Below are 50,473 nucleotides of genomic sequence, written 5' to 3'. Positions count from 1 at the left end.
CAGTAGTGAAACGAAACAGCGCCGATGATAGTGTAGCATTTGCTATGTGAAAGTAGGACATTACCAGGCTTCAAATTAAAGAAACCCGTTACAGCAATGTGACGGGTTTTTTGCTGTCTGGGATTTAGTAAATAGCCAAGAGCCCATGCCGAGCTCAGTAGTGAAACAAAACAGCTCGAAGGCGAGCCCCGCGGAAGGCCGCCCCGACACAAAGATAGTGTAGTATTTGCTATGTGACTCTCTACCGCTGTGGGCACTACGACATTATCAGGCTTCAAATTGTAGAAAGCCCGAATCTAACGATTCGGGCTTTTTTACGTCTGCAGAAAAGTGAAATACGCACAATTAACACACTCACATCAACACACATCACGTAGGTCGGACGAGCGCAGCGACTCCCGACGCTAGAATCACAACAAAACCCCTCAATATCTCAGTCGGCCAATAAAGTAGCATTTGCTACGTGACTTTCCACCGTTGTGGGCATTACGATATTCTACTGCGTAGCGCACCGACTTCAAGTTATAGAGAGTCCTAATCGAAAGAGTCGGGCTTTTTTTACGCCAGAAGAAAGGTTAAATGCTAGCCAATAACGAACAATCTAAACCATAACATCATCAAGTACTTACATTAAATACCTTCATGATCTAACTAAACCCGAAAGGTTCGCGTTTTGAAAAGTGTAGTAAAGTTAAATGTAGGTGAATAGCGTACTACTCACTTAACTATCTTATTCATATTTAATCTTTTTTACTTTCTATAAAAGCTAATTACTTTCATTTCCTTAGATAACAAATTTAATTTTGCTTTGTTACTGTCTTTGATTTAGGATCAAATCAGTTTAAAACCAAGAACTAACAGCCTGTGTATAGATTATTAATTAGCGCCATATCCATTTTATTTTGTTTTTCTGCGTCGGCAGTTGAAGTAACTGATCTATATCAAGATATTTTAAAAGTGGATGACAAAACACGAGACACTCGATTAGCTGCGAGTCGTAAAGCTTTGCTCAATGTTTTAGTGAAAGTAAGCGGTGATGAAACTGCGGATCAAAATAAATTAGCACAGCAACGCACTAAAGATATTTCTGATTATATGCTTAAGTTTGAATATGACGAGAGAGCAAATGGACAATTGAAACTTGTTGTTAAATTTGAAGCTCGAAAGATCAATGCGTTAATCAAAGAGTTAAACTTACCTTTATGGGGAGTACAACGCCCGTTAGTCGCAATATGGTTAGGTATTGAAGACAATTGGCGCAGAGAATTAGTAACACAAGAAAGTTACCCGCAATTAGAGCAGTTAATTTATGACAAAGCAGGACGCCGTGGTCTGCCTGTCGTTGTGCCATTACTTGATTTACAAGATAGACGTTTAGTAGGTATTCCTGAGGTATGGGGTAACTTTTCTGAACCAGTAGAAGAGGCCTCTAGACGCTACAGTGCTGAGCGAAGTATTACAGCAAGAATGTATAAAGAAGCAGATAGCGAAAATTGGATTTTAGATTGGCGTTTTACTAATGATGATCAATTTGATTCAAATAGATTAACGGGCGATAAGCAGCAAATAGTGAGCCAAATGATTGATACCTTAGCTCGAGGCCTTGCAAGCGAGTACGCTATTGATCCAAATGCTTATTATGAACAAGCGGCGGCTACCTTAACTTTAAAAGGCACGCAAAGTTTTGTTGATGTTGAATTAGCAAAACAAAGATTATTGAACTTAAGCGTTGTTACGCAAGTTAAAATTGTTCGTAAAACACCAGAATTTGTAGAATTTAAACTAAACCACACTGGTAATCTAAGTGATCTTAAAAAAGGGCTAGGGTTAGACTCCTCATTTAAAGATTATGAGGATCCACGCGCTTTTTATCATGTTGTTGATAAAAATAGCTTAGAGTATCAATGGATAACGCCATAATGCTAACTTCTGAGCCGATGCAAATGGCATTACCGGTTACCTTGCCGGATGACGAAACATTTGCATCGTACTTTGGTGGGGAAGATTCGTTAGAGGTTAACCATTTAAAAGATAGCTTTTCGAAGTTAGCTAAAAAGTTTCAGTATACTTATTTATGTGGGTTAGGTGATTCGGGTAAGTCTCACCTTTTGTATGCAACCTGCATTAAAGCACAAGAGCGTGGCCTATCTAATATGCTGCTGTCTATGCGCGAAGTAATTGACTTTGGACCTATGGTATTAGACGGTTTAGAAGCACTTGATGTTCTATGTATTGATGACGTGCATTTAGTTGCAGGCAATGATGCATGGGAAAAAGCACTATTTAACTTTTTTAACCGGTTTAACGAACCCGGAAAAATGTTAGTAGTAACTGCCGATTTACTTCCTAGCATGCTTAATATCTCGCTGCCTGACTTAGAGTCTCGCTTAACGTGGGGAACAACCTTTCAAATTCGTTCTATGAGTGACGACGATAAAGCACAAGCACTTGTTAAGCGCGCTCATATGCGCGGCCTTGAATTAAGTGATGAGTGTGCACGCTTTTTACTAACCCGTTTAAGCCGTGATATGCGTGCTTTATTAGATGTACTCGACAAATTAGATCATGCATCTATGGCAGCACAGCGAAAATTAACTATTCCTTTTATAAAATCAACGTTAAAGCTGTAGTAGGTCTAGAATCTAGACCCTTCTTTCAGTTATCATAAGCTATTATCAGAGCGTGTTTACCTTTCCTGATTGGAATTTGTTTAACTTAAGAGTGCTTTAATCGTGTCGTGAGGGCTTTAGCGTAGTATTTATATGCGAAACCCGAACAACAAAGAACGTAGCCTCCGAGATAAACACTTCAAACTGCATGTGTTTGGTCTTTATTTAGCGTTATTGCATCACTTATGTAGGAAACTACAGTCCAATGCTTAACCTTATTTAATAACCAACCACGCTGTTGTAAAGCAATCTTGAAAGGCCAACACGCTCTTAAGCAATCACCTTCTGTGAAAGATCAGGTATCGAATGAACTTAGAAAATATATTAGCGCAAGCACTTGAGGCGGTAGCCAGTGCCAGTGAAATAGCGCAGTTAGAAGATATCAGGGTTAATTACCTTGGTAAAAAAGGCGAAATCACTAGCTTACTTAAAACGTTAGGTAAAATAGCACCTGAAGAACGTAAAGAAGCAGGCCAAGTTATAAACCAAGCTAAACAAGATGTACAAGCTGCTATCAACGAAAAGCGTGAATTGCTAGCAAGTAAAGCACTTGAAGAAAAACTAGCTGCTGAAACTATAGATGTAACTCTACCAGGGCGTGTTATGCCTACTGGCGGTTTACACCCAGTTACGCGCACTATTGAGCGCATAGAAAGCTTTTTTGGTGAGTTAGGTTTTGAAGTTAAATCTGGTCCAGAAATCGAAGACGATTTTCATAACTTTGATGCGCTAAATATTCCAGAGCACCATCCAGCACGTGCTGATCATGATACCTTTTATTTCAATCCTAAATTAGTACTACGTACACAAACAAGTGGCGTGCAAATTCGTACTATGGAAACTGAGCAGCCACCACTGCGCATTATTTCACCTGGACGCGTATACCGTAACGATTACGACCAAACACATACACCTATGTTCCATCAGGTTGAAGGTTTAATGGTTGATACCGATGTTAGCTTTACTGAGCTAAAAGGTATTTTGCATGATTTTTTACGTAACTTTTTTGAAGAAGATATGGAAATTCGTTTCCGTCCTTCATTCTTCCCGTTTACAGAACCTTCGGCTGAAGTAGATGTTATGGGTAAAGACGGTAAGTGGTTAGAAGTACTAGGCTGTGGCATGGTACATCCAAATGTACTTAAGTCTGTGGGCATTGACCCAGAAAAATACACCGGCTTTGCTTTTGGTATGGGTGTAGAGCGTTTAACTATGCTGCGCTATGGCGTAAACGATTTGCGTGCATTTTTCGAAAATGACTTAAAATTCCTGAACCAGTTCCGTTAAGAGTGAAACAATAAAATGAAATTTAGTGAAAAGTGGTTAAGAGAGTGGGTTAATCCTGCTATTGATACGCAAGCTCTTTCGGAACAGCTTTCAATGGCTGGTCTAGAAGTTGATGGCGTTGAGCCTGCTGCTGCCAAATTTAATGGCGTAGTTGTAGGTGAAGTTGTTGAATGTGGGCAACACCCTGATGCAGATAAACTGCGTGTTACCAAAATTAACGTAGGTGGCGATGAGCTACTTGATATCGTGTGTGGTGCACCAAATTGTCGTTTAGGTATTAAAGTTGCTGTTGCAACTGTGGGCGCTGTACTGCCTGGTGACTTTAAAATTAAAAAAGCCAAACTACGCGGCCAACCTTCAAACGGAATGCTATGTGCTTTTGTTGAGCTAGGTATTAGCGAAGAAGGCGACGGCATTATGGAATTGCCAAGCGATGCACCAGTAGGCACTGATTTACGTGATTACCTAGGTCTTGATGATAATATTATAGATGTTGATTTAACACCAAACCGTGGTGACTGCTTAGGTATAAAAGGTCTAGCACGCGAAGTAGGTGTTTTAAATAGTATTGACGTAAACGTATTAGATATTCCAGCTGTTACTCCAACAATTGATGACAAAGTATCAATTGAGCTAGTTAATGAAGGTGCATGTCCTCGTTACCTTGGTCGTGTAATAAAGGGCATTAACCTTGATGCAGAAACACCGCTTTGGATGGTTGAAAAGCTACGTCGCAGTGGCGTACGTTCAATCGATCCGGTTGTTGATGTGACTAACTATGTATTACTTGAACTTGGTCACCCAATGCACGCGTTTGATTTAAATGCGATTGAAGGTGGTATTAAAGTACGTGGTGCAAACGCAGGCGAAGAACTTGTTTTATTAGACGGTAACACCGCTAAATTAAACGACACAACACTTGTGATAGCCGATCATAACAAAGCACTTGCAATTGCAGGTATTTTTGGTGGTGAGCAATCAGGTGTTACAGATAAAACATCTGATATATTACTTGAAAGCGCATTTTTTAATCCTGTAGCAATTGCAGGGCAAGCACGTAGCTACGGTTTACACACTGATGCTTCACACCGTTATGAACGCGGTGTTGATTTTGCTCTACAACATGATGCAATGGAACGTGCAACAGCACTTCTTCTTGAGATTGTAGGTGGTCAAGCAGGCCCTGTAGTTGAAGCTGTTGCGGCTGACAAACTACCAAAAGTGACTGAAGTACGTCTTCGTCGTGCACGTTTAGACCGTGTTATTGGTCATCATATTGAAGATGCTAAAGTAACAGATATTCTTACGCGTTTAGGTCTTGATGTTAAAGTAGAAAATGAAAGCTGGAGTGCGGACGTACCAAGCTACCGTTTTGATATTCGCATCGAAGAAGATTTAATTGAAGAAGTAGCACGTGTTTACGGTTACAACAGCATTCCAAATGTTGCACCAACTGCAAAACTTAAAATGACGACACATAACGAAGCAACGATTGCACTTAGCAAGTTCCGTAATACGTTAGTGACTCGTGGTTACCAAGAAGCAATTACATACAGCTTTGTAGACCCTAAAGCACAAGCTATTTTACACCCAGAGTGTAAAGCAATGGTATTACCGCACCCTATTTCAATTGAAATGTCAGCGATGCGTGTAAGTTTAATGCCGGGTTTATTAGCGTCTGTAGCGTATAACCAAAATCGCCAACAGCCTCGCATTCGTTTATTCGAACATGGTCTTAAATTTATAAGCGACGAAAGTGCAGAAAATGGTGTTTACCAAGTACCGGTTATTGGCGGCGTTATTACGGGTCTTGTAAATGGTGAACATTGGGTTGAAGAAAAACGTAACGTTGATTTTTACGACCTAAAAGGTGATGTTGAAGCCTTACTTGCAATTACTAATGACGTTACTCGCTTTGAAATTAAAGCCGAGCAGTCAGATGGACTTCACCCTGGTCAATCAGCTGTAATATATGTTGATGGCAAAAAGGTTGGTTTTTTTGGTGCTTTACATCCTCAAGCTCAAAAGTCGTTAGATATCAACAACGCAACTTTTGTTTTTGAAATTGAAATGTCAGCAATAGAAAAAAGAAATTTACCGCAAGCAGAAGGGGTGTCTAAATTCCCTTCAAATCGCCGCGACATCGCGATTTTAGTGGCAGACAGCGTTAAATCTGGCGACATTTTAAGCGTGATCGAAAAAGTTGGCGGAAATCAATTGGTTGACCTAAACTTATTCGATGTGTATAAGGGCAAAGGTATTGAGCCAAATTATAAGAGTTTGGCGATTGCTCTAACACTGCAAGCGGTTGATAGAACACTCGAAGAGAAAGATATCAATCTAGTAGTTGATAACGTGGTGGCCGAATTGGCCGAACAGTTTAATGCATCGTTGAGGGACTAGATATGGCGCTTACTAAAGCCGACATAGCTGAACACCTATTTGAAAAGCTCGGGATCAATAAAAAAGATGCCAAAGATTTAGTTGAAGCGTTTTTTGAAGAAATCCGCTCAGCGCTAGAAAAAGGCGAGCAGGTTAAGCTCTCTGGATTTGGTAACTTTGATCTTCGAGACAAAAAAGAAAGACCAGGCCGCAACCCGAAAACAGGCGAAGATATTCCTATTTCGGCACGTCGCGTGGTGACTTTTCGACCAGGTCAAAAGCTTAAAACCCGCGTAGAAGTGGGCACAAGCAAAGCAAAATAAAAAAAGGCAGCGTAAGCTGCCTTTTTATTTGCCTGAATAACCTAGTTATTAAATTATACCAACCTGCATAAATCTTTGATCAATTTAACGAATTAAATTGCACTATAACGTCGTTAAAAATGTTTTATTTAGAACAACTAGATACAAAAATTTTTGCCTAGTTCTAGCGTAATTTCCTTAACGTTAAATAGACCCCATATATAAGCAGATTGGTATTAGGTTATTTTTGCGATTATAAATTAAAACTCTCGAGGAGATACAAAATCACCTGCCATTATTTGCTGAAATGTTTGCTCTGCAAGTACATCTAGGCTGTCTAAGCTTTTACCACTCGTTATTAATTGCTGCTCAATTTCAAACACGTCAATATTTTCAATCCCCGACATTTGCGCTACTTTAGAAAATATATATGCATGCTTAAATTTATCATGTTTATAAAAAAGACTAATAAGTGATGTATACACTTCAGGATTCGGTACGTTGTCTTTTTTATTGAGCTCTAAAGTTTTATAAAGCAAATCAATGGTTTTTTCATCGTCGAACTTAATATAGTACGATGCTAAAAAAAATTGCATTTCGGCACTTTGCGTTACACTTTTGTCATTTTCTATCGCCAATAATTTAGTCAGTGCGTTTTGGTTATTATTTCGTGACCATTGGTAGTAGAGCAAACCTGGATGGTTCGTATTTTGGGTATCTTGATATAAGCGAGTCATTTCTTTAATGCTCGTTAATTGACCGTCAATACGTGACGTTTTTTTAGCTTTTAACTTAATATGTTCAATTTTGGCAGCCACAGTTATACATTGGTTATAGGATTCAAAGTCTTTGAGTAATTGGTATTTATTTTCATCAGTAGGGTCTTTGTATTCTATGTAACGTTTGATAATTACATCAGAACGCTCATCCTTGCAGTGGCTGTCTTTGTTTAAGTCGCTACAAAAGCCAGGTGTTTCTTTGCACACTTGTGCGAGTGTCAAGGGCTCTTCACACCCTGTCAACGTTAGCAAACCCAATAGTACACTTGCTTTTTTAAGCATCCCTTAACCCCAAATGAATATCTACCTTGTTATTCTAACGCAATCATTTAATGCCTAACAGTAGAGAATAACTTCAGATTAAATTAGAATAGCCCAGCCTGAAGTGCATTACTCTCAAAATATAGTGCATTTTTAAAGGCTATCCGTTCAAAATGATAAACTTAGGTAAATAAAATGACCTCATCTCACGAGTTAGAATACACAAATAGTTGGCAAGAGCGCCAAGATTACGCAGAAAGCATGCAACCAATCATTGGTAAACTTTACCGTAATCGTGGTATCGAAATCGCTGTATATGGCCGTCCTCTCGTAAATGCCAGTACTATCGATATTATCAAATCTCACAAAACCGTTGCTCAGTTTGAAGGCACTAAATTACGTTTGCGTGAAAGCTTCCCATTTTTAGAAGCTATCAGCAAAATGGAATTAAACTCTGCACGTATTGATATTGGTAAGCTTGCATATAGTTATTTGTTCACTGAAGCTGCAAAAGGCCGCTCAGTAGAAGAATTTGTAAAAGATGAACTTGCAGAAATAGCTGACTTACCAGCGAAAGAACCACGCGATGTTGTATTGTATGGTTTTGGTCGTATTGGTCGTTTACTAGCGCGTTTATTAATTGAAAAATCAGGTCCATATTCAGATTTACGTTTGCGCGCTATTGTTGTGCGTGGCGGTAAAGAGGGTGATCTTGAAAAGCGTGCAAGCTTACTGCGTCGTGATTCAATTCACGGTCCATTCAATGGCTCAATCACTATTGATAAAGAACGTAACGCAATTAAAGCCAACGGTAGCTACATTCAGGTTATTTACGCTAACTCTCCTAGCGAAATTGATTACACTCAATACGGTATCGACAATGCATTAATTGTTGATAACACCGGTATTTGGAAAGACGAAGCGGGCCTTGGCCAGCATCTAGAGTGTAAGGGCGCTGCAAAAGTATTATTAACAGCTCCTGCAAAAGGTAATATCAAAAACATCGTATATGGTGTTAATAACAAAGATATTTTACCCGAAGATAAAATTGTTTGTGCAGCAAGCTGTACAACCAATGCAATTACACCAACGCTTAAAGCACTAAACGATAAGTTTGGTATTAATAATGGCCATGTTGAAACTGTACACTCGTACACGAACGATCAAAACCTTATTGATAACTACCACAAAGCAGAGCGCCGTGGCCGTGCCGCAGCACTTAACATGGTAATTACTGAGACAGGGGCTGCAAAAGCGGTTTCAAAAGCATTACCAGAGCTTGAAGGCAAATTAACAGGTAACGCAATCCGCGTACCTACACCTAATGTGTCGCTAGCTATTTTGAACCTTAACTTAGCAACAAGCACATCAGTTGAAGAGCTAAACGCATTTTTACGCGATACTGCACTTCATTCAGACTTACGTGACCAAATTGATTACACAGCATCAACGGAAATTGTTTCTACCGATTTAGTCGGTAGCCGTTACGCAGGTGTTGTTGATTCACAAGCAACGATTGTTGAAGATAACCGTATTGTTTTATATGTATGGTACGACAATGAGTTTGGTTACAGCTGCCAAGTAGTTCGTTGTATGCGCGATATGGCCGAAGTGTCATTCCCAAGCTTACCTCGCTAATTTATTTGCAGTGACTTAAAAGCCAGCATATTGCTGGCTTTTTTGGTCGTGTATTATTTTTAAAGCGTGTGCCTTGTGATAGGCTTTAATTAAGAAAATGCACATTCGTTTTACTATTTACAAAATAATGTCAGTTCTGTGAATTAATAAGCAGATAAACTTATTCAACCTAAAGGTTTTTTCATGAAAATCAGCAGCAATTTCGACAGTGGTAATATCAAAGTTATTGAAGCCACCGATCCTTTAAATATTCAATTAGAAATTAATAAAGATCACCAGTCTGAATTTTATCAGTGGTTTCACTTTCGTCTTGAAACAACGCCTTACCAATTGCATAAGTTAAATATTAATGAGCTTGATAAATCAGCTTACCCAGATGGTTGGGAAGGGTATCAAGCCGTTGCATCATATGACCGCCAAACATGGTTTCGTGTACCATCAAGCTATGAAAATGGCACATTAAGTTTTGAAATTGAACCAGAGTGCGGCAGCGTGTATTTTGCTTACTTTGCGCCATACAGTTACGACCGCCATTTAGATTTATTATCTTGGGCACAAAGCCAAGGTGCTTGCCAATTAATAACACTTGGTGAAACACTCGATGGCCGCGATATGAGTGTGCTTAAAATTGGTGAGCCAAGTGAAGATAAGAAAAATATCTGGATCACAGCACGTCAACATCCAGGTGAAACAATGGCGCAGTGGTATGTTGAAGGTCTACTGCACAAACTTCTTGATGACGAAGACCCACATGCAGCTGCGCTTCTATCAAAAGCAGTGTTTTACGTTGTGCCAAATATGAATCCAGATGGCAGCGCACGCGGACATCTCCGTACTAATGCTAAAGGCGTTAACTTAAACCGTGAATGGCAGACACCAAGCATGGAAAATAGCCCTGAGGTTTACCTAGTACTAAATAAAATGCGCGAAGCTGGCTTAGATATGCACTTAGATATACACGGCGATGAAGCTATTCCGTATAACTTTGTGGCAGGCAGCGAAGGCATTCCAAGTTACGATGCTCGTCTTAAAGGCCTTGAAGATAGCTTTAAAGCTGCGCTTTTAACTATTACTCCAGAGTTTCAAGATGAGCATGGCTATCCAAAAGATGAGCCCGGCCAAGCTAACCTTACGGTAGGTTCATCAGCTACTGCTGAAGAATTCAAAGCATTAACGTACACAATTGAAATGCCATTTAAAGACAACAACGATTTACCTGATCCAGACTATGGCTGGTCAGACCGTCGTTCGTATCAATTTGGTCAAGATACGTTAGCGGCAATTGTTAATGTTGTTGATAATTTAAGATAAAACGTTTATTTGAAGGGTATCAATAGTTTTGATGCCCTTTTTGCTTTTAGTAAAACCCCTTTTACAAAAAATAATAATCATATAGCAACTTCATTCCAAAACGTTTTTAACGTTTCTTCGCCGCGTATCATCACCGTATCGGTACAAATCAATCTACTTTCCTTTAAATACTGCTGATGCAGTGCCTTGCAATAGCTACGTAATTAGATATTTTGAAAATTAAGTGTTAACAAAGTTGGGGTACTTAAGTTAAGATTAATTAAATAATGAGTCGGGACGGGAGAGGTAAAACCTTATTTCGTGAAACTTATGTTGCGTAGTAGCTAAAGCAGAGTCTCGTAATTAAAAATAATAAATATAACTATAGAGGATATCCATGGAAGCTTTTGTAAGCGCTGTTAATGATGTTGTTTGGAGTAATGCACTCATCTATTTATGCCTAGGCGCAGGCTTGTTTTATTCAGTATTAACTCGATTTGCTCAAGTTAGACATTTTAAAGAAATGTGTAAGTTATTATTTAGTCCAAACACGTCTGATAAAGGTATTTCATCTTTTCAAGCCCTTGCAGTATCGTTGTCTGGACGAGTAGGCGTAGGTAATATTGCAGGTGTTGCAGCAGCTATCGGTTTTGGTGGACCAGGTGCTATTTTTTGGATGTGGGTTGTTGCTTTTCTAGGTGCAAGTACCGCATATGCAGAATCTACTTTAGGTCAAATTTATAAAACAGAAGAAAACGGGCAATATCGTGGCGGCCCAGCGTATTATTTTGACCGTTGTTTAGGGCAAAAATGGCTAGCTGTTTTATTTGCTGTTTCGGCAATTATTGCATGTGGTGTTTTTCTGCCAGGCGTACAAGCAAATGCGGTAGGTAATGCGTTTACTCAAGTGTTTGGCGATGGCAATATGGTTTCTACTAGCTTTGGTGACGTAGGTAGCTTTAAATTGGTCGCTTTGGCAATTATCCTTATTGTTTTGGCGTTTATTATTTTCGGCGGAATAAAGCGTATTGCGAACTTTACGCAAATAGTAGTGCCATTTATGGCGCTTGGTTACATAGTATTGGCACTAATCGTAGTATTTTTAAATTTAGATAAAGTGGGTGATATATTTTATTTAATTATTAGTGATGCGTTTACTGCGCAGGCCGGTTTTGGTGCTGCTATTGGTTGGGGCGTTAAACGCGGTATATATTCTAACGAAGCAGGCCAAGGTACTGGGCCTCATGCAGCAGCCGCTGCAGAAGTTGATCACCCTGCTCAACAGGGGTTAGTACAAGCTTTCTCTGTTTACGTTGATACCATCTTTGTGTGTACTGCAACAGCATTAATGATTTTAATAACGCAGCAATACAACATTGTGGGTGAGTTACCAGCAGGGCAATTTATTGTTCAAAATGTTGATGCAGCCACTGAAGTGGGTTCAGCAGCCTTTACGCAAATGGCTCTATTTAGTGTATTTGGTAGTTTTGGGCAGGCATTTGTTGGCATCGCATTGTTCTTCTTTGCTTTTACCACAATACTTGCTTATTACTTTATTGCAGAGACTAATATTGCTTATTTAAATCGTTATTTTAAAGGCAGTATTCCGCTTGTTATCGTGAAGTTTGTGATTATGTTTATGGTTGCATACGGCATGGTAAACAATTCAGGTTATATTTGGACTATTGGTGATATTGGCGTTGGCTTAATGGCCTGGATCAACATACTAGGTATTTTAGCTATTTTCTTCGTAGCTAAGCCTGCTTTGTTATGTTTGAGCGATTATGAAGAACAGAAGAAAAAAGGCGGAAAGATCATATTTGATCCAGTTAAATTAGGCATTAAAAACGCCACGTTCTGGGAAAAACGCTTAGAGAAGCAGTCAAAAGACGCAGAGTAATTAAACTTAGTGGGCAACTTAGAAAATTATCGCCCCAAAATTAGTTATTGGTTTGAATTCAAAAAAGACAACGAGAAATAAAACAAGTACAATAAAGGCGCCGAAAGGCGCTTTTTTTATGCGTAGTATGGAGAGAAGTATGGCGATTATTCGTTGCCCAAAATGTGCAAAATCAATTTCAGATAAACATAAGCAATGTCCGCATTGCGAAAGCAACATTGCAGAGCTAAACGACGAGCAAGTTTTGCAACTTCAGCGCGAACAGCGAATTAAAAAAAAGCAGATGTTTATAAATCACTCCTTTTTGGCGCTTATCTTATTTTTAGGTGGTTTTTTCTGTTTGTACTTTTTACAACCGCAAGAAAAAACGCTTCAGTGGTATGCTTATACTGCGGCTATTGGCGTAGGGTGTATTTGGTATCTTATAAACCGAATTGTTTTAGTGACTCTAAAAAAGAAAAAATGACATGAATATCGACAATCTTGTACAAAATATTACTCCCGAATTATTCGAACGCTTACAATACGGTGCATCAACTGGCAAATGGCCAGACGGTACCGTTTTATCAGACGAGCAAAAGCAACAAACAGTGCAGTTGGTTATGTTGTATCAAGCAAAAGTGGCTCAATCAAACGAGCAATTTACGATTGGTGCTAATGGTGAAATGATCCAAAAGACAAAAGCTCAACTACAAAAAGAATTTAAATCAGACAACGAAATAGCTAGGTTTAGTGAACATGATCTTTAAGCACCTTTTTACACCGAAATGGAAACACCCTAAGCAACAAGTACGTCTTGATGCTATCGAAAAATTAGACATTGAACGTGATGCAACCATATTAAACACGTTAGCACTTGAAGACAGCTCAGCTGAAATACGCCGCAAAGCACTACAAAAAGTAAACGAGTTACCACTTTGGTGGAAAGCGTATAAACAAGATCAAGCATTAAAAGATATAGCAGAGCTTCAAATATCTAATGCTGTTTTAAATAGCGAGAGTGCACTAACACCGCAAATTAAAAACGAATACATAGAGCGTTTTGCACCCGTTAAAACACTCGAAAAGTTAGCGTTTGCAGAAAAAGAACTGCAAGTACGCGTTAAATTATTAAAACGTTTAGCAAATCCAAAACTAGTAGAAAAAGCATTTAAAGAAGGTAGCGAAGAGCTACAAACTCAATTAGTTGAACTTGTTATTACCCATCAATTAATTAAGCCATTAGTAAAGCATGCAAAGGATGGTGCAAAAGCAGCACTTGAAACGCATATTGAAAATGAGCGTTTAGCAATAGAAATGCCACTGCAGGTTGAAAGTGCAACACGTGTTATTTTAGCTAAGTTAAATGCTTTACGTGAAAAAACAGATTTTGGTGTTGTAAATCCACAAGCCGGCGAATTAATGGCCCAGTGGCAAGCACTTGAGCTCAAATGGCTAAGTGATGAGCGTGTTAAGCTTCTTGACGAAAAATATATTTCGATTACCACTAAGTTAGATGCACACATTGAACAGCTAAAAGCGATACACGACAAAGAGCAGCAAAAATTAGCGCTACAACAGCGCCAATTGCTAGCGCTTGCAACTGTTGAAGCGTTAAGTGAAGAAATAGAAAACGCCTTACAGCTAGGCCTTGAAACACCAGAGCAAATTCAACAAGATTGGCTTGATGCAAAAGTAGCGCAAGCTAAGCAAGCTATTAGCGAAATAGAACTTGCTAATAATACGCAATCTAAACTGGCTGTAAGCAAGTTAGAAAAACTATTTACTCAAGTTGCTAAATTACCTGAGCTAACAACGGCTATTAAAGAGTACAAACTCGCTTTTGCAGCATTATGCGAAATTAAGCCAGCAGAAGATTTAGCGCAATACGATGCAACTCTAACTGAATTTAATAATGGTTTTAAAGCAGCGCGTAGTCATTTAAATATTTTAGATGGTGCACTGCAAAGTACTTTTAAAACACAGTTAAATACGCATAAAAAGCAATTTTTAGCACCAATGAGTGAGCTAGTTAAGCCACTTGAAAAAAACCAAAGCCAAGCAAAACGCAAAGCTCGTGATGTTAAACGCCTAATTGAAGAAGGTCGTTTTAATGTTGCCTTTGGCGTATTTAAAGGGTTTGAAGAGTTATTTAATACACTCACTGAGCAATATCAACAGCCGCTTGTAAATATAAAAGCGGAACTTGAAGCGCAACTTGCAGATGCTAAAGATTGGCAAAAATACGCTGCAGCACCAAAGCGTGAAGCTTTATTAGAAGAAGTAAGTGCATTAGTAAGTGAAGAGTGTACTGACCCACAACAACGCGCAGAGCAAGTAAAAGTGCTACGCAAGCGTTGGAATGAGTTAGGTCGTTTAGATACAGATGAAGAAAAGCAACAAGGCGTGCAGTTTGATGAAAAAATCGAGCTGTTATTTGCACCTTGTCGTAGTTACTTTGCAGAGCAAGAAGTACAACGCGAGGCCTCAAAAGCACAACGCGAAAGTATTATTAGCGACATGCACGCGCTTCATTTACAGCCTACGGCTGAGGATGACTTTGATTGGAAGCAATATGAAAGCCAATACAATCGTTTAAACAAAGCGTGGCGCAGTGTAGGTAAAGTTGATCCTAAAACATACCGTACACTAAACGATCGTTATAAAAGCGAGCAACAACAAGTACTGGCTTTATTAAACGCATTTCATAAAAGTAATGCCGTACTTAAAAATGAATTAGTAGAAAAAGCGCAGCAATTATCACAAAGCGATGATTTAGCCGCTGCGTGCCAAGAGTTGAAGCAAATGCAGCAGCAATGGCAAACAATTGGTTTTGCAGGTTTAAAAGCTGAAAATGCGTTATGGCAAAAATTTCGTCAATTTAACGATGAAACATTTACTAAACGTAGTAGTGAATTTGAGCAGCAAAAACTTGATCAAAATGAGTCAGATAAACAAGCAGTTGCAGAACTTGCTGAGCTTGAAGCAGCACTTAGCGATGTAAATCAAAGAGCACAGTTGCACGACCTAGAAACAAAAGTGAAAGGGTACACGCAATTTAGATCGTTAGCGCCAAAAGTTACTAAGCTACTAGCAGCTATTGACGATAAACTTGCATTGCTTACAAGCAAATCAGAGCAAGCTAATCTAGATGCGTTAATTACAGCACTTGAAAACAATGAAGCGTTACCAAGTCAGTATCAAGCACCGCTTAAAACAACATTAAGTAAAGAGCAACTTATTACTCGCATGGAAATACTAGCGAACGTAAGTTCAACCGATAAGTCACTTAGAATGGCAGAACAAGTAGCCATGTTAGATGACAAACATCGTGGCGAACATGCTGATTTAAACTATTATTTAAAACAGTTATTAGCGCTCAGTGCTGGTTCAGTTGAACCTGACACACTAACGCGACTTAAAGCGACACTTGCAGCTTAATACACTAGGGCGTGTTGACCTTTCGTGGTTGAATTTGCAGCAGACTGTTTGGTATTTAGGCAAGGCAGAGTCTATGTAGTGTGGTTATTCCCCATAAATAGGCGATAACGCAGCATAAATGCCAAACATGCGCTGCCCTTTGGGTTCTTTCTAGGGACGATTAACTCTTTGTTGCTCGGTTTTGACTTAGCCCGCTAGGTTACAAACCTCACGCCGCGATTAAATCGACCCTAGATTGAACAAATTTCAATCAACAAAGGTCAACACGCCCTAGAACTAGCGTAATATATGCTGGTTACTATTTTAATAAGCCGCTTTAATAGCGGCTTTTTTATGTATCACTAATTTATAAACAAAAGGGTTCTCATGAGAATTTTAGTTATTATTGCAGCGTTATTTTTAACTGCCTGTAATACCACGCAAGGCATATCAGTATATTCATTTACTAACTCTGAGGTTGAGTCTGTACTGGGTAAGCAATTACCAAAGTTAAGTGAAAAAGTAAGCTTAATGGGTTTGCCAGTTCAGTTTGATGTAAACGACTTAAGTGTAAATATTGGGCCTGATAACCGCGATGTTGTTGTTCTTGGTGCCGATTCAAGCGCTGAAATTAATGCATTCGCACTTAAATACCCAGTGCGTTTAAAGCTACAAATTGAAGGTAGCCCATTTTACGACAGTGAGAAAAAAGCGGTGTTCTTACGCAATATTAAATTACTTGATTCGAGTGTTGATGCCGGTGGTTTTAAAGGTAATTTAGGTGCACTTGATAGCCAAGCAATGGATGTGATTAATGCTTTTTTAGCGGTTAACCCTGTTTATACATTAAATATGGACGACCCTAAAATGATGCTACTCAGTAAACTTCCACTTGATATGAAAGTGGTTGAAGGTGCAATTAAGCTAGTACCTCGTCTGTAAGTAGATCTACCTACTTACAATATACGTATTAATTAGCCTGACTTTCAGGCTAATTAGGTTTTAATATTATGGCGGCTCCTCGTACTGTTCCCACTTCTCGGCTTTCTCGCTTTGCAAAATTAGGCTCACTCGCCACAGGTGTTGCTACCAATATGTTAGTTGATGGCGCTAAGAGCGCGCTAACCGGTAAAGGTTGGGACAATAAAAGCTTACTACTACAACCTAAAAACATTGAAAAACTAGCCACACAGCTATCTCATTTACGTGGCGCTGCAATGAAGCTCGGGCAATTACTTTCAATGGATGCCGGTGATTTACTTAGTCCTGAATTGGCTCAGTTACTTGCTTTACTGCGCTCAGACGCGAATCCAATGCCTCATAAGCAGCTTGTTGAAGTGTTAAAAGAGCAATGGGGGGATGAGTGGCTAGCGCGTTTTTCTCATATTGAGTTAAGGCCTTTTGCAGCGGCTTCTATAGGGCAAGTTCATTTAGCTTATAAAGAAAATGGCGATCAGCTTGCTGTTAAAATTCAATACCCTGGTATTGCAAAAAGTGTAGTAAGTGATGTCGATAACGTTATTTCTTTATTAACGATTTCTCGATTATTGCCAAAAGATCTTAATATTAAACCACTTATTGGTGAGGCTAAGGCGCAGTTATTAGCCGAGGCTGATTATAAGCGGGAAGCTCAGTACTTAATACGTTATAAAAATGCACTAGCAAGCAATACCCACTTTAAAGTGCCTAGCGTATATCCAGAGCACAGCACACAACAAGTACTTACTATGGAATATATAAAAGCAGAGCCCATTGAGAGCATTACAGAGCTACCTGATAGTCAAAAAAGCTTTGTTGCAGAGCAACTTATTGATTTGTTTTTTAAAGAAATGTTTGAATTTAAATTAATTCAAACCGACCCTAACTTTGCCAACTTTCATTATCAGCTTGATACACAAAAAATTGTTTTATTTGATTTTGGTGCAACGCGAGAAATATCAACCGAGCTTAGCCGCGCTTATTTAGCTTTATTTAAAGCGGGTAGTGAAAACAACAGAGAAGGTGTACTTAGAGCGGCTTCACACATTGGTTATTTTAAAAATGACTTAGTTGATGAGTATAAAAACAACGTCATTGATTTATTCTTAATGGCGTGCGAGCCACTGAGAGCAGAAGGGAAATTTGATTTTAAAAATAGCGAACTAGCGCTCAAAATTAAAAATGCAGGGCTTGCTCTTAGTGGGCAATCTCAGCAATGGCATACACCGCCCGTTGATGCGCTATTTATTCACCGAAAACTTGCAGGACTTTACTTAATAGCCGCAAGGCTAGGTGCAAAAATAGATGTAAAAACGCTATTTCAGCACTATTTATAGCGTTTTAATGAGCACGTGAGTGCATTTTAAGTAATGAGTGCACTTAATGTATAAAGTTGCCATAATGCTCGCGATATTTCGCGAGGTACATTTATGATAAAACAATTTTTAAACGATCCTAAATTATTGCTAAACGCAGTAGGTGAGGGCATATACGGTTTTGACCTGTCGGGTAATGCGGTGTTTGTTAATCCTGCAGCTGAACGTATGACGGGTTGGTGTGCTGATGAACTATTAGGTAAAAAAATACATCAATATCATCACCATACTCATGCTGATGGCACACCTTATCCCGCTGATGAATGCCAAATATATTGCACCATGTTTGACGGAAAACGTCGTGAAGTTAAAAATGAAGTTTTTTGGCGTAAAGACGGTAGCTCATTTGCAGTGGAATACACCTCAACACCTGTTTATCAAAATGATGAGTTAATTGGTGCTGTAGCGGTATTTCGCGACATATCACTGCAACAGCAAACACAAAATGCACTGCAAGAGGCACTTGAGCAAGTAAAGCATTTAAGTGAGCAGCTAAAAGATGAAAACAACTACTTAATTGCAGAACTTAACGAAGATTGGCAAGACTCAGGGCTAGTTGGACAAAGCCATGTATTTCAAACCATGTTAGATCAAATAAAACTGGTAAGTGAAACCGACAGCACAGTGCTTATACTTGGCGAAAATGGCACGGGTAAAGAATTAGTTGCTCGTAATTTGTATCGACTAAGCAAGCGTAGCGAACAAGCCTTTATAAAAGTAAATTGCGCCGCATTTACCCCAAGTTTGCTAGAGTCGGAACTTTTTGGACATGAAAAAGGCGCGTTTACAGGTGCAAATGAACGCCGTAAAGGGCGTTTTGAACTTGCTGATAAAGGCACCTTGTTTTTAGATGAAATAGCAGAGCTTCCACTTGAGGCGCAAAGTAAATTACTGAGAGTCCTGCAAGAACAAGAGTTTGAACGTGTGGGTGGCAGCAATACGCTAAAAGTAAATATTAGAGTGATTGCAGCGACTAACCGCGACCTGTGGGAAATGGTACAAAAAGGCACGTTTAGAATTGATTTGTATTATCGGCTTAATGTATTTCCTATAAAAGTACCCGCCCTTAAAGATCGAAAAGAGGATATTCCTTATTTATGCGCTAATTTAATTGCGCAGATAAATAAACGACTGGGTAAACACTTAAAAGGGCTAAGTAAAAAAGCAATTACGCAGCTGCAAGCCTACAATTGGCCAGGCAATATTAGAGAGCTGCAAAATGTACTTGAACGCGAAGCTATTTTATCTAATCAGGTTGTACTACAGCTAAGTCAGCCTTTGCAAGCGGGTGGTGAAGTAGTTATTAACCCTTCACTTACGCTTGATGAAGCGCAAAAGCAGCATATAACCTCTGTTCTTGTGTTATCGCACTGGCAAATATCGGGTGATAAAGGGGGAGCAGTTAAATTGGGCTTACCTGAGAGTACACTACGCTCAAAAATGCGAAAGTTAGGGATTGCTAAAAATTCGTGATATATCGCGAAGCGCGTTTAATATCGCGAATTTTATTTTACTGCGTTGAAATAAACTGTTTAGTATCAATGATGTAAATAAAGTTTCAGCTTGGTCTGAAAGTTGCAAATGCTTGCATAATACCCGTCATTATGAAGCAAGTACTATGAAGTTTGATATTAAAGAAGAAGACATGATCATTAAGCCCTATAACACCGAAGGGCCAATTTATATCCGCGAGCAAAAAGGATTTTTTCAGCGCATACGCCGTAATTTAGGTTGGCTGTTAATGCTAACTTTTATAGCAGTACCGTGGATCCAAGATAACGGACAACAAGCTGTGCTGCTAGATGTGGCAACGCAAACCTTTACTATTTTTGGTTTAACACTCCTTCCTCAAGATTTTATGATTTTAGCCCTGCTATTTATGGTGGGGGCTTTTGCATTATTTTTTGTAACTAACTGGCTTGGTCGGGTTTGGTGTGGTTATACGTGCCCGCAAACTATATGGATGCTCATGTTTTCGTGGGTAGAGCAACGCATAGAAGGCACTCGAAATCAGCGAATTAAATTAGATAAATCACAGTGGACGCTAAGCACTTGGCGCAAAAAAATAACTAAGCACAGTGCGTGGATTATTATTTCAGTTTTAACCGCCACCTCGTTTATGGCATATTTTATTCCGGCAAAAAGTTTGTATATGGAAATGCTTACGTTTGAGTGGTCAGGTATAACGAGCTTTTGGGTGTTTTTATTCGCTTTTTGTACTTATGGCAATGCAGGGTTTTTACGCGAAAAAATGTGCACTATTGCTTGCCCGTATTCTCGTTTTCAGGCTGTTATGTTTGATAAAGATACGTTGCTTGTTACATATGATAGCGAGCGTGGTGAAAGCCGAGGACCACGTAAACGCAAAGCTGATCCAAAAGAGCTTAACTTAGGTGACTGTGTAGACTGTAACTTATGTGTAGAGGTATGCCCTGCAGGAATAGACATTCGAAATGGATTGCAATATGAATGTATAAACTGTGGCTTATGTATTGATGCCTGCGACGATACCATGGAGAAATTTGGTTACGAAAAAGGCTTAATTAAATACGCGAGTGAAAAACAAATGGAAGGTAAAAAAACCAATCCATTTAGGTTAAAACTAGTAGGATACGGCGCATTAACGGCTTTGTTAATCATTTCTATGTTTGCATGGATGCTGCAACGTACACCAATAGAAGCCTCAGTACTACGCGATAGGAATGCGCTTTATAGAGTGAACTACGAGGGCCTTGTAGAAAACCCTTATACACTTACTATTATTAATAAAACGCAGCAAGCACTGCATTACAGTATTGCCATAGAGGGTTTACCAGGGGCAACGCTCTCAAGTCCGAGATCTACGCTTGTACAACCGGGTGCGATGAAAAGAGTCCCCGTTACTATAACAGCCGATGGTTACGATATTGAGCGTAAAGTGAGTAAGTTACAATTTATTGTAACAGCGCAAGAAAACGCCAGCATTACAATAACCAAAGATAGTCAGTTTTACAAAAACTAAGATTGATAAAGCAAGGTCAATTATTTTATATCAGTTGGCCTTGCTTACTTTTTAAGTTGTGAGAAATAAACTGTTTAGCGCTATCTAAATCGGTAAATATGCACTCACTAAAATTAACGTTTCTTTTTGCACACTCTAAAATGCGCTTCATTTGATTTATAGCGATAGCTGATGTGAGTACAAACGCGCTACTTAGGCAGTTGTTTGCTTTCATTAAATGGCTAATATCTATCATTTCTTTTTCTGCCTCAGGCGTTGCAGCCAAAACATCAAAAGAATCACTAATATAGGCCCAAGGCTGATTTTTGAGTAACTTTATTTTTTCGCATAGTTCAATTTTAAACGCACGAAGAAGCCCTGAGGAGATGTATCCCGAAAAGTGAGCGATAACAACGTTATTTTCAGTATAGAGGCTTACCTGTCCATATTTGTTTTTAAACCCCAATGTATACTCCTTGAATTTGAGGGAAGGCTAACCTTATACCTTTAAATTCAATAAAACCAGTTCTTTTGGGTTGTTTTTTGTTATCGGATTGTTTCTTGGTTGGGGCGAGTACTTAATTTAATGAGTACCCGCTCTTGAACAGTGGTTAATCTTTTGTAGAGGTTGTAATGTAATTTAGCGCGCTCGTTATAACGGCTACTTGTGCCAAAATACATTCTTCATCGGTGGCAGTTGGGCTATCTGGGTACACTTCGGTAGTGGTTACATAGGGTGCATCAGTAAAGCCCATACATAAACCTAAATCGCGTGCTGCATAGTTAATCACGCCAAATTGCTCTTGAGGTACGCCTATTAGCTGGTTATTTTCATCGCTCGGTGCAATATGAGTTACCTTTGCAACGCTTTCTATAATGACTTTTTGAAACTCCGGCTCAGGCTTTTTGGTATCTGCAACTAAATAAAACCCGTCAGGTATGTTCCAGTTAGTATTTGTAGTGCCTTCACGCGCAGCGAGTGCGGGTCTAAATTCACTGTTATCACTATCTGTTGTTTCGTGTAAATCAATATGAGCGATTAAGTCAGTACCTAATGATTTTACAAACGCCATAATAGCGGCTGATTCTTGAGCTGGGCTTCCCTCGTAAAATGAGCGATTAGGATCAATAGCATCTGGGTTCCAGCGGTTTATAGTCTCATATCCCCAAGGGCTAATGCAGGGTGCAACAATAATATTAAACTGTTCGCAATATTGCATAGCCGATGTCTTAGCAAACCTAAGTGCGCCATGTACGCCACTGGTTTCGTAGCCATGTACACCACCGGTGATTAAAACAGTTGGTTTATTAGCATTAAAGTTAGGCGTTTTTAATATATATAATGGGTAAGTGCCAGCGGTGTAATTAAGCTCGCCGTATTGCTCTATATCTAAGGTGCTCTTAAGGTCATTAATTAGCGTTACGACTTCGTTTTGGTAACTGCGTTTAATGTTTTGGCGTGCTAACCACTGGGCTTTATCGTTGTCATTCCATTTTTTGCCAGGTGTGCCAATAGGGTATGTGCTGTTAGTCATAATAAACCTTTATATCAATTGTTATTAGCTTTCCTATAAATAAGGAGGGCAATTACAATTGGTAGAGTTACTTAATAAAGGCGTAGCTTAACGCTGAGTAAATTAGCGTGCAAATTAAAACGTTAAAGTCATATTTTTTATAGCGCGCGATTGCTGGGATTTAATATAGCTTTGGTTTGCGTATTCACCCGAAATACTACCGAATCGATCGCGTTTCACACTAATTGTTAAATCACACGTTTTACCTTGATCTACTTGCGAGCTGCTAAACATATCTAAACTTTGCAGATTTATTTCAAGGCGCGAAGTGTTAAGCGCAAAAAGCGTTGATTGTAAAAGTGTTTCATTATTATTGTTAGTGCAGCTACTGCTAAGTTCTACTTGGCTAGTACTATTAGGATCAGTGCCATCTAGCTGAACTGTAAGGGGACTATTAATATCAAAATTTTGATTGTTACTCGGGGTTAAAATAATAAAATTTAAAGGCAACTCCACGCTCGAATTAGCATTTATGCCATCGTCCCGTTTAAATTTTATATCAAACTGTTGGTTATCGTCAGTGGCATTTATGTATGCTTGGTAATCAACGTCTAAAAAGTCGGTATCTTTTGTAAGTACAATAGCAGTGCTATTAACAACAGCTTGTAATGAGTCGCTATCGCTTAAAACAATGTTAGAGCCATTAACATCGCCTGCATTTAGTTCTGCGTTAACACGCGTGCGGTTACCGTCAGAAACTAGTTCAAAACCTGCCCAAATACCTTGTGTTTTTACTAAATCCGACTCTGTTTCTGACGTGCAAGCGCATAATGCTAAAATTAAAGCCGTTGTGGTAATGCATTTTTTAAGCATGTTAGCTCCTTTAAACCACTTAATTAGGCTGTAAATAATTGTTTAATTGGGGATATACCTAACAATTATATGAAGTGTAAGTTTGTATATGTGCATTGTTACACAACAAGCTATCTATAAATGTTTAAATTTGTTAATGGTTGTAAATAAAATATTAATCACCAGATTTAAAAACTAACTTACCAATGAAATTGTTTACTAAGTAAGCACCGATTTAGCGCTAAATGTATCACAAAAGAGTATGTTACAATTAAGGTAAAGCATATCTTCATATTGAGTATTATGGCGCAGTATATTGCTACTCCAAGTTGGCTAGGCCGTTTTTTTACCCGTATTAAACACGTAACTATTGAACAAGAGCGCCTTGTTGTGCATTTTAGAAGCGCTCCCGCACGGACATTTTTAATTAAAGACTTTTATAATTACTCAATACTTAAAAACCGTTTATTTAGCGCCAGAATTAATTTGTGCGACAGTAGCAATACATCAATTAGCTTTTTAAACAAATCACAAGCGAACGCTTTAAATACGGCCCTTAACACGCGGTTTTCAACCCTGCTTGAGCAAAAGGTAAATAACGCAAAGATTTCGCTTAAGCGCTATGCTTTAGATGAGTTTTTACGTGATAGTTCCATAAAAACACTTAATAATGATGTGTTTTTGCTTACCAAGCAGTACGCTAAAAGTACAAGTGTGTGGCAACAGCACTTATCGCAAAGTAGTATTAAATTTTTAAATATACTGAGCACTACGCCCAATACTCACGATGCAATTGCACAGTTGCGCCATAAATATGAAAAAAAACAACTAACTCTTAAAAATGACTTTTTTAATCAAGTAGAGTCAAATCCATTAACAACAGAGCAGCGCTTAGCGGTAATACGCGATAACGATAAAAATTTAGTATTAGCAGCAGCAGGCACAGGTAAAACATCTGTGATGGTAGCAAAGTCTTTAGATTTAATAGCATGCAATATTGCCAAGCCTGAGCAAATTTTGGTGCTGGCCTATAATAAAACAGCAGCAAATGAGATTAAAGAGCGCTTTATTAAACGCGCCACGCATGCAAAATTGCATACCAAAGCACCCACTATTTTAACGTTTCATGCGCTTGGGCTTAAATTACTACAAAGTGCTAAAAAGCCAATCGAATTATCAAAATTTGCAACTGACCCAGTTCAATTAAATAGTTGGTTAACTGGGTGGGTAAGTAAAAAAATACAAACCGAACCACAGTTTTTAAAAGCATTTTTAGATTTACTCCATGAGCCGATTGATATATTTAGCTTTAAAGATAATGCACAGTACGAGCGGTACGTACGCGATAACGAATACCGTAGCCTTGCGGGTCATAAAGTAAAAAGTTATCAGGAAGTGCTTATTTCAAACTGGCTACATTTGAATTGCGTACCGCACAGTTATGAGGTGAATTATCACTTTAGCCAAGGCGCAGAGCTAAGTGGGCAATACCAACCAGACTTTTATATACCTCAATATGATATTTACCTAGAGCACTTTGGCATTGATAGGCAAGGGAATACACGTGCCGATATAGATAAAAAACATTATAACGAGCAAGTTGCATTTAAGCGCAAACTGCATAAACAAAATGGCACCACCTTACTCGAGACCTTTCATTACAACTGGGTAGAAGGAAAGCTAGAGCAAACCCTCGCAAAGCAATTAAAGAAGCATAATGTTGAATTAACACCTTTAAGTAACGACGAAATATTTCATACTTTAAATAACTCAGGGCAGTTACAGCAAGGCATTGATAAGTACATAAAATGTTTACAAGCTATTCGAGTGGAGCAACTAAGTAATAAGCAAATAGAACAGCGCATTAAGCAAAGTGGTATTAAAAATTACCAGCAATATGCAAACTTGTTAGTGCAAATTCATGATGCTTATATAAATGAACTAAACGCGCAAAGTACCATTGATTTTGACGACATGATTATTCAAGCAACAAAGGCGATAGTAAGCGGAGATTTTAATATTCCATGGAGCCACATTTTAGTTGATGAGTTTCAAGATATATCAAGCGCGCGCATGGCTTTCATAAATGCCATATTAAAACATGGTAACGGAATACGCTTTACTGCTGTTGGTGATGACTGGCAAGCAATTTATCGGTTCTCGGGTGGTAATTTAGCGCTTACTACACGCTTTAATGAATTAGTGGGCAGCCACTCTCTTACTATGCTGCAAAAAACATTTAGATATAACAATAGTATTAGTGATGTAGCAGGGCGTTTTGTAATGCAAAACCCTGAGCAATATAAAAAGCAGATCAGCACACATACACAAGTAACCACACCACAAGTTATTTTATTAGACGATTTATACCAAGGTACTAAATCGATAGAAATGAAAGTACAACAGAGCATAAGCACTATTCAAAAAAATGATGCATCAGCGAGCATTGCCATACTTAGTCGATATAGATACATGTTAAATAGCGTGCAGCAGCATTTAAAAGATAAAAAGCATACAAACCCTCTTTATTTTTGGACATTGCATAGCGCTAAGGGGCTTGAAGCCGATTACTGTATTATTATTGGTTTTGAACAAGGTAAATTAGGGTTTCCTAGCGATAATCAAAATAACTTGCTGGTGGAGTCGTTATTACCAGAGCAAGATGAATTCACTCACTCAGAAGAAAGGCGTTTGCTTTATGTAGGTATTACGCGCGCAAAACATAAAGCGTATCTAATTGCAGACCCTTATGCATGCTCAGCGTTTGTAAAAGAACTAGTAAATGACGATTATCCTATTCAAATCGGCTCCACGTTGTTTAACAAGTCGCAACTAAAGCAAAGAGAGTGTAATACGTGCAGCGACGGATTAATTGTGCCAAAAACGGGTCAGTATGGTGATTATTATAGCTGTACTAATACGCAGATTTGCGAAACTAAACTACGAGTGTGTAAAAGCTGTAGTAGCCCATCAGTTGATAAAAGCACGTATTCACAATGTGTGAATACAGAGTGTAAAACGCAGCATCCAATTTGTGAAAAGTGTGGTCGCGAAATGCGTAAACGTAAATCTAAGCACGGTGAATTTTTAGGATGCAGTGGTTTCGCGCTTAAAGAAGATAACTGTAAAAACACTCGAAAAATGAATGTTTAACGGCTAACGAGCAGGTTTACACCTGTCTATTTTATAGAACAATGTAAATAGAAATTATATTCATTAGATTGATTTTAACAAGTTATCAATGTCTAATAGAAGAATGAGCTTTAACTGTTGTTTATTATGCATTTTTTCAATAGGTTCTTTTTATTAAATGATCACTATTCAGCCCCTGATCAGGTTGCTAATTGGCGAGTAAGTGCACTGCGCATTATTCTATCATTAGTAATGGTGTTATGTTTTGCTGTGGTGTGCCACACGTACGCAAGCGCTATTGAGTTTAACTTAATTTATATTGTTGTATTAACAAGCAGTTTTTTTGCGACTGTATGCGGTTTGCTTATAGCAAGTAAGCGTTTTTATCACTTCAGCGCTCATGTACTTTTAATCGCTATTGTAGCTGCTAGCGTGTCAATGAACTTATTTTTAACAGACCTAGAGCTTGCTAAAGTGGGCTCTATGTATATGTATTCCTGCCCAATAATCGCACTTATGCTCCTTGGTTATAGAACAGCCTTTGCTTATGGCGTATTAAATATTGTACCGTTTTATATGATCATCAATAACGTTGATGTCTCGGGTTTAACCGGCATAGCTCAACAACTTCCCGACGCTGACTTATACATTACAGGGCTTATATTTTTATTTTTTAACATTTGTATTCCCCTTGCTGTGGCGCGCACAATTGTGGCTGCTAAGCGTTTAAACAAAACAATGATAAGCGCTAATACACACCTTAAAGATAAAAATGAGCTTTATCGAAGCCTGTTCACCGAATCAAATAAAGCCAAAGTTATTGTTGACGAAAACCTTGTCATTACTGATTTTAATCAACATGCTATTGATATGTTTGGTATAAAAAAAGAATTAAAAGAAGGAAGTGTTAATCTTTCTCATTTATTTCCGGCCTTAGTTTTTGACGACTCTAATGCTCAAAATAAAATTGTGAAGTACAAAAAAAGTTATTTTAAAGCCAGTTATCAGCAAATAACAATGAGTACAAACTACCGTGTATATGACTTTTACGATTGCACGCAAGAGCAGCTCATTAAACAAAATTTATCGATGATGGAACAAGAAAATAAACGTTTACGCTTTAGAGACTCGCAAACAAAACTACCTAATAGAGAATGGTTTGAGCTGCAATGCGACAGATTAACAAGCAAATACCAAAAAGGTTTTTATATCGTTGTTGCGCAAAGTGCAAATAGTGAATACTTAAATTTAAAGCTCACTAAAGCCGACTCTCAAGCATTACTTATTAACGCGTACAAGCGTTTAAAAGCGATGCCAGATGGGCCGCTGTTGTGTGCTCATATAGGAGTAGGAAAGCTTGCTTTTATAATTGGCGCAAACTCGCAAAACGAGCTAGAAGATAAGCTATTGATGCAAATAAAAAATACATTAGATAAAACATATAATGTATTTGGCACTAAGTGTCAGCAATCATTTTTATTTGGTTTTGCAAAGTATCCTGATCATGGAAAAAACAGCGCAACAGTACTTAGCAATGCATGCGAAGCACTTAAACTAGCAAATTGTAATATGCCCCTTAGTGGTTATAACGAAAAACAATCACAAGCTTTTATTGAAAAATACGAAATTTCAATGTTATTAGATGAAGCGCTTCAGCAGGGCGATTTGTCGGTGCACTATCAACCTAAAGTAGATGCAACGGGTCAATGTATAGGGCTTGAAGCCTTAGCGCGTTGGAACAGTCCAATACTGGGTAATGTGTCGCCAGTGGTATTTATTCCTATTGCCGAAGAATACAGAATGGTTAGTCGGCTAACCGACCTGATTATTCAAAAGGTGTGCGCTCAAATTGCCGATTGGACCAAGGCGGGTTTACCGAGTGTGCCGGTGGCAATAAATATATCTCTAATTGATTTTAGCCAAACCGATTTTATGTCAAAACTGGTTAAATACCTTGCCGACTTTAACGTAAAGCCACCTCAAATAGAGTTAGAACTGACTGAAACCTCTCTTGAGGCAAACCAAACGCATTCGCTAAAGCTTATGCAAACGCTGCAATCGTGGGGTTTTACTATTTCGGTCGATGATTTTGGGGTGGGTTATTCTAATATTGCACGCCTTGCCGATTACCCTATTAACAAGCTCAAGTTAGATCGCTCATTAATAAGCCAAGTAACGAGCTCTACGCGTCAAAAAAGTTTAGTTAAAGCGGTGCACGTTATGTGTGAAGAGCTTGATATTAAGTGTGTAGCCGAAGGAGTAGAAACCCAAGAGCAAGTAGCAATAATGACGCAAATGGGGTGTAAAGAATTTCAGGGCTTTTACTTTGCTAAACCAATGCCAGCCGAAAATTTTGCACAGCATGTTAGTCGCCATGGCTTAGTATTTAACCCTAAAGAGATGACAGCTCAACTTTAAATGTATTTAGTGGGCACTATATAGAACATATACACCTAAGGTATGTATGTTCTATAAAACTAGCTGGGTTTTATTACCTAATTACAGAGCTGTTGGGCGTTTATGGTTATTTCGCACTGATGAATAGCCTCAGCTCCCCAATGCTGTATATCTGATTGAGCAGTACAGCCTGCATCTTCAATTAAAGCAGTATTGGCATCACATAAGAGTAGCACTGCGTTATCATCTTGTATGTTCACGATAAGCGTGTATTCCCCAAAGGGTGCAAGTTTGCTTAAATCGTTATTAACAGCAGCTTTTAATAACTCATCAGTTGTTGAATAGGGTGTTTCACTAAATTTTAATGTGCCATCAACGGCTGTAGCAATATCTTTTAATTGCGAGGCTAAGTCGGCCATCACTTCTGGATTGTTGTTTTTAGGAGTGTAGCAACCGCTAAGTAATACTATGAGGCTTATACAAAGTAAGTGTTTCATTTTATTTGCTCCATACCGTCATCGTGTTGTGTTCATCGTAGCCTGTATCTAGGTTCCAATTTTTAATTGCACTGCAATCAGTACCTAAAAATACGGCATTGGCAATAATAGTTATGTAGTGCTGAATGTTACTAACGGCAAAGTCAAAAATATCGTTGTAATGCATAGGCTCGTGCGGCGTTTTTAGTTGTTCAATAAAAGTGGAGTCAACTTCGTTTGGGCGAGGATAAAACAAACCTAAATCAGCAGCAACATGGCGTGCACAGGCAAATAATCGATAGCTTTCTTCAACATTATTTACTACAAGCTGAAAACCGTTATGCCATGAATTAAAGTTAGGAGCGTGTTGTGCTGCGTAGCTTGGGTGAACCGTTAATAAAGCATGTTGCCAAATTTTTGCAATATCGGTATCAAAATTATCGTCTTTGTTAGTACAAGATCCAATATTTTGTTGCACGCGGTCAGCATAACCTAACTCACCTAAATTTAAACGCTGCCAAATAAATGCATCTTGGTTCATTTCGCAGGTACGGTGCGCCGTTTGATTTTGCTCATACGGGCCTACTTTTAATTCAACAACCGGATGCACTGTTATATCCGCAGCAACATGGGCCATATAACCGCATAACCAAGCAAAACACTTTTCAAATGCTTCACTTTCAAGTGTTTTGCAGTATTCAATCATGGCTTTAAGTAAATCGCCTGTGTGCTCATAGTGCATTAGGTCGGCCCACGCATTTTGGCTAGGCTGCGCTACTGCTAAGTAAGGATAATCGGGGGCTACACAGCCTAGTTCAAGGTATGCTTGGCGTTGGCTCAAAATAAGTTTTGCCTTTTTAGGCATATCCATTTTAGCGAGTGATTTGGTTTGCGTTGCAATATTAACGGCTGTGATGTGCGCAAAAGCACCTGGCATTGTCATATCCTTATGATTTATTAATAGGGGGACAGATTAACATTGAGAGGGGGTTAAATAAAGCCAAGTGAAGTGCTTGTGAGTGTTTAAAAGGGACTAAATTAACTGTTCAATTAGTTGTCCATCTTCGTACAGCTTAGCATATTGGCGTTTATGTTCTTCAAACAGATAGGCGCGTAATTGCTCTTGTCCGCTATGAATCTGAGTGATTTTTGCTGCAATCCCTAGGCTACTTTGCCTAACGGGTTCTACATCTATCGATATACTTTCTTTGTTGGGTAAGGTAAAGCTCATGTGCTGTAATTTTTTTAAGCTCTCTCCACTTTTTAACGGTTTTAAAAATATTCCAGTACTGGAAATCGATTCAATATTAAAACCTTGGCTTTTAATATTTAGCTCACTCCAGCGCCAACTACGTTGAGTGCCCTTTGTATCAATTACTTCTGGTGCGCTCAAAGTGGGGTTAATTACACCTAACTCATCAATTTTTAATTGCAAGGGAAACCAAAGTTGGTAATTAGCAACTTCAGCAAGCAAAGTTAGATTAGCGTGGGTAAAAAGGTGAGCAATACTCGCGGGTATAGAGCTTTTCATTGTAAGCATATGATCGCGAGGGGAACGTTGTTTTGTATTTGGTTTGAATAACTCAGCTAAAAAATTTACCTCTTCATTAGAAAAGTCCATATTTCACCCTAGTTACATAAAACAATGCACCACCGTAATTTAAACAATGAATTTGATCAATAAATGCTCTGTTTAAATTTGTTTAGTTAATATTTACAAGGGCAAGCATGTAAGCTAAACAATTTATTTAAATGAAGCACTTAACGCTATCGCTTTTCAGGGGCTTGAATTATTTAACATTTATAAAAATATATTTAGGCTCAAGTGGCTAGCTGTTAAACTACAACATATTAGTTTTATAATTTATATTAGAGTTTACATTATGATATGTGCATTTTTACGTGATCAACAGCCGAAGTTACTAGGTATGTTAGTGGCATTGTTTGGTGTTGGATATTCAATAAATGCAGTGGCTCAAGAGCAAAACCAAACTTTAATTTTAGTGGGGTCAGAGCTTACTACCTGTACTAGCGCAAAGCTTAACAATTGCCAAAAAGAGACTGCTATTGATGGTAAGTCACATAATTTATATGCTGTTAGCAACGCTCAAATAAAAAATATCACGCAGCACTGGCCTAATAATAACGTTGAGGCAAAAACGGCTGTATTAAAAACACTTAAAACCTTGCTAGGTAAATCGTCAAATAGCGTATCTAAAACAGATTTATTATGGCTATGGCGTGATATAAATAACCAGCAATTAGAAAGCCTGACTCAGCAAGAATACAACTTTGTATTTGATATGCTAGAAGTGCCGCTACTTGATAAAAACGCTGAGCGCTTAAAAGAGCAAGTAAATACCGATTTTAATATTGAGGTCGCGACTAATAGTATTTTACAATTTGTGTCGGGGAGTTTAAAAGTTAATAACGCAAAACCCACCATGCTTGCTATTACGGCATCGAGCCGCGACCCTTATGAGTCGGCAGATGTAGCGCAGAGTCTTTTAGCACAATCAAATATAAACACTCAATGGTTAGCACTAACGCCAGCACTTGCTAAAGCGATTACGAGTAACTCGTGCGATGAATTACCCGCTCTCAGAAATACATTAATGAATGTGTATAACCGGGAAGCAATTTATCCAGAGTACACAAAGGCCGAATACGCTTTATGCAAAAGTGGCACTAATGCACTTGTATCACTTATTAAAAATAGTACCGGTGTGATGTTTAATAGCGGTAATGCAGCATTAACTCACAAGGTATTATTTGATCAAAACAATAATCCATACCCGTGGACGCAAGCATTGCAAACTCGCCCAGTAATTGTAGGTGAAGGCGCGGGCGCAGCAATCCAAAGTAAAGTGACGGGCATGCTTACAAATACGACAAGCCTTGAGGCACTTCGCAAAAATGAAAATAACACTAATGCTGGTGGACTTGGCAGCTTTAATTTTGGTGTACTAGATACTCAGTTTAGCGAACAAAACCGTACATTTAGGCTCGCAGCGGCGTTAAATAAAAATGAAGTAAAAAAGACTAAAACAGAGATTCAACATGGTTTTGGTATTGACGAAAATACGGCTTTGGTTGTTATTAAATCGCCAGAAGGTAGTTTAATAACCGTAATAGGCAAAAGTGGTGTAGTGCATTTAGCTAACCAAGGTAAAGCACAACCTGAGAGTAAGAGCTATAGCTACTCGTATTGGCCTACAAGCAGTGTAATTGAAATTACCAATAACACGTTTACCTTAAGCGCACGCACAATAGATGAAGCGTTACCCGCTATAAAAATACCTCCACTGCCAGTGCAGCGTTTTGGCTCAATTTTAACAAATTCAAAACTGCGATCACTTACTCAAGCGATGTGCCTAAGCCAAGAGCAAAGTGCGGTAGCTCAACAAGATGAGTTTATAATTAGCCTTACAGCAACGAGTGACACACAGTATCATCGCGTTAATGCAAAAGAGTTTGGTTGTGCGCTAAGCAATTTAGAGTTAGCTATAAAGTCTATTTAGTTACTAACCTGAGCAAAGGGTTTAAGTTTTTGGCTCTTCTCTATAAAATAGCCACCATAATGATCAAGGCCTTACTAAAAGAGTTTTAAAATGAATAATGAAAATGACGTAATTGATACTTTAGCCGAACTAGAAAGCTTTTTAATAGATGTCGAAAACGGTGGTTTTGGACTTAAAGGTGTTGCCGGTGTTGGTATGGCTACTAATAACAAAGATGGCAGCCGTTTTGTTGCTGTGTTTGACGACCAACAAAAGCTACTTTTAGCGCGCGGTATTACAGAAGACGTATTCCAAACAGGGCAAGACATGGTACGTAATGGTGTAGGGCGCAAGCACTAGTATTATTTAGTTAGAAAGCGTCAATTGACGCTTTTATTTATTGGCTATTATAAGTTTAAAGAAATAACCCGCCGCGAAATTTTTAAAAGATACTTGATCCAATAACAGATAGAGGCGCAAAACGTAGTCTATTCTTACGCAAATGTTTAAAGAGGCTATTCAAGCATTTGAACGTCTTCCCCAGTCATGCGTAAGCCAACAAGCCATATACGCATTCTAATGCATAACTAACAGGTTGTCGGCCAATAGAGGTTACAGGCGCACAGTGGCAAGAGTTTAATTTTGATAAAATAATCCGGGCAAGCTCAGCCGAGCACGTAAAGCAAAAAATATGGCGAGAGAACCCATAAAGTACCGATTACTCAAAATATGGTTATTTTGCTTGATGAGTTACGTGCAGCATTTGGCTATCTCAATTCTAAAGATGTGTTTCCTAGTACAACAATAAATAAATCAGGCCCAAGTGAGCAGCCTATTGATAGACATTCATTATCACGATCTATTAGTCGTAAACTAGAGCAATTAGGAGTACCTAAATTTGTACCTCATGATTTACGTAGGACAGTCGCTACTCGTTTAGGTGATGCTGATATTGGAGCTGTTCCGATAGTGGTTGAAAAAATTCTCAACCATCAATTGCAAGGTGTGCAGGGGGGTTATAATATGCAGGAGTATATGGAGAAAAGGCTGATGTTTATAAATAAATGGCAGCTTAAGTTAACAAGCAATCTCTGATTTTTAAGGTACTATATTCGATCTAATTATCTAAACTTTATTGATACAGTAGCGTAAGAGGTATAAACTTGCTGAAATATAGAGAATAAATCTCTAAAAACCAAATACAAGGTCGATTTCTAGTGCTTAAAAAGTTTAAATTAGCGAATTTTTCGTCATTCAATGCTGAGCAAACATTTGATATGACTGCTGGTAGCACCCGTATCTTGAATAACCATGTCGTTGATTTTGGGAATGTTAGAATATTAAAAACGGGTGTAATTTATGGTGCGAATGCTTCTGGAAAATCAAACTTAATTAAAGCCATTGATTTTGCTCGTAAAATCATAGTAAATGGAATTGATAGTGTAGACACTTACAAAAAACATTTTCGTCTAAGTGATTTTAATTCAAAGGAAGAAACAAAATTTGAATTTGAGATTCAACTAGATGGTAAGTTTTACTCATACAGCTTCAGTACTATTTTAACATCTGGACAGATCGTAGAAGAGTGGTTGTATGAAATTGGGTTAAATAGCCCGAGAAAGATTTTTGAAAGAGTGGGCTCAAATATTTCTTTAGGTAAAGCTTTACAATCGGGTGAATTGAAAGGCCGTTTTGAAATTTATGTCGATGATATGAAAAATCAAAAATCTCAACTTTTCTTGTCAGAAATTGCCGATAAAGAGTTACAACTATCTGAAGTAAAAGAATTAAATTTAGTTTTTGATTGGTTCTCGGATAAGTTAGATATTTTCTATCCAGACGATAAGTATTGCGGCTTTAAAACAGTTACAAATGGTCTAATAAAAGATCTAACTAATTACCTAAGTAAATTCGATACGGGTGTTACAGAAATTTGCACAGTTGAAGAGGATTTTGAGGAAGCACTTAAGAATTACCCTGATAGTCTTAAGGCTAGAATTATTAAAGACTCTAGCAATGATGATGCTTTCGAGGCAGCAATACACGGAGATAGTGAATTATTAACATTGTACAAAAATACCGATGACGAAATTAAGGTAAAAAAATTGGCTTTCATTCATGGTGGAAAGCATAAAGAGGCATTCGAACTAAAAGAAGAATCAGATGGTACAAGAAGGTTATTAGATTTTATCCCTCTATTAAGTAAGTTTTCTGAAAACCATACGATTTTAGTTGACGAGTTTGATCGTAGTTTGCACCCAAAGCTAACTAAAGAATTTTTTAGTTTATTTCATGCATTACAGGATTCTAAGTCACAATTAATAGTTTCTACACATGAGTCGACTCTAATGGATCTTGATATATTGAGAAGGGATGAAATATGGTTTGTTGAAAAGGCACGGGATCATAGCTCTAAATTGTTTTCTCTTAATTCTTTTAAAGAAAGATATGATAAAAAGATAGAAAAAGCTTATTTAGTAGGAAGGTATGGTGCAGTTCCAGTTTTTAAAAACTTTCAGAATATTTCATGGGATGAATAATGCCTTTTAAAGAAAATAGCTTTTCCAGCCCAGAGTATCAGGAACTAGCTTCTGATCCAAAATGTGTAGTAATTATAAGTTGTGAGGGTTGTAAGACAGAGCCAGGATATTTTAATGCTATCAAACGTAAACTTTCTGAAAATTTGAAGAGTTTAGTCGAAATTGAGTTAGTAGAAAAACCTAACGAAGGCAGCGATCCTAGGAATGTACTTCAGAATTTAGAAAACCATATAACAGCAAAATTTGATTTCAAACAAGATATAGATATCTTGTGGCTCGTAATTGATAGAGAGTCAGTTGAATCACGAAGAAATGCGATTCTTGAGATTCTCCCAATTTGTAATGAAAAAGACTATAAAATCGCATTGTCAAATCCAACGTTTGAGTTTTGGTTGTTACTTCATGTTGCTGAAATATTTAACTATGATGCAGAAGTACTACATGCCAATGAAAAGGTTAGCCCAAAAAGAAGATTTTTAGATAAAGAGCTTTCAAATATTTTAGATCAAGGGTTTAATAAATCTAATTTTAATGAGGACATTGTGAGTTTAGAAAATATTCGCCTAGCTCTTAAGCAAGAAAAAAGTTTTTCTAACACACTCCCTGAACTTTTAGATAGTTTAGGTTCAAATATGGGGAATTTAATTTCTGATTTTTTAATAGTAGATTAGTCTGTATTTTAAACACAGTACATGAAGGGATTTCCTCATAAATTACTAGGATAACGGTTATGGCACTTAAGCTTGTACCAAAACCAATTGCTGATTCAATTGGCAAACCTGATACACGTAGACGTGATAATAAAAATACCCAGGGAACACCCCAGGATTAAAACCTAGTAAATCTTCAAAGAAATAGATAAGACTTGAAATTAAAGCTATCTTCACGGTAACTTTAATTTAGCGTAAATATACCTTAGTAATCTCAGCCCTAAAATGTCCCATTTCTTGCGAAACGGTTTCTAATGCTATTTGGTATGGATATTGGTTAAGTATCAGTTCTAATAGTCTTTCTTGTGCGTAGCTATGCCTGAGTCCATGTGCACCATTGGAAAGAGAGAGAGTACGGTTTGATACTTTATTAAGTGAATCAGACCACTTTTTACCGCCTCCTATATCGTAGCGCTGTAAGTGGTTTATTTTTCTATCAACAATAGTGACAGCTTGTTTAAATTTACGAAGTTTCAATTTAGCTGATAAATCGTTGGGTATTAGTACTTCGCGTTTTAAACCTCCTTTGGCTTTCATGGTATAAGCACAGCATTTCTACCAGACCATTTTGAATCAAAAGTTTGCCGTTTAGTTTCATCATTATGGTATTTCATATTCAGTGATTTACATAGTTTTGACTTACATAAAATGGGCAACGCTAAAGGTTACTTGCATTGGTTGGTACGCACTTTTACACTCATTATTTTACTGGTTCAATAAAATGTCTAAATACGTTAGTGATTCTGTTGAAGCGCAATATCAACCTGGGTCTGAAAGGCTAGTTTTAGCAAACAAGTTAGCGATTGTTGATGAAACGGAAATGGATGATATTGAAGCCGTTCTTTTAGTTAAGCTATATGAAAAAATTTTTACGACGACTGACTCAAAAAATGGTACATTTTCTTTTCAAAATATTGCTAATTGGCACAGGCAGTGGCTAGGTAATGTATACGAATGGGCAGGTAAAATAAGAAGTATTGATATGGGCAAGGGCGGATTTCAGTTTATGTCGCCTTTACAAATTGAGAAAAATATTAGGTTATTTGAAGGTGAGTATTTATCTCGATTTAATAATTTACCAGAAATGACAGATGAAGAGCTAGTGTCATTTATAGCGCAGAGCCATGTTGAGTTTATTTTAATTCATCCATTTCGTGAAGGTAACGGTAGGATAAGCCGTTTATTAATGGATTTTTTGTGCAGTAAAGCTGGTAAAGGAACGCTTGATTATAGCTTGTGGGACGAGCATAAAGACTTTTATTTCAAGTCAATTCAAGCGGGTGTAAATAAAAATTACCAACACATTGAAAGGCTTGTGAGAGATATAATTAAATAGCGAGCGAAAGAGACTCATATTTGAGTTTGTTTGCTTTTAGCTTTTTCTCTATTGTTTTAACTGTTTCGCCAGTTTCGATGGCAGTAGAGCTAGCAACAGATCTTAAAATCATACTCTTTGTGATTTTTTTCTTGTCTTTACTCATTTTACCACCTCAAATAAATTTATATCTGGAATTAACCTTACACCTAGATACTCGTGATATCAATTAACGCTATAAGTATTATTTTACGGAAGTATTGAAAGCTCAGGATTAGGTTTGGATCTAAGGTCAGATGTTGTTAATTGGTCGGTATGGAGAGATTCGAACTCTCGACCCCTGCCACCCCATGACAGTGCGCTACCAAGCTGCGCCACATACCGATTTGTATGCAATAGTACGTGTATTTTTTTAAAAATCAATAAGCGATTGTTTGTTTGGGTGTTTATTACGCAAGAGACCTAAAAAGGCACTCTTGCGGTGTATTAATTGGCTAGTCTTTATTTAACCACTTTTTGATCGAGTCATACATCTCATCTCGTATTAATGGCTGAGCTTTTTTGTTAGGGTGTAAACTATCGTTTTGCATTAGCTCAGGTTGACCTGCAACATCGAGCATAAAAAAGTTCATTAAATGCGCATTTGTCTCTTCGCTAACGCGCGAGAAAGTGTCTGTAAACATTTTGCTGTAACGCGGACCGTAATTAGGGGGAATGTAAATCTCCATTAAGGCGGTCATCGCATTAGCTGCTTGGCTTTTTTGAATAAGAGACGTTAAGTTAGTTTGCATTTTTTTGACAGGGAAACCACGTAAACCGTCATTAGCACCTAGCTCAATAAGTACATGAGTGGGTTCGTATTGCTCAAGCAATGCATCTAAACGGCGTAGGGCTCCACCAGATGTTTCGCCACTAATACTGGCGTTGATAAGTTCAATGTCGGCTTGTTCGTCATCGTATTTATCTTGTAACAATTTTACCCAGCCTTCTTCTTGTTGAAGTCCGTAGGCTGCGCTTAAACTGTCACCGAGTATTAAAATCGTGTTGTCGGCTGCTGCGCTCAGCGGTTTGATAACTAAAAATAAAATGAATACTAAACGAAGGATTGAATGAGTCATATGTCAGCGCTTTCTCAATTAAATATAATTCAGGTTAATGGTTTGTCTAAAGTAGTCTCTACCTTTGAAGGTGAGCTGCCCATCCTCAGCGACATCAGCTTTAATGTCAAGCATGGCGAGTCTGTTGCTATTGTTGGCACGTCGGGCTCTGGTAAATCAACGTTACTCAGTTTATTAGCAGGGCTGGATACCGCAAGCAGCGGCGAAATATTTTTAGATGGCGAGCCATTACAGAATTTAGATGAAGAAGAGCGTGCTGCACTGCGCGCGGCTAAAATTGGATTTGTGTTTCAATCGTTCATGTTAGTACAAAGCTTAACGGCACTTGAAAACGTTATGCTGCCAGCAGAGCTTGCTGGTGAAAGTGACGCAAAAGAGCAAGCAATTGCTTTGCTTGAAAAAGTAGGCTTGAGCCATCGAATTGACCATTACCCGTCGCAACTCTCTGGCGGTGAACAACAGCGTGTTGCTATTGCGCGAGCATTTATTGGTACACCTAAAATATTGTTTGCTGATGAGCCTTCGGCTAATTTAGACAGCAAAAACGGTAAAATGATTGAATCGTTATTATTTGATTTAAACACGCAACACGGCACTACGCTTATTTTGGTTACTCACGATGAAGGGCTTGCACAAAAATGTGAGCACATTATTCAAATAGAAGCGGGCTTACTGGTAAAAAGCCAAGTAGAGGACGTTGCTAATGTGGGTTAAGTTAGCGCTTAAGTTATTTTCGCGAGAATTTCGCCGTGGTGAGCTAACAGTTATAAGCGCAGCTATCGCCCTTGCTGTTTTAACCGTGCTTACACTGTCTATGGTTACTGAGCGAATAGGGCAAAGTATTGCGCAAAAAAGCAGTGCTTTTATAGCAGCAGACCGTGTACTTGCAAGCGATCATGTTCTCGACACTGCTTTTATTACTAAAGCACAGAGCCAAAATTTAAAAACGGCGCAAATGGTGTACTTCGACACTATGTTGTTTGCCGATGATGAAATGCAGTTTAGCTCAGTAAAAGCGGCATCTAATGCGTACCCGTTAAAAGGGCAGTTAAAAGTTAAAGATACCTTAACAGGTGAAACTAAGGTTGCTAATAGCGGACCAACGCCTGGTAATGTGTGGCTAAGTGAATCAGTATTTTACAGTTTAAATATTGATATAGGCGCGCAAGTAGAGCTTGGTGCTGCATTATTTAATGTTTCAAAAGTGATTGTAGAAGAGCCCGATGCGCCATTTAATGTATTTTCAAGCAGCCGCCGCGTGCTTATTAATATTGACGATGTGGCAAAAACCGAAGTTGTGCAGCCAGGTAGTCGTGTTTATTATCGCCAACTTTATGCAGGTAGTGAGGCCGATATAAATAGCTTTTACGAGTGGCTTAAACCACAAATGAAAGAAAACCAACAATGGTACGGCGTTAAAGACCGTCAATCACCTATTTCAAATAGTTTAAACCGTGCAGAGAGCTTTTTATTACTTGCCGGCCTATTAGGTATTATTTTAGCCGCAGTGGCTATAGCCGTTTCAGCAAAACGTTATTGTGAACGCCAATACGATCCAGTAGCGATGATGAAAACGCTAGGCGGTAGCCGTTCAATGATCCGCAAAATATACATGCTCCATTTATTGCTTGTATGTGCAATGGCGGTAAGTGTTGGGCTGTTAATTGGTTATGGCTTGCAAGAAATAGCAACAAGTTACTTATCAAAAAGTATGGGCACAGAGCTACCTTTAGGTGGCTTTAAACCTTGGCTGGTGGCTATAAGCACTGGCGTAATTTGTGCCGTTATGTTTTCTATTAAACCGTTATTTGATTTATTTGATATTCCACCGCTTAGAGTGCTGCGCCGTAACTTAGGTGACAAGTTGGCAGTAAGTCGTGTGCATTTAGGCATGAGTGCGCTAACTGTGTTTTTATTAATGTGGTTATTTAGTAACAACATAAAAATAACGCTTATTTTGTTTGCCTCAACGCTTGCGCTAATTGGTGTGTTGTTTTTGATATCTAAATTAATATTTGGTGGCGGTCGAAAATTAGGGCTTAAGCCAGGTAACAGTTGGTCGCTTGCAATTGCATCTATTCAAAAGCGTGCAAATGTGAACGCGGTACAGTTAATTAGTTTTTCGTTAGCGATTAAATTACTGCTGTTTTTAGTGGTACTTAAAAACGACATGATATCTGATTGGCAGTCGCAACTTCCTGCCGATGCGCCTAATGCGTTTTTAGTTAATATTACGCAAAATGAGCTTGAGCCAATTAATGAGTATTTAGCACAAAAAGATATTCAGGTATCAGAGTTTTATCCCACTATTCGTGGACGCGTAAATGCGGTAAACGGCGAGTTGGTAGCACGTTCTGTATCGCTGCAAGACAACGAGAAAAAAGACGAAGAAGCACGTGCAGGTATTGGCCGCGAGCTAAACCTTACATGGCTTAAAGATGTGCCTGACCAAAATGAAGTAACACAAGGCACGTGGTTTGGTGAAAATGCGATGGCTGAAGCCTCAGTAGAGGAGTCGATGCTTGAGCGTTTAGATGTTGAGATAGGCGATACGCTTACATTTTTAATTGGTTCGCAGTCGTTCGACGCTAAAATCACCAGTGTGCGCAAAGTTAATTGGGCCACGCTTAAACCTAACTTTTTTATTATTTTAAGCCCAGATGTACTTGCAGATTTTCCGGCAACGTATATTTCGTCGGTACGTATAAACCCAGATCAAAAGCGTGACTTTAGCCAGTTATTGCGTACTTACCCTACTATTACAGCGATTGATATTGATAACTTTGTTAAGCAAATACAAACAACTATTTCGCAAGTATCACTCGCCATTGGCTTTGTACTTGCAATTGTTGTGCTGTGTGGCGCGCTTGTACTTATATCGCAAGTGCAAGCTAGTTTAGGTGAGCGTATGCAAGAAATTGTAATACTGCGAACACTTGGCGCTAAAAGCCGATTAATTAAAAACGCGACCTTGTACGAGTTTTTATTACTCGGCGGTTTAGCTGGCTTAGTTGCCGCATTTTTTAGTGATATAGCGCTTTTAATTGTGCAGCAACAAATGTTTGATTTAGCAGGTAAGTTACATCCGCATATATGGATTATTGGTCCGGTAGCTGGCGGTGTATTTGTGGCTGGTTTAGGCTATTTAATGATTGCTCGAACACTTAAACAAAATACCCAAGGATTAGTGCGTGCCCTAGGGTAAGCTTAAACTAACATGCTCCTTCAAATGCCCACCTAACACGTGGGCATTTTTGTTTTTCTTTGTACTGGTAATTTATACAGTGCTCTGGCATTATTAGCGTAATTTAAAAATAATAACAATGGAGTGCTGTTTGGCCATTATTTTAGGGATCGATCCTGGTTCACGTTTGACCGGATATGGCGTTGTTGCCCATCAAGGTTCTAAATTTACATACTTAGGCAGTGGTTGTATTAAGTTAGCCGATCATCCTTTTCCGGTTAGGCTTAAAATGATCTACCAAGGCATTACACAGCTTATTGAACAGTTTTCGCCAGAAACTTTTGCCATTGAAAAAGTATTTATGGCGCACAACCCCGATTCAGCTTTAAAACTAGGCCAAGCTAGAGGCGCGGCGATTGTTGGCGCTGCAATGGCCGACTTACCCGTATTTGAATACTCAGCTAGGCAAATTAAGCAAGCAGTAGTAGGCAACGGTGGCGCTGATAAAACACAAGTGCAACACATGGTAAAAAATATTTTAAAATTACCAGGTACGCCACAGGCCGATGCAGCTGATGCACTCGCTATTGCGATTTGCCACGCTCACTCAGAACAAAATTTAATTAAACTAGCGGGTAGCGCAAGCAAAACCGTTAGAGGACGTTTAAGGAAATAACTATGATAGGCCGCTTAAATGGTATTTTAGTCGAAAAACAGCCACCAGAAATATTACTCGAAGTAAGTGGTGTCGGTTACGAAGTACAAATGCCAATGACCTGTTTTTACGATTTAGCAAAAATTGGTGAAAACGCGATTGTTTACACCCACTTTGTAGTGCGTGAAGATGCTCAGCTATTATTTGGTTTTAATAATAAAGTTGAACGTGCCTTGTTTAGAGAGCTATTAAAAGCAAATGGCGTTGGGCCAAAACTTGGCTTAGCTATTTTATCGGGCATGTCGGCAAAGCAATTTGTAAGCTGTGTAAATAACGAAGACTCAACGTCGCTAGTTAAATTACCGGGTGTAGGTAAAAAAACAGCCGAGCGTTTAGTACTCGAAATGAAAGACAGATTAAAAGATTGGGGTAATGATTTATTTACGCCATTTAGCGACAGCGCAGTAATAGAGCCAATGAGCGATGCGACAATAGCTAATAACGCAGCCGATGATGCCGTATCGGCACTGCTTGCATTAGGTTATAAATTGCCACAAGCTCAAAAAGCAGTAAAATCGATAAGCAAACCCGATATGTCTACTGAGGTTCTTATTAGAGAATCTTTAAAATCAATGTTGTGAGTAACCCATGATTGAAGCGGATCGCTTAATTGATGCGACTGAAAAAACAAATGAAGACTCTATAGATCGTGCAATAAGACCAAAACTTTTAGCCGACTACAGAGGCCAGCCTCATGTTAAGCAGCAAATGGAAATTTTTATTGAAGCTGCTCGAACCCGTGGTGAAGCGCTCGATCATTTATTAATATTTGGCCCACCAGGGCTTGGTAAAACCACGCTTGCAAATATTGTAGCCAACGAATTACACGTAAGTATTAAAACAACATCCGGCCCTGTACTTGAAAAAGCAGGTGATTTAGCTGCGTTACTTACTAATTTAGAAGAAGGCGATGTACTGTTTATTGATGAAATACACAGGCTAAGCCCGCAAGTTGAAGAAATACTGTATCCAGCAATGGAAGACTACCAGCTTGATATAATGATTGGTGAAGGCCCAGCTGCGCGTTCTATTAAATTAGACTTACCTGCATTTACACTTATTGGTGCCACTACGCGAGCAGGCTCGCTAACATCGCCACTGCGTGACCGTTTTGGTATTGTGCAGCGATTAGAGTTTTATTCTGTAGAAGATTTGTCGCACATAGTAGGGCGCTCTGCACATTATCTTGGTTTAGAAATGTGTGACGACGGCGCAACCGAAATTGCACAACGTTCACGTGGTACACCACGTATTGCAAACCGTTTATTACGCCGTGTACGCGATTACACACAGGTAAAATATGACGGCACAGTAAACGCCGAAGTAGCTAAGCAAGCGCTTGATATGATTGATGTAGATAAAAGTGGTTTTGATTATATGGATCGCAAATATTTACTCGCCATAATTGAAAAATTCATGGGCGGCCCAGTAGGACTCGACAATGTAGCTGCAGCTATTGGTGAAGAGCGTGAAACAATAGAAGATGTAATAGAGCCGTTTTTAATTCAGCAAGGGTTTATTCAGCGTACTCCGCGTGGGCGAATAGTGTCTGACAGTGCATATCATCACTTTGGTTTACTTCCTAAAAAAGACTAGCCTCATCATATACATTACTTGCTGTGGTTTATTGCGCAGCAGGTAATTGACTTAGTATACCTTTATTTCAAATATTTATACGGCTGGTATTTTACCCAAAACCTCAGCACACTGTTGCAAATGTTATTTCAAAATACTTATACGCTTTATAGTTAACTGTTAATTCACAGGGCGTTAAGACTCGCGAAGCTATCCTGCGTACCATTCAAACTAGTAACCGGATTACTTATTGTAAAATAGGTAGGGCAATTATTAGTTTATAAATAAAGTATGTAGCGCACTAAATTGTAGGCAAAAAAAAGCCCGCAAAAAATGCGGGCAAACAACAAGTTGAAGGAAGTAATCCAGGGAACTACGTTTTACTGAATTTGGTTTTATCCAGAAAGAGTAAAACAATGTAATACGATAAAATATCCTATTACTAAGAACTTGGCTTAATGAAACTATCTCATTCAGTGCGCTAGTTCGGTATGGGAGAATAATACGTAAGATCATCTTTTTGTTCAAACTAGAAAATTTGTATTTTCAGATTAGAAAAACTAATTCGGTGAATTTTATTGTTGTTTGAATCTTGCGCGTTAATTAATCGTTAAATTTATAAGTTAATGAAATTTCTAGCTTAAGTAATTTCTTTTGATGTGGCTCGGTATTAGTTTTACTGTTACGTGAAGGTAAGGCTTATAGGTTTTGAGTGTTTATGCTCTTATTTTGAATAAACGGCGCATTTTATGACGTTTTACTTATATATTTACGCATATTTATAGTTAGCGAGTTTATTTAAAAGATTAAATAAAATACTGAGGCAAATGGAAATGCCAACTAAAGCTGTTTTTTAACGTTTTTTGTTGCCTATTCATAGCAATACCGTTGTCAGCTTGAAATGGACTAGATACACTAGATGCAACTTTTGACCGTATAAACGGTCATATTTACACAAATTAACCAATTTGCCGTATTTTGAAATTACTTAGGAGTTTAACGTGGGATCAGGGCTTAATTTTTTAGACCTAATTTTAGAAGCAAGCTTGCTTGTTCAGTTAGTGATGTTAGGGCTAGTTGCCATGTCTGTAATGTCGTGGACAATTATATTTCAGCGTAAAAAAGCAATATCAGATGCACTATCAAATGCTAAGAAATTTGAGCAAAAATTTTGGTCTGGTATTGATCTAAGTAAATTGTATAACGAAATATCGTCACGCAGCGGTCAGTCTCAAGGTATTGAAGCCTTATTTACTTCAGGCTTTAAGGAGTTTGCTCGTCATAAAAAGAATACATTTCAAAGTGCGAGTATTGTTATGGAAGGGACGCATCGTTCTATGCGTGTTGCGCTTTCTCGTGAAATTGAAAAAATTGAATCTAGCTTATCGTTTTTAGCAACGGTAGGTTCTATTAGTCCGTACATCGGTTTGTTTGGTACAGTGTGGGGTATTATGAATGCCTTTATTGCACTAGGTGAAGTTAAGCAAGCTACATTACAAATGGTAGCACCCGGTATAGCAGAGGCACTTATTGCGACTGCTATGGGTTTATTCGCGGCAATTCCGGCCGTTATTGCTTATAACCGCTTTTCAAACAGTGTTGAAAAGCTTGAGTCTCACTATATTAACTTTATGGAAGAGTTTGCTAATATTTTACACCGTCAAGCAGCTACACAAATAGAGGCACAAGCGAATGTATCAGCGTAAAAAGCGCCGTCCGGTCGCAGAAATTAATGTAGTACCTTACATTGATGTAATGTTGGTATTACTTATTATATTTATGGCAACAGCACCGCTTATTACACACGGTGTAAAAGTTGATTTACCTAAAATGGAAGAGTCTGATTTAGTTGATACTAAAGATACTCCTCCCATTATTGCTTCAATTGATGCAGAGGGTAAATATTATGTAAGCGTAGGTACTGATCCTGAAGAGCCTATGGAAGCACTTGATGTTGCTGCGGTTATAAAATTACAGTTAATGAAAAACCCTGACGTGCCAGTTATGATTAAAGGCTCGGGTAAGGTGTCGTATCAAGAAGTATTATTACTAATGGATTTTTTGAAAAATGCAGGCGTACCATCAGTAGGATTAATGACTGAATCCTTTGAGGGGAAGTAGCTGTATGAATAGTTCAGTAGTAAAATCGATAGTACTTCATTTAGGCATTGGTGGTTTTTTGTATGCGTCTGCAAACATTCATCCGCCAGCACCTAAAGTAATGGAAGTAACGCTTAATTCGGCTATACCTACGCCAGATAAAGCAGTATCAGCCGTTACAGTTGATCAAAAACAAGTTGAGCAAAAAATTGCTGAACTTCAAAAGAAAGAAAAAGATAAAAAAAGTGCTGAAGACAAACGTATCCGCGATTTAGAACGCAGAGCGGCCAATGCACGTAAGCAACGAGAATCTGAATCTAGGCATATTAAAAAGCTAGAGCAAGAACGTAAAGCTAAAGAAAAAGAAACAGCCGAGGCGCAAGCACAAGCTAAAAAAGCACGTGCTATTGAGCAAAAAGAGCGCGCTAAAGCTAAACAAGCTGAAAAGCAAAAGCAAGAAGCTGAAAGTGCAGCAAAAGCTGCTGCTGATAAGCGTAAAACCGAAGAAGACGCACTTAAAAAAGCAGAAGCTGAACGTAAAAAACGTGAAGAAGAAGCAAAAGAGCGTGCAGCCGAGGCAGAACGTAAACGCCAGCAGGCAATGCAAGAGCAAATGTTACAAGAGCAACTTGCCAAAGAGCAGGCTGCCCGTAGTAAAATACGTCAACAACAAGTGGTAAGCGAAGTTGATAAGTACCGTGCATTAATTATGGCGCGTATTCAGCAAAACTTATTGATTGATGAAAAAATGAAAAACCAACAGTGCCGAGTAAATATTCGTTTAGGTTTTAATGGTTTAGTAACGCAAGTTAAATCATTAGGTGGCGATAAGTTGGTATGTGAAGCTGCATTAAGAGCAGTGCGCATGGCCGACACATTACCGGTATCTAAAGATAAAGACGTATTCGAACAACTTAAGAATATTAATTTAACAATCAAGCCAGAATTTTAAAGGAATGATATGTTCAACAAAATAAAAATAGCCTGTTTAGTTTTACTGTTTGGGTTTGTGGGTGTTACTAATGCAGCACTTGAAATTGTAATAACTGAGGGTGTAGATGGTGCAAGGCCCATTGCTATAGTACCTTTTAAGTACCAAGGTGTTGGCCCAATCCCTGAAAAATTAAGCAGTGTTATTGCTGCCGATTTAATGCGCAGTGGTAAATTTAAACCTGTAGATGTAGCGCAGATGCCACAACAGCCAACCAAAGATAGCGAAATTGATTACGCATCTTGGGTTAATAAAGGTGTGGAAGCGATATTAGTGGGCGAAGTTGAGCAGCAAACTGATGGGCGTTACTTAGTGCGTTATGAGTTAGTTGACGTGATCCGCGGCCAAATTACCGGTGGCAACACACAAATGATGAGTAATGGTAAGCTAGTTAAAAGCCAAGATCATATTTTGGAAGCGCGTGAAAGTGTTATTGGTGAAAGTGGTTTTCGCCGTTACTCTCATCGAATCAGTGACGTTATTTATGAAAGATTGACTGGTGAAAAAGGCGCATTTTTAACTAAAATTGCCTATGTAATAGTACGTGATAATGATGATAAGCCTTATCAGTTAGTTGTTGCAGACTATGACGGGTTTAATGAGCAAGTATTACTTCGCTCAAAAGAGCCTTTAATGTCGCCAGCGTGGTCACCAGATGGTACTAAGTTAGCGTATGTAACGTTTGAAAACCGTCAAAGCCAAATTTACATTCAAGATATATACACAGGTAAACGCGAAATAATAGCAAGCTACCGTGGTATTAATGGTGCACCGCAGTTTTCGCCAGATGGTAAAAAGCTATTGTTAGTGCTTTCTAAGGACAAGACGGGTGCAACAGAAGTTTACATGCTTGACCTAGCTACACGTAAAGAAACACGCTTAACAAATCACCGTAGCATAGATACTGAGCCATCTTGGCACCCTAATGGTCAAGATATTGTGTTTACATCTGAAAGGGGTGGTAATGCTCAGATTTATAAGTTAAATTTAAAAACAGGTAGGTCACAACGACTCACCTTTGATGGTGATATGAATCTTGCTGGTTCAATAACACCAGATGGAAAAGAATTAGTGATGGTTAACCGTACCAACGGGCAGTACCATCTTGCTAAGAAAGAGCTGGCTACAGGCGCGTTCCAAGTATTAACGAGAACACGCCTAGATGAATCACCGAGCATAGCGCCAAATGGTTCGATGATTATATATAGCACGCTTCATAATAATAAACAGGTACTTGCGCTAGTATCGATGGACGGCCGCTTTAAGGCACGGTTACCTGTGCTAGACGGACAAGTAAAGGCACCAGCTTGGTCGCCATACTTACAGTAATATTACTGGTTTACTCAAAATAGGAATCTACTCAATGCAACTTAACAAAATACTTAAAGGCCTGCTAATTGCTGTGCCAGTAATGACATTAGCAGCTTGTAGCTCATCTTCAGATATTGATGAAGGTGCTGCAAATCAATCAAATCAAGGCGTTGTTGAGCAATCAACTAACACTGATACAGTTGAAGTAGCTACAATCTCTCCTGAGCAACAAGCAGAAGAGCAACTTCGTCAAAAGTACGAAGCACTTCGTCAAGAGCAAGTAATCTACTTTGATTTTGATACTGCGACAGTTGAAAGCAAGTACGCAGACTTACTTCGTGCACATGCTGAGTTTTTAGTTCAAAACTCATCAGTTAAAGTACTAATTGAAGGCCATGCAGATGAGCGCGGTACTCCAGAGTACAATATTGCACTAGGTGAGCACCGTGGCCAAGCAGTTGAAAAATACTTATTAAGCTTAGGTGTTTCAGCTAGCCAAATGTCAGTGGTAAGCTACGGTGAAGAGAAGCCAATGGTTAAGTCTCGCACTGAATCAGCTTTCGCTAAAAACCGCCGTGCGGTACTAGTTTACTAAGATAAGAGATATTATGAAGCCGAAAATTATTTTGGCAGCCATGATATTGAGCGGGAGCACCCAGTTAATGGCTGCTCCCGCTCCTGTTTCAGAAGCTGCGAGTTCACAATCAAGTATTGAGAAGCGATTAGCGTCGCTTGAGAATATGATGCAACAGCGTAACTTTTTGCAAGTGGAGTTACAGCAACAGCTTAACTTGTTACAAGACGAAGTAAGCCAAATTCGAGGTGTAACCGAAGAGCAAAGCTACAAGCTTGAAAAAGTACTGCAGCGTCAGCGTGAGTTGTATCAAGAAATTGAAAACCGCGTGAGCCAGGCTTATACACAGCCAGCAGCAGCTCCCGCAACTGATTACACGCAACAAAGCAATGCACAGACCTATAGCAGTGACTTATCTGAAAACGAAGCCTATGAGCGCGCTGTTGCGTTAATAATGAAAGATAAACGCTATGACCAAGCGATTCCTGAATTTCAAACGTTTTTAACTACCTACCCAAACTCTGTATATGCGTCTAATGCGCATTATTGGTTAGGGCAGTTGCTTACTATTAAAAATGATGGTGTAAAAGCAGTAGAGCACTTTAAAGTCGTTGTGAACGAATTTCCAAATTCTAATAAACGTCCAGATGCAATGCTAAAGTTAGGCACACTTTTACAAGATCAAGGTTCAGCGGCGCAAGCACAAAAAATATTGAGCGATCTTATCAATCAATACCCAAGTACAACCGCTGCAAAACTAGCAACTGATCGTTTAGGAAACTAAAGTTCACTAGCGATTAAATTTCTAGTTAGGGCGAGCAAACTACATGGAAACTCTCGAAGAATCTTGGATTTGCATGTAGTTTGAGCACAAACGGTTTAATTTTGTGCATCTAGACATAAAAACTTAAAAAAAGAGACAATTTCGGTTGCACTCATTTTATAAATAAGTATTATAAGCGCCCGCAGCAAACGAATGGTTACCCCACTCGAAATGCGACAAAAAGAGCGGGTTATTAGCTCAGTTGGTAGAGCAGTTGACTTTTAATCAATTGGTCGATGGTTCAAATCCATCATAACCCACCATTCTTTGAATGGTCTTTTATCGGCGGATTTACGTAGAATACTAAGTTGTTATAAAACGCAACGTCAGAGCGGGTCATTAGCTCAGTTGGTAGAGCAGTTGACTTTTAATCAATTGGTCGATGGTTCAAATCCATCATGACCC

43 protein-coding genes, 3 tRNA genes and 1 pseudogene are annotated in these 50,473 nt (G+C 38.6%); 36 read left to right on the top strand and 11 right to left on the bottom strand.

Annotated elements, in window-relative coordinates; all coding sequences use genetic code 11:
- The first annotated feature begins 864 nt into the window (after positions 1-864).
- The 5 genes from AAEY62_RS16770 (at position 865) to ihfA (ending at position 6,661) form a co-directional block, all read left to right on the top strand.
- A complete protein-coding gene (locus AAEY62_RS16770) occupies positions 865-1,920 on the top strand; it encodes a DUF2066 domain-containing protein (protein ID WP_010554011.1) in 1,056 nt (351 codons plus the stop codon).
- Positions 1,920-2,630: a DnaA regulatory inactivator Hda gene (gene hda, locus AAEY62_RS16765; RefSeq protein WP_007580342.1), complete on the top strand. Its 711-nt coding sequence runs from the start codon at positions 1,920-1,922 to the stop codon at positions 2,628-2,630. The genes AAEY62_RS16770 and hda overlap by 1 nt, the downstream gene beginning before the upstream one ends.
- 345 nt (positions 2,631-2,975) lie before the next feature.
- Positions 2,976-3,956: a phenylalanine--tRNA ligase subunit alpha gene (pheS, locus tag AAEY62_RS16760; protein ID WP_002960692.1), complete on the top strand. Its 981-nt coding sequence runs from the start codon at positions 2,976-2,978 to the stop codon at positions 3,954-3,956.
- A gap of 15 nt (positions 3,957-3,971) precedes the next feature.
- Entirely contained in the window at positions 3,972-6,359 is a 2,388-nt protein-coding gene (gene pheT / locus AAEY62_RS16755) for a phenylalanine--tRNA ligase subunit beta (RefSeq protein ID WP_350635439.1), read from the top strand.
- A 2-nt stretch (positions 6,360-6,361) separates the two neighbouring features.
- Entirely contained in the window at positions 6,362-6,661 is a 300-nt protein-coding gene (gene ihfA, locus AAEY62_RS16750) for an integration host factor subunit alpha (RefSeq protein ID WP_002960690.1), read from the top strand.
- Between the two features lie 239 nt (positions 6,662-6,900).
- On the opposite strand, the gene AAEY62_RS16745 is transcribed toward ihfA, so the two are convergent.
- Positions 6,901-7,701 (bottom strand): DUF2989 domain-containing protein, encoded by an 801-nt coding sequence (locus tag AAEY62_RS16745; protein ID WP_024590545.1) that lies wholly within the window; start codon positions 7,699-7,701, stop codon positions 6,901-6,903.
- A 174-nt stretch (positions 7,702-7,875) separates the two neighbouring features.
- Between AAEY62_RS16745 and AAEY62_RS16740 the strand changes: the two genes are divergently transcribed.
- The 10 genes from AAEY62_RS16740 (at position 7,876) to ccoG (ending at position 21,262) form a co-directional block, all read left to right on the top strand.
- Positions 7,876-9,318 carry a glyceraldehyde-3-phosphate dehydrogenase gene (locus AAEY62_RS16740; RefSeq protein ID WP_010554014.1) on the top strand — a complete coding sequence of 481 codons (1,443 nt, stop codon included), beginning with the start codon at positions 7,876-7,878 and terminating at the stop codon, positions 9,316-9,318.
- 183 nt (positions 9,319-9,501) lie between these two features.
- Entirely contained in the window at positions 9,502-10,629 is a 1,128-nt protein-coding gene (locus tag AAEY62_RS16735) for a M14 family metallopeptidase (RefSeq protein WP_010554015.1), read from the top strand.
- A gap of 376 nt (positions 10,630-11,005) precedes the next feature.
- Positions 11,006-12,508, top strand: a complete 1,503-nt coding sequence (locus AAEY62_RS16730; RefSeq protein ID WP_010554016.1) for an alanine/glycine:cation symporter family protein — start codon at positions 11,006-11,008, stop codon at positions 12,506-12,508.
- Positions 12,509-12,647: 139 nt separating this feature from the next.
- On the top strand, positions 12,648-12,974 hold the full coding sequence (locus AAEY62_RS16725) for a hypothetical protein (RefSeq protein WP_007580349.1): 327 nt from the start codon (positions 12,648-12,650) through the stop codon (positions 12,972-12,974).
- Position 12,975: 1 nt separating this feature from the next.
- Positions 12,976-13,257 (top strand): YeaC family protein, encoded by a 282-nt coding sequence (locus tag AAEY62_RS16720; protein ID WP_007378333.1) that lies wholly within the window; start codon positions 12,976-12,978, stop codon positions 13,255-13,257.
- A complete protein-coding gene (locus tag AAEY62_RS16715) occupies positions 13,247-15,928 on the top strand; it encodes a DUF349 domain-containing protein (RefSeq protein ID WP_350635437.1) in 2,682 nt (893 codons plus the stop codon). The genes AAEY62_RS16720 and AAEY62_RS16715 overlap by 11 nt, the downstream gene beginning before the upstream one ends.
- 366 nt (positions 15,929-16,294) lie before the next feature.
- Positions 16,295-16,849, top strand: coding sequence for a YceB family lipoprotein (locus tag AAEY62_RS16710; protein WP_002960677.1), 555 nt, complete (start codon positions 16,295-16,297; stop codon positions 16,847-16,849).
- Between the two features lie 68 nt (positions 16,850-16,917).
- On the top strand, positions 16,918-18,222 hold the full coding sequence (locus AAEY62_RS16705; RefSeq protein ID WP_350635435.1) for an ABC1 kinase family protein: 1,305 nt from the start codon (positions 16,918-16,920) through the stop codon (positions 18,220-18,222).
- A 93-nt stretch (positions 18,223-18,315) separates the two neighbouring features.
- Positions 18,316-19,734 carry a sigma-54 interaction domain-containing protein gene (locus AAEY62_RS16700; RefSeq protein ID WP_350635433.1) on the top strand — a complete coding sequence of 473 codons (1,419 nt, stop codon included), beginning with the start codon at positions 18,316-18,318 and terminating at the stop codon, positions 19,732-19,734.
- A 145-nt stretch (positions 19,735-19,879) separates the two neighbouring features.
- Complete coding sequence (gene ccoG, locus AAEY62_RS16695) at positions 19,880-21,262, top strand: cytochrome c oxidase accessory protein CcoG (protein ID WP_350635431.1); 1,383 nt, start codon at positions 19,880-19,882, stop codon at positions 21,260-21,262.
- Between the two features lie 25 nt (positions 21,263-21,287).
- On the opposite strand, the gene AAEY62_RS16690 is transcribed toward ccoG, so the two are convergent.
- The 3 genes from AAEY62_RS16690 to AAEY62_RS16680 all read right to left on the bottom strand — a co-directional run bounded on the left by AAEY62_RS16690 (position 21,288) and on the right by AAEY62_RS16680 (position 23,628).
- Positions 21,288-21,707 carry a hypothetical protein gene (locus AAEY62_RS16690; protein ID WP_350635429.1) on the bottom strand — a complete coding sequence of 140 codons (420 nt, stop codon included), beginning with the start codon at positions 21,705-21,707 and terminating at the stop codon, positions 21,288-21,290.
- A 145-nt stretch (positions 21,708-21,852) separates the two neighbouring features.
- Complete coding sequence (locus tag AAEY62_RS16685; RefSeq protein ID WP_350635427.1) at positions 21,853-22,776, bottom strand: M14 family metallopeptidase; 924 nt, start codon at positions 22,774-22,776, stop codon at positions 21,853-21,855.
- Positions 22,777-22,890: 114 nt separating this feature from the next.
- A complete protein-coding gene (locus AAEY62_RS16680) occupies positions 22,891-23,628 on the bottom strand; it encodes a hypothetical protein (protein WP_350635425.1) in 738 nt (245 codons plus the stop codon).
- A gap of 282 nt (positions 23,629-23,910) precedes the next feature.
- On the opposite strand from AAEY62_RS16680, the gene AAEY62_RS16675 reads away from it, so the two are divergent.
- Both AAEY62_RS16675 and AAEY62_RS16670 read left to right on the top strand, forming a co-directional pair.
- The gene (locus AAEY62_RS16675) at positions 23,911-26,760 is read left to right on the top strand and encodes a UvrD-helicase domain-containing protein (RefSeq protein ID WP_350635423.1); all 2,850 of its coding nucleotides are present in this window, start codon (positions 23,911-23,913) and stop codon (positions 26,758-26,760) included.
- A gap of 126 nt (positions 26,761-26,886) precedes the next feature.
- On the top strand, positions 26,887-29,157 hold the full coding sequence (locus AAEY62_RS16670; RefSeq protein ID WP_350635421.1) for a putative bifunctional diguanylate cyclase/phosphodiesterase: 2,271 nt from the start codon (positions 26,887-26,889) through the stop codon (positions 29,155-29,157).
- 77 nt (positions 29,158-29,234) lie between these two features.
- Here the strand turns inward: AAEY62_RS16670 and AAEY62_RS16665 are convergent, their stop codons facing one another.
- The 3 genes from AAEY62_RS16665 to AAEY62_RS16655 form a co-directional block, all read right to left on the bottom strand.
- Positions 29,235-29,633: a hypothetical protein gene (locus AAEY62_RS16665; RefSeq protein ID WP_024609342.1), complete on the bottom strand. Its 399-nt coding sequence runs from the start codon at positions 29,631-29,633 to the stop codon at positions 29,235-29,237.
- A gap of 1 nt (position 29,634) precedes the next feature.
- On the bottom strand, positions 29,635-30,549 hold the full coding sequence (locus AAEY62_RS16660) for a zinc dependent phospholipase C family protein (protein WP_350635419.1): 915 nt from the start codon (positions 30,547-30,549) through the stop codon (positions 29,635-29,637).
- 96 nt (positions 30,550-30,645) lie between these two features.
- Entirely contained in the window at positions 30,646-31,233 is a 588-nt protein-coding gene (locus AAEY62_RS16655; protein WP_165722340.1) for a hypothetical protein, read from the bottom strand.
- A 262-nt stretch (positions 31,234-31,495) separates the two neighbouring features.
- On the opposite strand from AAEY62_RS16655, the gene AAEY62_RS16650 reads away from it, so the two are divergent.
- The 5 genes and pseudogenes from AAEY62_RS16650 (at position 31,496) to AAEY62_RS16630 (ending at position 36,323) form a co-directional block, all read left to right on the top strand.
- Positions 31,496-33,133: a cyanophycinase gene (locus AAEY62_RS16650; RefSeq protein WP_350635417.1), complete on the top strand. Its 1,638-nt coding sequence runs from the start codon at positions 31,496-31,498 to the stop codon at positions 33,131-33,133.
- 90 nt (positions 33,134-33,223) lie between these two features.
- Positions 33,224-33,472: a hypothetical protein gene (locus tag AAEY62_RS16645; protein WP_024590530.1), complete on the top strand. Its 249-nt coding sequence runs from the start codon at positions 33,224-33,226 to the stop codon at positions 33,470-33,472.
- A 348-nt stretch (positions 33,473-33,820) separates the two neighbouring features.
- Positions 33,821-34,207, top strand: a pseudogene (locus AAEY62_RS16640) (site-specific integrase); the annotation flags it as partial.
- A 122-nt stretch (positions 34,208-34,329) separates the two neighbouring features.
- Positions 34,330-35,652 (top strand): AAA family ATPase, encoded by a 1,323-nt coding sequence (locus AAEY62_RS16635; protein ID WP_197101683.1) that lies wholly within the window; start codon positions 34,330-34,332, stop codon positions 35,650-35,652.
- Positions 35,652-36,323 carry an RloB family protein gene (locus AAEY62_RS16630; protein WP_197101685.1) on the top strand — a complete coding sequence of 224 codons (672 nt, stop codon included), beginning with the start codon at positions 35,652-35,654 and terminating at the stop codon, positions 36,321-36,323. Before AAEY62_RS16635 ends, AAEY62_RS16630 begins: the two co-directional genes overlap by 1 nt.
- A 228-nt stretch (positions 36,324-36,551) precedes the next feature.
- On the opposite strand, the gene AAEY62_RS16625 is transcribed toward AAEY62_RS16630, so the two are convergent.
- Positions 36,552-36,899, bottom strand: coding sequence for a site-specific integrase (locus AAEY62_RS16625; protein WP_197101686.1), 348 nt, complete (start codon positions 36,897-36,899; stop codon positions 36,552-36,554).
- A 184-nt stretch (positions 36,900-37,083) separates the two neighbouring features.
- On the opposite strand from AAEY62_RS16625, the gene AAEY62_RS16620 reads away from it, so the two are divergent.
- Positions 37,084-37,698 carry a Fic/DOC family protein gene (locus AAEY62_RS16620; protein ID WP_350635412.1) on the top strand — a complete coding sequence of 205 codons (615 nt, stop codon included), beginning with the start codon at positions 37,084-37,086 and terminating at the stop codon, positions 37,696-37,698.
- Here AAEY62_RS16620 and AAEY62_RS16615 read toward each other — a convergent pair.
- The 3 genes from AAEY62_RS16615 to AAEY62_RS16605 form a co-directional block, all read right to left on the bottom strand.
- Positions 37,691-37,843 (bottom strand): hypothetical protein, encoded by a 153-nt coding sequence (locus AAEY62_RS16615; RefSeq protein WP_165722321.1) that lies wholly within the window; start codon positions 37,841-37,843, stop codon positions 37,691-37,693. The genes AAEY62_RS16620 and AAEY62_RS16615 overlap by 8 nt on opposite strands.
- A 141-nt stretch (positions 37,844-37,984) precedes the next feature.
- Positions 37,985-38,061 (bottom strand) — tRNA-Pro (locus AAEY62_RS16610).
- A gap of 110 nt (positions 38,062-38,171) precedes the next feature.
- Complete coding sequence (locus tag AAEY62_RS16605; protein ID WP_007580376.1) at positions 38,172-38,795, bottom strand: arylesterase; 624 nt, start codon at positions 38,793-38,795, stop codon at positions 38,172-38,174.
- Between AAEY62_RS16605 and AAEY62_RS16600 the strand changes: the two genes are divergently transcribed.
- From AAEY62_RS16600 to AAEY62_RS16540, 13 genes are all read left to right on the top strand, one after another.
- Complete coding sequence (locus AAEY62_RS16600; protein ID WP_350635441.1) at positions 38,796-39,509, top strand: ABC transporter ATP-binding protein; 714 nt, start codon at positions 38,796-38,798, stop codon at positions 39,507-39,509. It begins immediately after the preceding gene.
- Positions 39,499-42,000 (top strand): ABC transporter permease, encoded by a 2,502-nt coding sequence (locus AAEY62_RS16595; protein WP_350635410.1) that lies wholly within the window; start codon positions 39,499-39,501, stop codon positions 41,998-42,000. Before AAEY62_RS16600 ends, AAEY62_RS16595 begins: the two co-directional genes overlap by 11 nt.
- Before the next feature lie 130 nt (positions 42,001-42,130).
- Entirely contained in the window at positions 42,131-42,655 is a 525-nt protein-coding gene (gene ruvC, locus AAEY62_RS16590; RefSeq protein WP_002960649.1) for a crossover junction endodeoxyribonuclease RuvC, read from the top strand.
- A gap of 2 nt (positions 42,656-42,657) precedes the next feature.
- A complete protein-coding gene (gene ruvA, locus AAEY62_RS16585; RefSeq protein ID WP_350635408.1) occupies positions 42,658-43,275 on the top strand; it encodes a Holliday junction branch migration protein RuvA in 618 nt (205 codons plus the stop codon).
- A gap of 7 nt (positions 43,276-43,282) precedes the next feature.
- The gene (gene ruvB, locus AAEY62_RS16580) at positions 43,283-44,290 is read left to right on the top strand and encodes a Holliday junction branch migration DNA helicase RuvB (RefSeq protein ID WP_101217502.1); all 1,008 of its coding nucleotides are present in this window, start codon (positions 43,283-43,285) and stop codon (positions 44,288-44,290) included.
- Between the two features lie 980 nt (positions 44,291-45,270).
- Positions 45,271-45,975 carry a protein TolQ gene (gene tolQ / locus AAEY62_RS16575; protein WP_007580384.1) on the top strand — a complete coding sequence of 235 codons (705 nt, stop codon included), beginning with the start codon at positions 45,271-45,273 and terminating at the stop codon, positions 45,973-45,975.
- Positions 45,962-46,390, top strand: a complete 429-nt coding sequence (tolR, locus tag AAEY62_RS16570; protein ID WP_007580386.1) for a protein TolR — start codon at positions 45,962-45,964, stop codon at positions 46,388-46,390. Before tolQ ends, tolR begins: the two co-directional genes overlap by 14 nt.
- A 4-nt stretch (positions 46,391-46,394) precedes the next feature.
- A complete protein-coding gene (tolA, locus tag AAEY62_RS16565; RefSeq protein WP_007580388.1) occupies positions 46,395-47,321 on the top strand; it encodes a cell envelope integrity protein TolA in 927 nt (308 codons plus the stop codon).
- Between the two features lie 9 nt (positions 47,322-47,330).
- A complete protein-coding gene (gene tolB / locus AAEY62_RS16560; RefSeq protein WP_350635406.1) occupies positions 47,331-48,689 on the top strand; it encodes a Tol-Pal system beta propeller repeat protein TolB in 1,359 nt (452 codons plus the stop codon).
- Positions 48,690-48,723: 34 nt separating this feature from the next.
- The gene (pal, locus tag AAEY62_RS16555; RefSeq protein ID WP_024590480.1) at positions 48,724-49,266 is read left to right on the top strand and encodes a peptidoglycan-associated lipoprotein Pal; all 543 of its coding nucleotides are present in this window, start codon (positions 48,724-48,726) and stop codon (positions 49,264-49,266) included.
- 13 nt (positions 49,267-49,279) lie between these two features.
- The gene (gene ybgF, locus AAEY62_RS16550) at positions 49,280-50,029 is read left to right on the top strand and encodes a tol-pal system protein YbgF (RefSeq protein ID WP_024590479.1); all 750 of its coding nucleotides are present in this window, start codon (positions 49,280-49,282) and stop codon (positions 50,027-50,029) included.
- A 226-nt stretch (positions 50,030-50,255) separates the two neighbouring features.
- A tRNA-Lys gene (locus tag AAEY62_RS16545) sits at positions 50,256-50,331 on the top strand.
- A 70-nt stretch (positions 50,332-50,401) separates the two neighbouring features.
- Positions 50,402-50,473, top strand: a tRNA-Lys gene (locus tag AAEY62_RS16540).

Source organism: Pseudoalteromonas sp. GW168-MNA-CIBAN-0100 (assembly GCF_040309225.1).
GTDB classification, from domain to species: domain Bacteria; phylum Pseudomonadota; class Gammaproteobacteria; order Enterobacterales; family Alteromonadaceae; genus Pseudoalteromonas; species Pseudoalteromonas arctica.
The sequence above is the reverse complement of the archived record's forward strand: the minus strand, read 5'-3'. Positions and strand labels throughout refer to the sequence as shown.

What these genes read in the sequence shown, in the direction of transcription:
- AAEY62_RS16655 (WP_165722340.1), bottom strand. Translation starts at nt 31,233, where the DNA reads ATGGACTTTTCTAATGAAGAGGTAAATTTTTTAGCTGAGTTATTCAAA.
- AAEY62_RS16700 (WP_350635433.1), top strand. Translation starts at nt 18,316, where the DNA reads ATGATAAAACAATTTTTAAACGATCCTAAATTATTGCTAAACGCAGTA.
- AAEY62_RS16685 (WP_350635427.1), bottom strand. Translation starts at nt 22,776, where the DNA reads ATGACTAACAGCACATACCCTATTGGCACACCTGGCAAAAAATGGAAT.
- AAEY62_RS16725 (WP_007580349.1), top strand. Translation starts at nt 12,648, where the DNA reads ATGGCGATTATTCGTTGCCCAAAATGTGCAAAATCAATTTCAGATAAA.
- ybgF (WP_024590479.1), top strand. Translation starts at nt 49,280, where the DNA reads ATGAAGCCGAAAATTATTTTGGCAGCCATGATATTGAGCGGGAGCACC.
- tolR (WP_007580386.1), top strand. Translation starts at nt 45,962, where the DNA reads ATGTATCAGCGTAAAAAGCGCCGTCCGGTCGCAGAAATTAATGTAGTA.
- AAEY62_RS16735 (WP_010554015.1), top strand. Translation starts at nt 9,502, where the DNA reads ATGAAAATCAGCAGCAATTTCGACAGTGGTAATATCAAAGTTATTGAA.
- ihfA (WP_002960690.1), top strand. Translation starts at nt 6,362, where the DNA reads ATGGCGCTTACTAAAGCCGACATAGCTGAACACCTATTTGAAAAGCTC.
- ruvB (WP_101217502.1), top strand. Translation starts at nt 43,283, where the DNA reads ATGATTGAAGCGGATCGCTTAATTGATGCGACTGAAAAAACAAATGAA.
- AAEY62_RS16665 (WP_024609342.1), bottom strand. Translation starts at nt 29,633, where the DNA reads ATGAAACACTTACTTTGTATAAGCCTCATAGTATTACTTAGCGGTTGC.
- AAEY62_RS16710 (WP_002960677.1), top strand. Translation starts at nt 16,295, where the DNA reads ATGAGAATTTTAGTTATTATTGCAGCGTTATTTTTAACTGCCTGTAAT.
- AAEY62_RS16740 (WP_010554014.1), top strand. Translation starts at nt 7,876, where the DNA reads ATGACCTCATCTCACGAGTTAGAATACACAAATAGTTGGCAAGAGCGC.
- AAEY62_RS16680 (WP_350635425.1), bottom strand. Translation starts at nt 23,628, where the DNA reads ATGCTTAAAAAATGCATTACCACAACGGCTTTAATTTTAGCATTATGC.
- AAEY62_RS16595 (WP_350635410.1), top strand. Translation starts at nt 39,499, where the DNA reads ATGTGGGTTAAGTTAGCGCTTAAGTTATTTTCGCGAGAATTTCGCCGT.
- pheT (WP_350635439.1), top strand. Translation starts at nt 3,972, where the DNA reads ATGAAATTTAGTGAAAAGTGGTTAAGAGAGTGGGTTAATCCTGCTATT.
- AAEY62_RS16730 (WP_010554016.1), top strand. Translation starts at nt 11,006, where the DNA reads ATGGAAGCTTTTGTAAGCGCTGTTAATGATGTTGTTTGGAGTAATGCA.
- AAEY62_RS16715 (WP_350635437.1), top strand. Translation starts at nt 13,247, where the DNA reads ATGATCTTTAAGCACCTTTTTACACCGAAATGGAAACACCCTAAGCAA.
- AAEY62_RS16675 (WP_350635423.1), top strand. Translation starts at nt 23,911, where the DNA reads ATGGCGCAGTATATTGCTACTCCAAGTTGGCTAGGCCGTTTTTTTACC.
- AAEY62_RS16615 (WP_165722321.1), bottom strand. Translation starts at nt 37,843, where the DNA reads ATGAGTAAAGACAAGAAAAAAATCACAAAGAGTATGATTTTAAGATCT.
- AAEY62_RS16745 (WP_024590545.1), bottom strand. Translation starts at nt 7,701, where the DNA reads ATGCTTAAAAAAGCAAGTGTACTATTGGGTTTGCTAACGTTGACAGGG.
- tolA (WP_007580388.1), top strand. Translation starts at nt 46,395, where the DNA reads ATGAATAGTTCAGTAGTAAAATCGATAGTACTTCATTTAGGCATTGGT.
- AAEY62_RS16625 (WP_197101686.1), bottom strand. Translation starts at nt 36,899, where the DNA reads ATGAAAGCCAAAGGAGGTTTAAAACGCGAAGTACTAATACCCAACGAT.
- AAEY62_RS16720 (WP_007378333.1), top strand. Translation starts at nt 12,976, where the DNA reads ATGAATATCGACAATCTTGTACAAAATATTACTCCCGAATTATTCGAA.
- ruvA (WP_350635408.1), top strand. Translation starts at nt 42,658, where the DNA reads ATGATAGGCCGCTTAAATGGTATTTTAGTCGAAAAACAGCCACCAGAA.
- tolB (WP_350635406.1), top strand. Translation starts at nt 47,331, where the DNA reads ATGTTCAACAAAATAAAAATAGCCTGTTTAGTTTTACTGTTTGGGTTT.
- hda (WP_007580342.1), top strand. Translation starts at nt 1,920, where the DNA reads ATGCTAACTTCTGAGCCGATGCAAATGGCATTACCGGTTACCTTGCCG.
- AAEY62_RS16630 (WP_197101685.1), top strand. Translation starts at nt 35,652, where the DNA reads ATGCCTTTTAAAGAAAATAGCTTTTCCAGCCCAGAGTATCAGGAACTA.
- pheS (WP_002960692.1), top strand. Translation starts at nt 2,976, where the DNA reads ATGAACTTAGAAAATATATTAGCGCAAGCACTTGAGGCGGTAGCCAGT.
- ccoG (WP_350635431.1), top strand. Translation starts at nt 19,880, where the DNA reads ATGAAGTTTGATATTAAAGAAGAAGACATGATCATTAAGCCCTATAAC.
- AAEY62_RS16645 (WP_024590530.1), top strand. Translation starts at nt 33,224, where the DNA reads ATGAATAATGAAAATGACGTAATTGATACTTTAGCCGAACTAGAAAGC.
- AAEY62_RS16705 (WP_350635435.1), top strand. Translation starts at nt 16,918, where the DNA reads ATGGCGGCTCCTCGTACTGTTCCCACTTCTCGGCTTTCTCGCTTTGCA.
- AAEY62_RS16600 (WP_350635441.1), top strand. Translation starts at nt 38,796, where the DNA reads ATGTCAGCGCTTTCTCAATTAAATATAATTCAGGTTAATGGTTTGTCT.
- AAEY62_RS16650 (WP_350635417.1), top strand. Translation starts at nt 31,496, where the DNA reads ATGATATGTGCATTTTTACGTGATCAACAGCCGAAGTTACTAGGTATG.
- pal (WP_024590480.1), top strand. Translation starts at nt 48,724, where the DNA reads ATGCAACTTAACAAAATACTTAAAGGCCTGCTAATTGCTGTGCCAGTA.
- AAEY62_RS16620 (WP_350635412.1), top strand. Translation starts at nt 37,084, where the DNA reads ATGTCTAAATACGTTAGTGATTCTGTTGAAGCGCAATATCAACCTGGG.
- AAEY62_RS16670 (WP_350635421.1), top strand. Translation starts at nt 26,887, where the DNA reads ATGCATTTTTTCAATAGGTTCTTTTTATTAAATGATCACTATTCAGCC.
- AAEY62_RS16660 (WP_350635419.1), bottom strand. Translation starts at nt 30,549, where the DNA reads ATGCCAGGTGCTTTTGCGCACATCACAGCCGTTAATATTGCAACGCAA.
- AAEY62_RS16605 (WP_007580376.1), bottom strand. Translation starts at nt 38,795, where the DNA reads ATGACTCATTCAATCCTTCGTTTAGTATTCATTTTATTTTTAGTTATC.